The organism is Actinopolymorpha sp. B9G3 (genome assembly GCF_040120725.1).
Lineage (GTDB): Bacteria > Actinomycetota > Actinomycetes > Propionibacteriales > Actinopolymorphaceae > Thermasporomyces.
Genome location: NZ_JBEEAB010000010.1, coordinates 169,992 through 227,662, shown reverse-complemented (window position 1 = coordinate 227,662; position 57,671 = coordinate 169,992). Strand labels below are relative to the sequence as shown.

49 protein-coding genes, 1 pseudogene and 1 riboswitch (2 of these 51 cut by a window edge) are annotated in these 57,671 nt (G+C 67.6%); of the genes and pseudogenes, 26 read left to right on the top strand and 24 right to left on the bottom strand.

What is annotated here, in order from left to right; genetic code table 11:
• Positions 1 to 1,293, bottom strand: partial view of an ABC transporter substrate-binding protein gene (locus ABNF93_RS19265; protein ID WP_349329466.1) — the 5' portion only. It extends 654 nt beyond the left edge of the window; 1,293 of the gene's 1,947 nt are visible here — the first part of the coding sequence; it begins with the start codon at positions 1,291 to 1,293; its stop codon lies off the left edge, out of view.
• A 254-nt stretch (positions 1,294 to 1,547) separates the two neighbouring features.
• The gene (locus ABNF93_RS19260; RefSeq protein WP_349329465.1) at positions 1,548 to 2,417 is read right to left on the bottom strand and encodes a phytanoyl-CoA dioxygenase family protein; all 870 of its coding nucleotides are present in this window, start codon (positions 2,415 to 2,417) and stop codon (positions 1,548 to 1,550) included.
• Between the two features lie 73 nt (positions 2,418 to 2,490).
• On the opposite strand from ABNF93_RS19260, the gene ABNF93_RS19255 reads away from it, so the two are divergent.
• Positions 2,491 to 3,387: an AraC family transcriptional regulator gene (locus ABNF93_RS19255; protein ID WP_349329464.1), complete on the top strand. Its 897-nt coding sequence runs from the start codon at positions 2,491 to 2,493 to the stop codon at positions 3,385 to 3,387.
• On the opposite strand, the gene ABNF93_RS19250 is transcribed toward ABNF93_RS19255, so the two are convergent.
• Positions 3,363 to 4,844, bottom strand: a complete 1,482-nt coding sequence (locus ABNF93_RS19250; protein ID WP_349329463.1) for a sulfatase-like hydrolase/transferase — start codon at positions 4,842 to 4,844, stop codon at positions 3,363 to 3,365. The two genes, ABNF93_RS19255 and ABNF93_RS19250, sit on opposite strands and share 25 nt — an antisense overlap.
• Before the next feature lie 217 nt (positions 4,845 to 5,061).
• Here ABNF93_RS19250 and ABNF93_RS19245 point away from each other — a divergent pair, with 217 nt between their 5' ends.
• From ABNF93_RS19245 to ABNF93_RS19225, 5 genes are all read left to right on the top strand, one after another.
• The gene (locus ABNF93_RS19245) at positions 5,062 to 7,056 is read left to right on the top strand and encodes a BTAD domain-containing putative transcriptional regulator (RefSeq protein ID WP_349329462.1); all 1,995 of its coding nucleotides are present in this window, start codon (positions 5,062 to 5,064) and stop codon (positions 7,054 to 7,056) included.
• 100 nt (positions 7,057 to 7,156) lie between these two features.
• On the top strand, positions 7,157 to 7,900 hold the full coding sequence (locus ABNF93_RS19240) for a hypothetical protein (RefSeq protein WP_349329461.1): 744 nt from the start codon (positions 7,157 to 7,159) through the stop codon (positions 7,898 to 7,900).
• A gap of 359 nt (positions 7,901 to 8,259) precedes the next feature.
• Positions 8,260 to 8,670, top strand: coding sequence for a hypothetical protein (locus ABNF93_RS19235; RefSeq protein WP_349329460.1), 411 nt, complete (start codon positions 8,260 to 8,262; stop codon positions 8,668 to 8,670).
• Between the two features lie 56 nt (positions 8,671 to 8,726).
• Positions 8,727 to 9,113: a hypothetical protein gene (locus tag ABNF93_RS19230; protein ID WP_349329459.1), complete on the top strand. Its 387-nt coding sequence runs from the start codon at positions 8,727 to 8,729 to the stop codon at positions 9,111 to 9,113.
• The gene (locus ABNF93_RS19225; protein ID WP_349329458.1) at positions 9,101 to 11,695 is read left to right on the top strand and encodes a PrsW family intramembrane metalloprotease; all 2,595 of its coding nucleotides are present in this window, start codon (positions 9,101 to 9,103) and stop codon (positions 11,693 to 11,695) included. Before ABNF93_RS19230 ends, ABNF93_RS19225 begins: the two co-directional genes overlap by 13 nt.
• Before the next feature lie 640 nt (positions 11,696 to 12,335).
• Here the strand turns inward: ABNF93_RS19225 and ABNF93_RS19220 are convergent.
• Positions 12,336 to 13,019, bottom strand: a complete 684-nt coding sequence (locus ABNF93_RS19220) for a hypothetical protein (RefSeq protein WP_349329457.1) — start codon at positions 13,017 to 13,019, stop codon at positions 12,336 to 12,338.
• 266 nt (positions 13,020 to 13,285) lie between these two features.
• Here ABNF93_RS19220 and ABNF93_RS19215 point away from each other — a divergent pair, with 266 nt between their 5' ends.
• Positions 13,286 to 14,266 (top strand): ArsR/SmtB family transcription factor, encoded by a 981-nt coding sequence (locus tag ABNF93_RS19215; protein WP_349329456.1) that lies wholly within the window; start codon positions 13,286 to 13,288, stop codon positions 14,264 to 14,266.
• A 236-nt stretch (positions 14,267 to 14,502) separates the two neighbouring features.
• Here ABNF93_RS19215 and ABNF93_RS19210 read toward each other — a convergent pair whose 3' ends face one another.
• Together ABNF93_RS19210 and ABNF93_RS19205 are read right to left on the bottom strand one after the other, a co-directional pair.
• Positions 14,503 to 14,646, bottom strand: coding sequence for a hypothetical protein (locus ABNF93_RS19210; RefSeq protein ID WP_349329455.1), 144 nt, complete (start codon positions 14,644 to 14,646; stop codon positions 14,503 to 14,505).
• An 86-nt stretch (positions 14,647 to 14,732) separates the two neighbouring features.
• A complete protein-coding gene (locus tag ABNF93_RS19205; RefSeq protein WP_349329454.1) occupies positions 14,733 to 15,278 on the bottom strand; it encodes an alkaline phosphatase D family protein in 546 nt (181 codons plus the stop codon).
• Between the two features lie 82 nt (positions 15,279 to 15,360).
• On the opposite strand from ABNF93_RS19205, the gene ABNF93_RS19200 reads away from it, so the two are divergent.
• Positions 15,361 to 16,170 (top strand): GmrSD restriction endonuclease domain-containing protein, encoded by an 810-nt coding sequence (locus tag ABNF93_RS19200; protein ID WP_349329453.1) that lies wholly within the window; start codon positions 15,361 to 15,363, stop codon positions 16,168 to 16,170.
• Between the two features lie 321 nt (positions 16,171 to 16,491).
• Here the strand turns inward: ABNF93_RS19200 and ABNF93_RS19195 are convergent, their stop codons facing one another.
• On the bottom strand, positions 16,492 to 17,958 hold the full coding sequence (locus ABNF93_RS19195) for an aminotransferase-like domain-containing protein (protein WP_349329452.1): 1,467 nt from the start codon (positions 17,956 to 17,958) through the stop codon (positions 16,492 to 16,494).
• A 109-nt stretch (positions 17,959 to 18,067) separates the two neighbouring features.
• Between ABNF93_RS19195 and ABNF93_RS19190 the strand changes: the two genes are divergently transcribed.
• The 4 genes from ABNF93_RS19190 to ABNF93_RS19175 all read left to right on the top strand — a co-directional run bounded on the left by ABNF93_RS19190 (position 18,068) and on the right by ABNF93_RS19175 (position 23,281).
• The gene (locus ABNF93_RS19190) at positions 18,068 to 19,198 is read left to right on the top strand and encodes a Gfo/Idh/MocA family protein (RefSeq protein ID WP_349329451.1); all 1,131 of its coding nucleotides are present in this window, start codon (positions 18,068 to 18,070) and stop codon (positions 19,196 to 19,198) included.
• A complete protein-coding gene (locus ABNF93_RS19185; RefSeq protein ID WP_349329450.1) occupies positions 19,198 to 19,566 on the top strand; it encodes a cupin domain-containing protein in 369 nt (122 codons plus the stop codon). The genes ABNF93_RS19190 and ABNF93_RS19185 overlap by 1 nt, the downstream gene beginning before the upstream one ends.
• A gap of 188 nt (positions 19,567 to 19,754) precedes the next feature.
• Positions 19,755 to 21,557, top strand: coding sequence for an ABC transporter substrate-binding protein (locus ABNF93_RS19180; RefSeq protein ID WP_349329449.1), 1,803 nt, complete (start codon positions 19,755 to 19,757; stop codon positions 21,555 to 21,557).
• On the top strand, positions 21,554 to 23,281 hold the full coding sequence (locus tag ABNF93_RS19175) for a phytanoyl-CoA dioxygenase family protein (RefSeq protein WP_349329448.1): 1,728 nt from the start codon (positions 21,554 to 21,556) through the stop codon (positions 23,279 to 23,281). Before ABNF93_RS19180 ends, ABNF93_RS19175 begins: the two co-directional genes overlap by 4 nt.
• Before the next feature lie 31 nt (positions 23,282 to 23,312).
• Here the strand turns inward: ABNF93_RS19175 and ABNF93_RS19170 are convergent, their stop codons facing one another.
• Positions 23,313 to 25,145 (bottom strand): ABC transporter substrate-binding protein, encoded by a 1,833-nt coding sequence (locus ABNF93_RS19170; protein ID WP_349329447.1) that lies wholly within the window; start codon positions 25,143 to 25,145, stop codon positions 23,313 to 23,315.
• Positions 25,146 to 25,369: 224 nt separating this feature from the next.
• Positions 25,370 to 25,582, bottom strand: coding sequence for a CsbD family protein (locus tag ABNF93_RS19165; protein ID WP_349329446.1), 213 nt, complete (start codon positions 25,580 to 25,582; stop codon positions 25,370 to 25,372).
• A gap of 416 nt (positions 25,583 to 25,998) precedes the next feature.
• Between ABNF93_RS19165 and ABNF93_RS19160 the strand changes: the two genes are divergently transcribed.
• The 7 genes from ABNF93_RS19160 to ABNF93_RS19130 all read left to right on the top strand — a co-directional run bounded on the left by ABNF93_RS19160 (position 25,999) and on the right by ABNF93_RS19130 (position 33,218).
• Positions 25,999 to 26,835: a class I SAM-dependent methyltransferase gene (locus ABNF93_RS19160; protein WP_349329445.1), complete on the top strand. Its 837-nt coding sequence runs from the start codon at positions 25,999 to 26,001 to the stop codon at positions 26,833 to 26,835.
• A 43-nt stretch (positions 26,836 to 26,878) separates the two neighbouring features.
• A complete protein-coding gene (locus ABNF93_RS19155) occupies positions 26,879 to 27,637 on the top strand; it encodes a DUF8737 domain-containing protein (RefSeq protein ID WP_349329444.1) in 759 nt (252 codons plus the stop codon).
• A 109-nt stretch (positions 27,638 to 27,746) separates the two neighbouring features.
• Complete coding sequence (locus ABNF93_RS19150; protein WP_349329443.1) at positions 27,747 to 28,343, top strand: TetR/AcrR family transcriptional regulator; 597 nt, start codon at positions 27,747 to 27,749, stop codon at positions 28,341 to 28,343.
• A gap of 145 nt (positions 28,344 to 28,488) precedes the next feature.
• Entirely contained in the window at positions 28,489 to 30,024 is a 1,536-nt protein-coding gene (locus ABNF93_RS19145) for a sodium:solute symporter family protein (protein WP_349329442.1), read from the top strand.
• Positions 30,008 to 31,321 carry an AGE family epimerase/isomerase gene (locus ABNF93_RS19140; RefSeq protein ID WP_349329441.1) on the top strand — a complete coding sequence of 438 codons (1,314 nt, stop codon included), beginning with the start codon at positions 30,008 to 30,010 and terminating at the stop codon, positions 31,319 to 31,321. The genes ABNF93_RS19145 and ABNF93_RS19140 overlap by 17 nt, the downstream gene beginning before the upstream one ends.
• Positions 31,318 to 32,589: a neutral/alkaline non-lysosomal ceramidase N-terminal domain-containing protein gene (locus ABNF93_RS19135; RefSeq protein ID WP_349329440.1), complete on the top strand. Its 1,272-nt coding sequence runs from the start codon at positions 31,318 to 31,320 to the stop codon at positions 32,587 to 32,589. Before ABNF93_RS19140 ends, ABNF93_RS19135 begins: the two co-directional genes overlap by 4 nt.
• A gap of 113 nt (positions 32,590 to 32,702) precedes the next feature.
• The gene (locus tag ABNF93_RS19130) at positions 32,703 to 33,218 is read left to right on the top strand and encodes a GNAT family N-acetyltransferase (RefSeq protein ID WP_349329439.1); all 516 of its coding nucleotides are present in this window, start codon (positions 32,703 to 32,705) and stop codon (positions 33,216 to 33,218) included.
• Positions 33,219 to 33,263: 45 nt separating this feature from the next.
• Here ABNF93_RS19130 and ABNF93_RS19125 read toward each other — a convergent pair whose 3' ends face one another.
• The 4 genes from ABNF93_RS19125 to metH all read right to left on the bottom strand — a co-directional run bounded on the left by ABNF93_RS19125 (position 33,264) and on the right by metH (position 40,386).
• Positions 33,264 to 34,271, bottom strand: a complete 1,008-nt coding sequence (locus tag ABNF93_RS19125) for a Gmad2 immunoglobulin-like domain-containing protein (RefSeq protein WP_349329438.1) — start codon at positions 34,269 to 34,271, stop codon at positions 33,264 to 33,266.
• Positions 34,268 to 35,905 carry a sensor histidine kinase gene (locus ABNF93_RS19120; protein ID WP_349329437.1) on the bottom strand — a complete coding sequence of 546 codons (1,638 nt, stop codon included), beginning with the start codon at positions 35,903 to 35,905 and terminating at the stop codon, positions 34,268 to 34,270. Before ABNF93_RS19120 ends, ABNF93_RS19125 begins: the two co-directional genes overlap by 4 nt.
• A gap of 6 nt (positions 35,906 to 35,911) precedes the next feature.
• A complete protein-coding gene (locus ABNF93_RS19115) occupies positions 35,912 to 36,610 on the bottom strand; it encodes a winged helix-turn-helix domain-containing protein (RefSeq protein WP_349329436.1) in 699 nt (232 codons plus the stop codon).
• Positions 36,611 to 36,690: 80 nt separating this feature from the next.
• Positions 36,691 to 40,386, bottom strand: a complete 3,696-nt coding sequence (metH, locus tag ABNF93_RS19110; protein ID WP_349329435.1) for a methionine synthase — start codon at positions 40,384 to 40,386, stop codon at positions 36,691 to 36,693.
• A 16-nt stretch (positions 40,387 to 40,402) separates the two neighbouring features.
• Positions 40,403 to 40,480: riboswitch (S-adenosyl-L-homocysteine riboswitch) on the bottom strand.
• Between the two features lie 229 nt (positions 40,481 to 40,709).
• Between metH and ABNF93_RS19105 the strand changes: the two genes are divergently transcribed.
• Positions 40,710 to 41,312, top strand: a complete 603-nt coding sequence (locus tag ABNF93_RS19105; protein WP_349329502.1) for a ClpP family protease — start codon at positions 40,710 to 40,712, stop codon at positions 41,310 to 41,312.
• Positions 41,313 to 41,315: 3 nt separating this feature from the next.
• Positions 41,316 to 41,936 (top strand): ClpP family protease, encoded by a 621-nt coding sequence (locus ABNF93_RS19100; protein ID WP_349329434.1) that lies wholly within the window; start codon positions 41,316 to 41,318, stop codon positions 41,934 to 41,936.
• Here the strand turns inward: ABNF93_RS19100 and ABNF93_RS19095 are convergent.
• Positions 41,923 to 42,255, bottom strand: coding sequence for a helix-turn-helix domain-containing protein (locus tag ABNF93_RS19095; protein WP_349329433.1), 333 nt, complete (start codon positions 42,253 to 42,255; stop codon positions 41,923 to 41,925). The two genes, ABNF93_RS19100 and ABNF93_RS19095, sit on opposite strands and share 14 nt — an antisense overlap.
• 225 nt (positions 42,256 to 42,480) lie before the next feature.
• Between ABNF93_RS19095 and ABNF93_RS34960 the strand changes: the two are divergent.
• Positions 42,481 to 42,636 (top strand): annotated as a pseudogene (locus ABNF93_RS34960) (hydroxyurea phosphotransferase); the annotation flags it as partial.
• A gap of 198 nt (positions 42,637 to 42,834) precedes the next feature.
• The gene (locus tag ABNF93_RS19085; protein WP_349329431.1) at positions 42,835 to 43,704 is read left to right on the top strand and encodes a sugar phosphate isomerase/epimerase family protein; all 870 of its coding nucleotides are present in this window, start codon (positions 42,835 to 42,837) and stop codon (positions 43,702 to 43,704) included.
• Here the strand turns inward: ABNF93_RS19085 and ABNF93_RS19080 are convergent.
• Both ABNF93_RS19080 and ABNF93_RS19075 read right to left on the bottom strand, forming a co-directional pair.
• A complete protein-coding gene (locus ABNF93_RS19080) occupies positions 43,680 to 44,552 on the bottom strand; it encodes an HAD family hydrolase (protein ID WP_349329430.1) in 873 nt (290 codons plus the stop codon). The genes ABNF93_RS19085 and ABNF93_RS19080 overlap by 25 nt on opposite strands.
• A 92-nt stretch (positions 44,553 to 44,644) precedes the next feature.
• Positions 44,645 to 45,115, bottom strand: coding sequence for a MarR family winged helix-turn-helix transcriptional regulator (locus ABNF93_RS19075; protein WP_349329429.1), 471 nt, complete (start codon positions 45,113 to 45,115; stop codon positions 44,645 to 44,647).
• A 146-nt stretch (positions 45,116 to 45,261) separates the two neighbouring features.
• Here ABNF93_RS19075 and ABNF93_RS19070 point away from each other — a divergent pair, with 146 nt between their 5' ends.
• Positions 45,262 to 46,806 (top strand): MFS transporter, encoded by a 1,545-nt coding sequence (locus tag ABNF93_RS19070; RefSeq protein ID WP_349329428.1) that lies wholly within the window; start codon positions 45,262 to 45,264, stop codon positions 46,804 to 46,806.
• Positions 46,807 to 46,867: 61 nt separating this feature from the next.
• Here ABNF93_RS19070 and ABNF93_RS19065 read toward each other — a convergent pair whose 3' ends face one another.
• From ABNF93_RS19065 to ABNF93_RS19030, 8 genes are all read right to left on the bottom strand, one after another.
• Positions 46,868 to 48,025: a Gfo/Idh/MocA family protein gene (locus tag ABNF93_RS19065; protein WP_349329427.1), complete on the bottom strand. Its 1,158-nt coding sequence runs from the start codon at positions 48,023 to 48,025 to the stop codon at positions 46,868 to 46,870.
• A 178-nt stretch (positions 48,026 to 48,203) separates the two neighbouring features.
• On the bottom strand, positions 48,204 to 48,761 hold the full coding sequence (locus tag ABNF93_RS19060; protein ID WP_349329426.1) for a phosphotransferase: 558 nt from the start codon (positions 48,759 to 48,761) through the stop codon (positions 48,204 to 48,206).
• Between the two features lie 29 nt (positions 48,762 to 48,790).
• Positions 48,791 to 49,585 (bottom strand): IclR family transcriptional regulator, encoded by a 795-nt coding sequence (locus tag ABNF93_RS19055; RefSeq protein WP_349329425.1) that lies wholly within the window; start codon positions 49,583 to 49,585, stop codon positions 48,791 to 48,793.
• Positions 49,586 to 49,648: 63 nt separating this feature from the next.
• The gene (locus ABNF93_RS19050; RefSeq protein ID WP_349329424.1) at positions 49,649 to 50,731 is read right to left on the bottom strand and encodes an ABC transporter ATP-binding protein; all 1,083 of its coding nucleotides are present in this window, start codon (positions 50,729 to 50,731) and stop codon (positions 49,649 to 49,651) included.
• Positions 50,728 to 51,885, bottom strand: a complete 1,158-nt coding sequence (locus ABNF93_RS19045; protein ID WP_349329423.1) for an ABC transporter ATP-binding protein — start codon at positions 51,883 to 51,885, stop codon at positions 50,728 to 50,730. The genes ABNF93_RS19050 and ABNF93_RS19045 overlap by 4 nt, the downstream gene beginning before the upstream one ends.
• Positions 51,886 to 51,896: 11 nt before the next feature.
• Positions 51,897 to 52,970, bottom strand: a complete 1,074-nt coding sequence (locus ABNF93_RS19040) for an ABC transporter permease (protein WP_349329422.1) — start codon at positions 52,968 to 52,970, stop codon at positions 51,897 to 51,899.
• Entirely contained in the window at positions 52,967 to 53,959 is a 993-nt protein-coding gene (locus tag ABNF93_RS19035) for an ABC transporter permease (protein ID WP_349329421.1), read from the bottom strand. The genes ABNF93_RS19040 and ABNF93_RS19035 overlap by 4 nt, the downstream gene beginning before the upstream one ends.
• A 16-nt stretch (positions 53,960 to 53,975) precedes the next feature.
• Positions 53,976 to 55,955, bottom strand: coding sequence for an ABC transporter substrate-binding protein (locus ABNF93_RS19030; RefSeq protein WP_349329420.1), 1,980 nt, complete (start codon positions 55,953 to 55,955; stop codon positions 53,976 to 53,978).
• Positions 55,956 to 56,153: 198 nt separating this feature from the next.
• Between ABNF93_RS19030 and ABNF93_RS19025 the strand changes: the two genes are divergently transcribed.
• Together ABNF93_RS19025 and ABNF93_RS19020 are read left to right on the top strand one after the other, a co-directional pair.
• Positions 56,154 to 57,635 carry a hypothetical protein gene (locus ABNF93_RS19025; protein WP_349329419.1) on the top strand — a complete coding sequence of 494 codons (1,482 nt, stop codon included), beginning with the start codon at positions 56,154 to 56,156 and terminating at the stop codon, positions 57,633 to 57,635.
• Positions 57,636 to 57,649: 14 nt separating this feature from the next.
• Positions 57,650 to 57,671 carry the 5' portion of a Gfo/Idh/MocA family protein gene (locus ABNF93_RS19020; protein ID WP_349329418.1) on the top strand. The gene runs 1,142 nt beyond the window's last position, so 22 of the gene's 1,164 nt are visible here — the first part of the coding sequence; it begins with the start codon at positions 57,650 to 57,652; the stop codon falls past the right edge of the window.

Genomic DNA, 57,671 nt, shown 5'->3' with positions numbered 1-57,671 from the left:
GAGCTTGCCACCGTCGGGCAACTCCCGTTTACCGTCACCGTCGGAGTCGACCACCCCGATCTCGTCCAGAATCGCCTTGGCCTGCTCGGGATCGGGGTCGACATAGCTGTCGCGCCACTGCTTGTAGACATCCCCCGCGGTGTCGTCGGCGAGGAAGTCCAACGACTTCGGACTGTAGGTTCCCGTCGTCCGTTCGCCGGTGTTGAAGTAGATCGCCTTCTGCGCCTCGGCCCGGTCGAACGCATGAGACAACGCCTGGCGGAACTTCGGGTTCCGGATCAGCGCGCGCATCGTGGGTTCGCGATAGTCGTAGTTGAAGAAGAACAGCGATCCGGTCCCGTCGCCGCTGTCCCACAACAAGACCTCGAGTGCGCTGCGGTCCTGGGTCTGCTTGAGCGAGGAGACGTCGCTCAACGTGACAGATCCGGAGAGGTAACCGTCCACGTGGTCATACTCCCCCTCCTGGATCTGGAGCTTCATCACCTCAGGGTCTGCGACGGCGGCGACTGTGACCGTGTCGACGTACGGCAACTGCCGCCCGTCCGGGTCGGTGCACCAGTAGTACGGATTCCGTTCGTAGACGACCTGGCGGCCCTCCTTGTAGCTCTTGAGCCGCCAGCCGGTCATCGTGGGGCAGTCCGGGTTGACCGTCCAGTTCCGCTTGAGCTCGAACTCGCCTCCGGCAGAGGCCCAGTCCTTGGACACCTGGTCGTTGTAGGCCGGGTGGAACTGCTTCAGATAGTGCTTCGGCGCCATCCACGTCGGCCCGATACCGCCGTTGACCCAGCGGGCAAGATGAAACGGCGTAAGGGGCGCGGGCGTGTCGAACCGCATGACGAGGGTGACGTCGTCCGGCGCGGACAGGTCCATGAGCGCACCGTTTCCGGAACGCGTCTCATCTGGTGGAGTGTCCGGATGCGCGTCGTTGCCCACCATGTCCTTCCACCAGAACATGATGTCGTCCGTCGTCCACGGCGCGCCGTCGGACCAGTGGAGACCTGGACGGAAGTGGAACGTCCACTCCGACGCGTCGTCGCCCGTCTCCCAACTCTCGACCAGCCCCGGACCGATGTCCATCCCGTCGTTCAACCAGCGGATGAGGGAGTGGCCGTACATGTACTCCCGGAACGCCGCGCTGTCGGTCGAGGAAGCGACCAGCCTGAGCTCGCCGCCGTACTTTCCCGGTGTGAGCCAGTGGTGGGGCACCACGTAGGGACGTTTCGGCAGCCGGTCGGCCACCGGGGGAAGGCGACCAGCCCTCACCTGTGCGGCGAGCTGAGGTGCTTCGTCCAACGACGAGGGGGTCGGCAGCGGTCTGGTCGCGGATCCCCTCTTCGCCGCGCTGCCCGCACGTCTCGCTTTTCCGGAGCCGGTGCCTGTCTCCTGGCCAGCCGAGCCTGGGGAGCAGGCCGAGAGCATCACCGCACCTGCCGTGGCAGCGCACATGTACAGCACGCGACGGCGACCGACCTCGGTTCGGCGACCGCTCGACTCCGTCCGTTCCAAACTCCCCAACGATGCCACCTCCTCTGGCCGGCTGGCCTTCTCTACTGCTGCGACGGCCACAGGCGAGGACAGACCGCGGGATCGGAGTAGTCCGGATCCCCATCTGCCGTACGCCGTACCAAGGAATCAAGGCCATGCCGGGCGAGCTCGCCGTTCGGCAGCGGATGCCTGACGAAGTGGTTGTCGCCGGGCTGCAGGTGGATCGCGATCGACCGTCGCGAGCCGTGACTCAGGTTCGGTCCGCTGCCGTGGATCGTCCGACAGTGGTGGAAACTCATCGCCCCCTTGGGAATCTCGGTGACGGCCACCTCGAACTGGCGGTCGGCGCGCAGCCGATCAAGTGTCGACAGGTCAGGATCGAAGAAGTTGAGGACGACGTCCTCGTCCCAGCGATGACTTCCCGGAACGAACGACACCGAGCCTTCGGCGGCCCCGACGTCGTGGAACGGCACCCAGGCGGTGAGCATGTTCGCACTCGCGCAGGTGCGCCAGTACTGCCGATCGGTGTGCCAACCGACATTGACCTGGCCGCTTTCGGGCAGAAGTCGTTCGGCAGGCTTGTAGAGAAGTTGGTCATGCCAGAGCCGGACCTCCTCGACTCCAGCCAGGCGAGCGGCACAGGCAGCGATGAGCGGATGGCGCACCAGGGCGGCCAGCTCGTCGACCACCAGTGAGGCGTAGTCGTTCTTCCGGAGGACGTCACCGTGTGCGGGCACCCAGCCGTGCTGCGACTCCCCGTTCGGCAGACGATGATCGACATCTCCTGCGTAGAGTCGCGCCATTCCGCGCTCGGCGGCGGCGATCACCTCGTCGGGGATGATCCGCCCAGAGATCCAGTAGCCGTGCTGGCGGAAGAACTCGACATCCTCGTCGGTCGGCAGCAGGTGGGCGGGTGCCCTCAGTGAGGTCATACCTCCGCACGCTAGGCCCGCGAGTACCCCGGCGGCGTTCACAAACACCGGTCAAGACGTACACAATCTTGCGATGACCGTCGAGCCGTCCGTCATCACGCCGAAGGGGATCCAGGCAGGGTTCCACGCCTATCTCGAGCGATCCGGGGTGGCCGGACTCAGACACGCCGGAGACCAACGCGCACCCACCTCATGGCTCATCGGACCGCACGCCCATGCCGTGTGGGAGTTCTACCTGCAGACCGATGGGCCGCCGACCCGTTGGCGGGTGGGCGCCAGCGAGTACGAGGTCGCCCGCCACGGCCTGCTCGCGGTCCCGCCCCGGACCCGCCACCACATGGTCCGCCCGGCGGCAAGGTCGTGGCAGTTCGTGTTCGCCGGCCTCGACGTATCCGTCCTTCTCGAAGATCTGCCCGACGTCGCGGCCTGCTGGCAGGCCCACCTGCCCTACCACCTGGCCGACGCACACGCCGTCCATGGACCGTTCGACGCGTTCCTGCGTGAGGTCACGACGGCCCAGGCGTTGCGCGGTGAGGGACTGAAATTGTCCGTTCAACATCTTCTGGTCGAGATCACCCGCCAACTTGCCACAACCGGCCAGCGGCACGACCTCCTCCACCCCGCTGTCGCCCACGCCCGCCGGATTCTCGATGCCCGCTACGCGGACTCGGTTCCGCTGGCCGAACTCTCCGGCAACGTCGGCCTCTCGCCTACCTACCTGACACAGCTCTACACCAGGCAGATCGGCGTCAGCCCCGCCCGCTACCAGGCCAACCTGCGGATCGAGCGAGCGGAAATGCTCCTCACCGAGACGGACCGCAGCATCACCACCATCGCCAGCGAGCTCGGCTTCTCCTCAGCACAGCACTTCGCGACCGTGTTCCGCCGGCACACCGGCCGGTCGCCGCGAGAGCTCAGGGAGCTCAGGCGGCGCGACGGGGCCAGTCAGTGGCGTACGTCCACCCCATAGGACTCGGTGTGATAGCCGGGCCAGGCGGTGGCGCGGCGATCAGTGACCGGCTCCTGCCGCAGGGGTGTCTCGACGAGGCCCTCGCGCGTCGCCCACGGTGATCCGGCCTTCCTCAGCTGCTCGGCGAGGGCGGTGGACAGCGCCCGTCGGACCTCCTCGGTGTCCGGGCGGCCGCTGCGGTCCACCAGTTCGTCAGGGTCGGTGTCGAGGTCGAAAAGCTGCTCCTGCGCGCCTTCGGGATACCAGATGTACTTCCACCGGCCGTCGGTGACCGCGAGGTAGACCGGAGCGGGCGCGGCACCGGCACCGGAGCGGCCATCCGCGGCGAGGCCGCAGACGTACTGCAGTACCGGCGTCCCGCCACGCACCGTCGCCAGCAGGTCATGCCCGTCGACGTCCGGCGAGGGCTCACCGCCCGCGGCAGCGACAAGTGTGGGAAGAACGTCGGCGTGGGTGACGAGCGCATCGCTCGTGGTGCCATGCAGGCCGTGCCCGTCGCGCTTGGGCGGTCGCACCAGGAACGGGACATGGGCGGACGGCTCGTGGAACATGACCTTGTTGCCGGAATGATGGTCGCCGAGGAACTCGCCGTGGTCCGAGGTGAACACGACGAACGTGTCGTCGAGCAGTCCGACGTCCTGCAGCCCGGCGAAGATCCGCCCGATCGCGTAGTCCACGTGGGTGATGAGCCCGTAGTACGCCTCGCGGGCGGCCCGGATCACCGATGGCGGTACGAGATCGTAGCTGTGCCGTTGCCGCTGGCGCAGGAACGCCTCGGGCGCCGCGTCGTCACCGCTCCAGTCACCGTAGACGGGATCGGGCACGGGCGCGTCGCGGTACATCGAGGCATAGGGCTCGGGCGGGTCCAACGGCGGATGGGGCTTGGTGAAACTCGCCCACAGGAAGAACGGCGTCGTCGGATCGCGCCGGTCGCGTACGTAGCGTACGCACTGGTCGGCGATCCACGTGGTGAGCGTCAGCGCCTCGGGAACGGTGGCCATCCCGGGGTAGAGCTCGTTCTGTCCCAGGCCGTGCCGCATGGGCTGCACCGGCGTGCCGCTCTCGCTCATCCAGCGGTAGTAGTCGGCGGGCAGCAGCATCTCGTCGAAGCCGTGGCGCGCCCGCTCCGGGGTGAAGTGCATCTTTCCGATCGCCGCCGTGGAGTAGCCGAGATCGCGGAGCACCGACGGCAGCGTGCCGTCGCGACCCATGACCTCCGAGGTGGAACCGTTGCCAGCCATGCCGTGGGAAAGGACGCTGCGGCCGGTCATGATGCTGACGCGGGAGGGTACGCAGATCGGGCACTCCGCGTAGGCACGGTCGAAGCGAACGCCTTCGCGGCCCAACTGGTCGAGGTGCGGCGTCCGCAGGAAGTCGGGCGACCGCGGGCCCACCGTGTCGAACCGCTGCTGGTCGGTCGTGATGAGCAGGATGTGGGGACGGTCTCGCTGCTCCACGGTGCTCGCATCCTTCCGGGCCGACCTTGGCATTCGGCCAAGCTTGCCTTGTCGACGCCCATGATGGGCAGCTTCTGGCCCGAGCCGCCGGGATACGACCCCGGATCGTCCTGACATGGCCGCCTGGCCGCGGCCAGGTGGCGCCTCGCCTGCCCCGACGCAGATCTGTACGACTGTGCGACGATCTTGCTGATGCTGAGCCACGCGGGAGGCGCGGATGGACTACCACCTGCTGGGGCCGGTCGAGGTGTGCGACCAGGGCACGGCAGTTCCGATCGGCGGGCCTCGTCAACGGACGGTGCTCGCGGTCCTCGCTCTCAACCTTGGCCAGGTCGTGCCGGTTCGACGTCTGGTCGACGCGGCGTGGGAAGGCTCGCCTCCAACCACCGCTCATGGGCAGATCCTCACCGCGGTGTCGGTGTTACGGCGCTCGCTCGGCCCTGCGATCAAAACCCATCCCGGCGGCTATCTCCTCCAGGCCGGACTCGATGACGTCGACGCCCATGTCTTCGAACGCCTGGCCGCCGAGGCCGGCGAGCTCCGGTCTGCCGGGCAGATGGACGCGTGCATCTCTCGCCTTCGGGAGGCACTCGCCCTGTGGCGTGGCCCGGCACTCGGTGGAGTGCGCACCCTGGCAGCCGAAGCGACCAGGTTGGAGGACCGTCGGCTGCTTGTCCTGGAGCGCTGCCTCGAGACCGAACTCGCCATCGGGGGACATGGCGAGCGAGTGGGCGAGCTGCTTGCTCTGGTGGAGGCGCACCCATTCCGGGAACGGTTCCGCGTCCTGTTGATGCGGGCGCTGCACCGGCTCGGCCGCCAGGCCGAGGCACTCGAGGTGTACCGGTCCGGGCGCAGCGTTCTCGTGGAGGAACTCGGGGTTGAACCGGGACCAGAGCTGCAGCGGATGCACGAGACAATCCTTGCCGGTGTGGATGAGCCGGATCCCGCCATGGCGGTGCCGGTGCCAGCTGTGCGCGTCGCCCCGCAACACGTACTTGGTCCGGAGTGGTACCACGACCCGCCAGAGCCGGTGAATCCGGCGTTCTTCGGCGTAACCCTCAACAGCACCAGTGGCAGGATGCCCGACTTCAGAGTTGGGGCGGTCCGCCTGTGGGACTGCGCCTGCCGGTGGTCGAACATCCAACCCCACAAGGAGGTCTTCGACTGGCGGACGCTGGACCGGCTCGTGGCCGGCGCACGGAACGCGTGCCTGCCGGTGCTCTACACGATGGGTATGCCGGCTGGATGGGTATGCCCTGACGCGAAACGCGCGGTCTACCTCGACGATTGCCGTGCAGCGCCGCCGGATGATCTGGCCGACTGGGATGCCTACGTCCGCGCCACGGTGACCCGTTACCAGGGCCGGATCGAGGCGTACGAACTCTGGGACTACGTCAACTCGCCGATGCGGTACAACGGATCCGCCGAAACGCTCGCCGCGATGGTCCAGCGTGCGGCAAGGATCATCAAGGACGTGGACCCAGCTGCACTCGTGGTGTCGCCGTCGTTCGGTGACCTCTGGGATCCGGCCGCAAGGGAACAACTTCGGGCGTACGCCGAGGCAGGGGTTCTCGAGCACTGCGACGCCGTCGCGGTCAAGCTGCATCCGCGTGATCCCTCCGGACCGCCGGAGGAGATGGTCGAGCTCAGCGGCCTCATCGACCGGACATTGCATGCCGTGGGCGCCCAGCGTCTGATGTGGAGCACCGGACCCGCTCATAACATCGTCCATGCTCCGCGACCGGATCAGGCCACTGCGGGCGCATACGCCGTACGCCACTTCCTCGCAGGCATCTTCGCGCGGTGCAGTCGGATGTACTTCCACTACTGGGGAGGACGAAACGTCCCGATCGTCCTCCAGGCTGAGGGCGGTCCGCCCACGCAGGCCGCCTGGTTCGTTGACAGGCTGCAGCGCTGGCTGACCGATGCGTACGTACGATCCGCCAGTCACGGCAGCGACGACAACCTCCCTCCGAATGTCTGGCAGCTCCGATTCGTGTTTGCGTCCTCGCCCGGGGGTTGCCCTCCCGATCGACCGTCGCGCGAGGCGGTGATCCGGTGGACCGACATCGGCAAGGCGACCATGCTTGCCGAGCCGGGCACCGCGCGGGTCGAGCATCTCGACGGGACCGTGGAGGTGCCCAAGCCAGGCAGCATGGTGTCCGTCACCGAGCTGCCCGTCCTTATTCGCTATCACAGGCACGACCTCTGAGCCGCGACAATTCGGCTCGACCCGAAACGACTGGACCGGTGTCACCCGACCTTGGTCGGATGACGGACGCGAGTTCGGAGTCGAGGAGGGTGAAGGTCGAATGAGTGAACTGGTGACCAAGGTCGTCGTGGTTGCGGTGATCTTGCTTGTCATCGCCGCCATCGTCGTACCGAGGGTTCGTGCGCGGCGGGCACCGGCGCAGCGTTCGAAGGCCATGGCCGATCTGGCGGAGAGCCAGGGATGGGGATACACGGCGGAGCGACCAGACCTGGTGCCACTCGTGCAGCAGCTGCCCCGGTCGCTGGGCACAGCGGGCAGCATGATTACGAGCAAGCTCATGAACATGGAGCCGACGCGGATGGCCGTCGGGTCCCGCATCCTGAACGTCCTCGAAGGTGTTGCCGAGGGACGCCGGGTTATGGTCTTCGACTGGCTGGCAGGACACGCCTCCGGAGCCGGTCGGGCGCAGCTGACCTACCTGCACACGGTCTGGGCGGTTCCATTGCCGCACGTGCCGTTCTGGGTGCAGGTGGCGAACAAATGGCAAAGTCATGACGAGTGGCGGCCCGGGCAGCTGATCCGTACCGGCGACCAGCCCTTCGACAAGAGGTTTCTCATAACAGCCGACGACGCCAACCATGTCGGCGCGGGACTCACCCCACAGGCCCGCCGGCTGCTCCTCGAATCGAGCTTCGACGGCTGGCGTCTAGATTCGGACCTCGGAATGCTCCTGGTCTGGACCCATTCCCAGCGTCGCTATGCCCCCGCGGATCAGATCGTCACAATGACGCAGCAGGCGATACGCCTGGCAGCCGAGGCAGACGCGCGCACGGCGAGTGGATGACACCCCCCTCGTCCCCGGGGCGTGGATTCCCACGATAAGGCCGATTCTCGCCGTCAGGAATCGAGGTAGCCGTGACGATGTTCGCCCGGCTAGTCGCCGCGCTGGGGCTGGCCTGTTGGCTGCTACTCGTATCGTCCGAGCCGGCGGCAGCACACTGCCACGGGACGAGCATCACCTACGGACATGTCCCGACAGCCACCAGTCACGCTCAGGGAGACCGGCTCAGCGCGAAACCTGGGTCCGAGCAACCGCCGGCCAACGGACGTGGAATATGCGCTCGGGCCTCAGCGCTTGGGATCGCCGCCCTCTCGGGGACCGCTGTCGCCGCCGCTGGCGCATATGCCACCGTCGGCTCGTTCGTGCTCAACCGCTTCGAACTGCAGAGACTGCGAAGAGTCGAGGAGCGCCGGCAACGCCGACTAGGGCGCCGGCAGAACAAGGGCTCGCAGTCTGAACGCAAGGGAGGGCCGACAGAGAAACAGCCACGCCCCGAGGCGCGCAGTCTTCGGGAGTGGCGCAGGCAACTCCGTGACCGCCTCAGAGAAAGATGGCTCAAGGCGCGCAAGGAAGGCGCATTGACGCGCGAAAGGATGGCCGCCGAATTCCCTGAGAGGTTGGATCGCGCTTTGACGCAAGGGGACGCGGCTGATCAGGCCAAGACGGGCGAGGGGACTCAGGGGGCCGGCCTTTCCGATCCTCTCTCGACGCTGCTGGCTTGGATTGTCTGGCTGATCGCGTTCCTGCACGGGTTGTTCGGAGGGCTGAAATGAGTCCCGTCTCGGCGCGGTCCGCACCGCGGGAGGCGCGCCTGGCACCAAGGAGAACCATGCGAATCGTCAGCGTCCTCCTACTCACGCTTGCGATGGGCGGCTGTTTCGCGCAGTCGGGAGCAATGGCGGAGAACTGTGAGGCGCTGCGGTCCAGCTGGTCCAAAGTGCAGGCAGACATGCGAGAGGTGGTCCACGACGGCCACCTCGCCCCACGCGCCAAATCCAAAAGGCTCATTGCTATCGCCGATCACCTGCGTGAGCAATCACAGTCCTTCAAGGATGAACAACTGCGCACTGCAATGAATGGGGTAGCCAGCGACATCGAGGCCATGGCCACAGCGCTTGGCGGGGTTGGCTCACGCCGCCCGGCAGTGCCCGTGCTGCCGCCGGCGACCAATATCCAGAAGCTCAACAAAGCGATAGACGAACGATGCCCGGTATAAAGGCAAACAAGCTCCAAGCGGGGATCATCCTCGGGGTCACCGCAGCCTCCGCGCTCGCAGCGCTTCTTGCCGTCCTGCCATTGCCGATCTGGGAGTATCCCGGTGCACTCGCCGACTACCCTGCACGGCGCATGCCGACTCCCGCGCTCTTCGGCTGGGCCTTTCTTGCCGGGCTCGTCTTAGGCGCCCCACTCGGGTTGCTGGTGTGGAAACTCCCGCTCCCCGCCGGCTGGCAGCCGGCGCGAAACATCGCCGCCCTGCTGTTGGGCACCGGCATGGCCACCATCCCTATCGGCTTCATTCTCATCCCCAACGCACTCGGCGGCGTCCTCATGGCCATTCCTGGATTGGCGATGGCTATCGCCGTGCTCTACCGCGTGCAGCGCTACCGACGGATCCCACTGCGCTACTGTCTGGTCGCCGTTGCCTGGGGCTGCACATTCGCGTTCACCGCGGGGCACCAACTTCTCGCGATTCTCCATATGGGATTCGGGTACTGGCTGCGTCGCCCGGAGGTGTCGATGGCGCCGGGCATCGCCCTTGCCGCCCCACTCTGGGAAGAAGTCGCCAAAGGACTCGGAGTGCTCGCCCTCTTCGCCCACCTACGCCATCGCTACGACAGCCCGGTGCACGGTTTCGCGCTCGGCGCCATGGTCGGTGCGGGATTCAACTTCGTGGAAACCAGCCGCTATGCCATGTACAACTTCGACACGGCGATCGTGCAGGTGTGGGTGCGGCAGTGGGTGTCCGGTGTTGCGTTCGGGCATGTGCTGTTCACCGGGCTCATCGGTACGGCCATCGCGCTGGCCTACCGGCAGCGGAACGCCATCGCACGGCTCGCGATCGCGGCGGGTGGCCTCGGGCTAGCGATCACCGCTCACTTCGTGTGGAACTGGACTTCCTACAAAAATCAAATGCCCGCCGCCATCGAGGACGCCTTCCTCGCCACCGTGCTCGGACACCCCCTCAACTACCTGATCCTCTCCGGCCCCTTCCTACTCCTGCTCACTGTGACGCTCGTGCTGGCCGACAGGCGAGAAGGGGCTGAACTGTGCGCAGGCCTACTCGCAGGGGTCCGGACAGGCCAGGCAGCCATCAGCCCGGAAGAGGCCTCCGTCCTTGCCAATCCTTGGCTGCGGCGCGCACACCGGTTGTTCTCCGCCCGCGCCCACGGCTGGTGGGCCTACCCTTGCGTCGGCAATCTCCAGCAACAGCAACTCGACCTCGCGCACGAGAGGCTCCGGCTGGCACGGCAGAGGGGTCGCGCCCCTGCCATCAGCCTGGGCGCGCAGCGGCGCCACCTCCAGGCGCTGGTGACAATCACTGACGTGCTGTGCGGCCGCGACACTGAGCAACCAGCCGAACCTGAACGCGCCAGGGCACTGGCCGTACTCGTGGTGTCGCAGCTCGCGAGTCGGGTCTTCCGCGACGCCGCAGATGTGCGCATCGTCGAGTTCGTCCGACACGTACACCAGCAGACCGGGGCAGATCCCGATCTGCTGGACGCCGTGCTCCGCGGTCTGCTCGGTGCGCCTGTGCCGGAAGTCAACGACCCGCTGCCGACGCTGCTCGTACTCGGGCGCGGCCTCGTGCTCGGGCTCGGCCTGGACGAGCAGGCGGTGGCCGACCTCGTCACACGATCCGAACAGCCTCTACCCATCAGGCCGCCCAGCTCGGCAGCAGCGCAACCGAAGCCGCAGCCAACCACCGCAGGGATGTCGTCAGCGCGATCGAACCCGGAGCCGCCCACCCCGCTCCAGGCGGCGCCACCGAACTCAGAGCCACCCACCCCGGCAGCGCCGCGCCGAACCAAGGTGCCCCACCTCATTGGTGGACTACTCGCCACCTTCGGGCTGGTCGCTTTGGTCGCCGGTCTGGCGCTCGCGCTTGGGGCCAACCGCTACCGGCAGCCTCCGCCGCCCACCGTCACCTCCGCACCACCCGAGAGCGATCCCAGCCAGGTCGCACATGCTTTCACCGAAGCGATCAACGGCGAACAGTTCGACAGCGCCCTTGCGTTGCTGTGCCCCGAATCCGACAGCATGACGAGGAGCGTCGCCAAGGGCCAACTCCGTGTCACAGAGTTCACTGTGGACAAGGTAGAAGCGCAGAACTCCACGACCGCATACGTCACGGCGAGGGGAGTCATTGCCCCACAGCCGGAGCCCCTTGTCTGGCGGGGAACCGTGCGTACCAGCGGAGGAGACTGGTGCGTGCTCGACGTCCGCCCAGAGGACAACTCGCCCCCTGCACAGCCGGAAACTCGGGAGATGGCCTTCGAGAAGATGCGCAACTTCATCACTCTGGTCAACAACAGTGATGAAATCAAGGCCATGAGCTACGTCTGCGGCACGCGGCAGTCGCTCGCCACCCAGACGATGATCAACATGGCCGTCAATACCAGGGCGAAGCTCGCTGTGGCACCCGATCCTGGACCGAAGGGCGCCTCCAAGTACACCGGCTCCGTCACGGGGCGCACCCAGCTCCTGCCCGTGTCCCAAGACATAGTCGGGACAATGACGATCAGCCGTGACAGCACCGGAATCTACTGCATCAGCTACTTCGAGTTTAGGTACGAGTGAGATGACACACGTCGGAACGACCGACTACGAATTGCCCGAGGTGGAGCAGAGCAGGTGTTGCTGGTTTGCCGTCCTCGTGTCGTGCGCGTACATGGGATGGGTGTCGTCTGGCAGAGGAGTCACCTCTCGGCCCGCGCGACGCCGATGCACACGTCGGCAAACTCGGCCTGCATTGTCTCTTGGTCATAGCCGAGGATTTCCTGGTACGGCCGACGCGTCTCGAACGTGCTGTCGGTGACGATGTGTTCGCTGATCCGCTCACTGGCTCGACGATCGTTCCGCGGAGGACGTGCCGTGCGGCCATCTCCACATCTGGCGCCTCGAAGACCTGCATGGAAAGCTGCACCCCTCTGCCGCTCCCCTGGACATAGAAGCTTTCCGGCTCGCCGGGATTCGGGCGGTCGCGCGTGGGAACACGGTTGAAGGCGACGATCGGCCGGGTGCCTTCGTTGACGATTTCGTAGTCGATCGTGACCTTGTCATCGTTCACGTCGACAGAGGCGCTGAAGCCGATATCTGGCGGCCGGCGCCGGCGTCACGTCGGGTGGTCGAGGTGTGCCTGTTGGACCGCTGACGAGCTCAGGGCTTCCGCCGCACGCCGTTAACAGGCAGCCGATTGCGAAAGCTAGTGTGGCCGCCGTTAGTCGTTGTGCCACTCGCGTACCTGCCACACCACCCAGACGACGGCGGCGAGCACCACGGCACCTGCGCCGAGACGGTCACTGGTGCTTTCGGCCATCAGATAGCCCGCCGCCGCACCGGCCGACGCCGCAAGTGCCAGCCCGACGACTCCGAGCACCATGGCGTCGTCGACATCCCAGTCGCCCTCGTCCCCTGTACGGCGTCGAATGATCCACAGCGGCACGCTGAACACCAACGCGAGGAAGCCGAGGCCGACAAGAGCTAGCGGTACGACCGCAAGACCGTAGCGTGCTGCTGGCGGGTCGAGGTACGCCGCACCGTTGAAGACTCGAGCGTCGACGCGATCGGGCAGCTCCCCGCTACCCGCCACCTGCGCCCACCGTGCATACAGAGTGCCGCTCGCGGCTTTGCCCTCGACGGACCAGGACGCCCCCGGGCACGTCGTCCGGTTATTGGATTCGATCCCTCGAGATCCGCGCGCTTGGCAAACATCACCCAGCTCCACCGCAGCCGGCGTCCCCAGTGTGTATCCGAGTGGCCAGCCGCCCAGCGAGGCGGCAGGAGTCGGAACCAGGTAGAGGAGCAGCGCGGCAACCAGGCCGACGCCAGCAAGAACGAGTGCGATGAACCGGGCGGCGTACAGCAGGTCGAGGGCGGGCCGGCGGGCCGCATATCTTGCCATCCCTCACATGGTCACCGGCAGGGACGGGCTGGTCGAGCCACTTCGGGTAGAGCCGAAGTGTTCCCCACCACTGCATGCCGGTGGGACCGCCCGATGCGACGAAGTGTGGGACAAGATCGGATCGAGAGTGGATCAGTAGTGGCTACCGCCAGCCTGGTCGTGCGCTGGCGACGAGGCCGCTCGGTGCCGACTACTCGTGCACGGGCACGCTCGGCCGGCGGCGCGTACATGGGCAGGTCGCGAGGCGGGGGTGTGACGTGCTGCGGATGGTGTTCACGCCAGATGACATGGGCCGCGTCCGGGTCACTGAGGACCTCGACCCGATGTGGGAGATCGTGCTGAGCCTGCACCAGATGGGCGCGCGACATACCCGTGCCAGCCCCTACCGGGAATGGGCGGGCTGGGTTCGCACCGTGGCGCGCGGCCGACTCGCGCCCGTCGTGGCCGGCTTGTACGAACTGGCGCCTCCGCAGCGGTACTTTCCCGACTTCCTGACCCCTGCACCCACGAGCACCAATCTCGAGGCGGGTATTGATGAGGTGCTGCACGTACCCCGAGCGCGCCTGCGTTCAGAGATGGCCAAGGCGAATGGCGTGTCCAGCCGGTCTTCATGGTTGGCTGGCGTCGCCGCAGGAGAACCGCGGCAGCTGCGCTGGTTGGGATCCGCCCTTCGTACGTACCACGACCTCGCACTCGCGCAGTTCCACGACCAGATCGCCACCCAGTTGGACGATCACCGTCGCGGCATCACCCGGCGAATGCTCAGCGGTGGTGTGCACGCCTTGCTGGGAAGCCTGGCACGAGGCATCCGTTGGACGCCTCCCGTCCTGACCGCCGACTATCCCGCCGACCTCACCATCGACCTCGGCGGCCGCGGCTTGACCCTGGTTCCTTCGTTCTTCTGCCGAGGCACCCCGGTGACCCTGGCGAACGCCGAGCTCGACCCCGTGCTCGTCTATCCCATAGGTCCGCCACCGCACTGGATGCAACCAACCGATATCCGCGACGGAACCGACCGGCACCTGGCCGCGCTGATCGGTGGGCCACGAGCCGCCCTGCTGAGGGCGCTGACCAGCCCTCTCGGCACCACTCGACTGGCCGCACGTACGGGTCTCTCCCTGTCCTCGACGAGTGAGCATACGGCCATCCTGCGCAACAGCGGCCTCGTGAGGTCGACCCGGAGCGGCCGATACGTCGTCCACAGCCTGACGCCACTCGGCCAGCGGATGCTTGCTGGCGGCCACTGACAGGCCGTGGTTCGCACCGGGACCGGTGGGGGCGTCGTCACCGTGACGGGCACGATGAGCTCGTCACCCTGCCCGTCTCGCCCCGCCCGGAGCGTGATCGCGGTGTCCCCGGCCACCGTCCCGACCGGTGCCCGGACCTCGACCGGTACGTCGAGTTCGTAACCCGCCCGCAAGTAGCTGGAGATGAGGTCGGGCGAGACGGTCAGCGGAGGTTCCGGCATGAGCAGGACATCGCCCTAGACCGGCTCGGCCGCTGCGTTGCGTATCCCGACGTCCAGGGTCCGCGCACCACACGGCACGGCGAGCACCTCGAGCGAGACCGGCAGGGCCGACAGGCGGAGATCGTCGGAGTTCGTGGGCGGGACCAACGGATCGACCATGACCTTCGTTCCCCTTGTCTGTCAGGGTTGCCGACTTCGCGCCCGGCATTCTCGTCCGGCATTCTCGTACGGACCCCTCGTAGGAGCTACTCGTACGGACTGACCGGCTGCTCGGGCGGCGGGATGTCCACCGCGAAGCGACGCCCGACCGGCGGGTTGTCCGCGATCTGCTCCAGACCCGGCCGGCCGTTCTCGGTGAGGAAACTCGCACGGGTACTGATCGGCGCCCCCTGCTGGCGGACGAACGGCACCACGCGAAAGTCCGACACCAGATGGTCGGGTATCACCTGGAAACGTACGTAGCCGCGCAGGGAGTTGTAGAACCGCAGGTGCTGATTGGCAAGAAACTCCGGGCCGAGTTCGTCCATGTCGGCGCCGTCGAGTCCGGAGCTGATCGACGTCCCGATGAACTCCGTGGCGACGGTCTCGGAGCCCGGGTCGTCGAAGTCGGCCTTGATGTCGGCGGCCATATTGCGATGGATGTCGCCGGAAAGGACCACCGGGTTGGCCACACCGCGTTCGGTGAAGGCCGCGACGATGCGGTCGCGGGCGGGCTGATCTGCGTGTGGCAGCACCCGACGCCGGCGGCGTACGACCCGGAGGCGTTCTTCTGGCGCGACCCGGACACGCACTGAGGCCGGGAGTCGATCCGCCGGGTACGCCGCGCCGGTGAAACCTTTTGCTGGCCAAGGACGGCTACGTGACAATGCGACCATGACAGGGACGCCGCGGCCCAGCTACGAGTGCGCGCAGGAGCCTCTCCCGCGACTTCTCGACGAGGCACACGAGGGCAGAATTCAGGTGCCCGAGTTTCAGCGGGAGTTGCGCCTGGACGACGAGTGGATCACGAGTCTGCTCGCGAGCGTCTCGCTGGGTTATCCGATCGGCGTGTTTCAGCTTCTCCAGGCGGGGGACCCTGGCCTGCGGTTCAGCTCCCGCCCCGTCACAGGCGCTCCCTCGTCATCGGATGCGCCCGAGCGGTTGTTGATCGACGGGCAATATCGCCTGACCTCGCTCTACCAGGTCCTTGCCTCCGGCCAGGCGGTGCACACGCGAGATGGTCACGGAAATCCGGTACGACGCTGGTACTACCTCGACATGTCCGCGGCCACCGATCCGGCCGCGGACCGCGACGAGGCGATCATCTCCCTGCCGGAGACTCGGCAAGGAGTGACACCGCAGCGGAGGCCACTCGACCTCAGCACACCGGAACGGGAGTGGGAGGAACGCATGTTCCCACTCCGCCTGGTGTTCGGCGACGCCGCGGAACTGCGGCACTGGCAGCACGGCTTCGTCACGCCAGGAAACGCCACGGCCACCGAGCTTGCAGTGGACGGCGAGGGCGATGCGATCCGAGATCACCTCATGGACCGATTCACCGCAACCGTTCTCACCGCCTTCGAGAACTACCTGGTTCCGACCATCGTGCTGGGGAGCGAGACGACCAGATGGTCGGTGCGGGTCCACGGCGGACCCGATGGCCGGACCCTTTCTGACCGGTTCCGCGTCGCCGACGATTCGTGAGGCGGCCTTCCTCTTCGTAGCCGTGCTTCAGGCGTACACCTCGAGTTCGACGATGCGGGAGTACCGCGGTTCGCACCCGACGCAACACCCAGGCTGACAGCCTCCTTGCAAGGGGACCTCAGCCGCCGGCACAAATGACCACGCTGAGCAGGCCTGCGGCACCCGGAACAGGTGCCGACACCTGTCCAGAAACCGCAGGCCTGCTCAGCGTGGTCATTTGACGGAGGTCAGCACTCCCGTTCCCTGACAGGGGAGCACGGCGTTCCCGACAAGAGCCCCGGGCGGGCCTGTGCGGCGGCGAGCTCCACCTGGTCCGTGGGCTCAGGTGGTGACGGCCACGGTGGGGATGGCGCGATGACCTTCAGCGTAGCCATCCCACGCCCGAGCGAGCCGTTGTACGCCGGCCACCATCGCGGTGCGCGGAAGGGCGTACGGCAGCCGGGTGTGGTCGTCGGTCACGCTGTCGGGAGAGAACGCGGTACCAGGAAGGATCGCCACCCCGAAGCGCACCGCGAAGTGCGCGAAGTTGGTCACCGAGTCGGTGGGTATCCGCACCCAGAGGGACGCGCCTCCGCGCGGCGTGCGCCACGTCCAGTCGGGCAGATGTTCGCCCAGTAAGCCAGTCAGCGCCGCCAGGCCCTCGGCGAGCTCGCGGCGACGGGTGGCCTGCGCGTCCGGCAGCCGGTCGAGCAGGTGGATCGCGATCTGCTGGCTCACGAGCGACGTGCCGAGATCGGTCATGCCCTTCATCTGCGCCAGTCGCGAGACGACCTGAGCGGTGCCGCGGATCCAGCCGAGCCGAAGCCCGCTCCAGAACAGCTTGCTCATCGACCCGATCGTGAGGATCCGCTCGCTCGTACTCAGTCCGGCCAGCGGCGTCGGAGGCGACCCCTCGATGAGCGTGCCGGCGAGCGCGGTGTCGTCGACCACGATGATCTGGTGGCGCTCGGCGAGCCGGGCCAGGCGGCATCGCCGACCGTCGGCGAGGACCATGCCGGTCGGGTTGTGCACGGTCGACTGGACGTAGATCAACCGCGGCGGGCGTTCGGTGAGGAGATCCTCGACCCGTTCGACGTCCATGCCGTTGTCGTCGCACGGGACCGACCGGATCCGGCAGTTGGCCAGCCTGAACGCCTCCAACGCGCCCCGGTAGGTCGGCGCTTCGGTCACCACGCTGTCGCCCGGCTGCAGGCAGCCGTGGGTGATGAGCTCGAGCGCCTGCTGCGCCCCACTGGTGATGAGGATCTGGTCGGCCGTGGTGGGGACGCCGTGCTGGGAGTACGCCGCCGCGAGCCGTTCGCGCAACGCCGGCAGGCCGCGCGGCTGATAGCCGTGGTAGCCAGCGGTCAGGGTGTCGTACTCCGCCCGGGTCAGTCCCGCCGCCACCTCGGGCACCAGGTCGAGGCACGGTAGGGCCGCGGTCGAGAAGTCCATGGTGGGCAGCGGACCGTGCAGAAACTGCGCGCCCGCGTGGTCGCCCACAAGCGCCCTGGAGGACACGGTTTCGCGATGCCCTGGGCGGCCTGATCCGGTCACCCGGGTGCCACTGCCCTGCCGGCGTTCGAGCCGGCCTTCCTGCCGGAGGGTGTGGTAGGCGGCGACGACCGTCGTGCGACTGACCGAGAGCGCGTTCGCCAACGCCCGTTCGGACGGCAGCACCGACTCCGCCGGGATCTCGCCGAGGTCGATGAGTTCGCGGAGGCCCCCGCTCAGCCGTTGGTACAGCGGGCCGGACCGGGCTCCCGACTCGAGGAGCATTCCGGCCAAATCGTCTGCCGTGAATCTCACCGACCCAAGGAAAGTCCAATTTCCAAGATTTGGCTATAGCTACGCTGCGCCCGATCAGTCAACCTGACGCCAATATCGCAGGTGCCCGGCGGTCAACCGAGGAGCGAGCGTGCCCGTAGGCGACATCACCTACCAGTTCGAGTACGACGAACGGATCCCGTGTGCGTTCATCGGCGCGGGCGGTCATTCGTACCGCAACGTCTATCCGGCGTTCCAGTACGCACCCGTCGACCTACGGGCGGTGTGCGACGTCGACGAGTCGCGGGCGCGGGACTACGCCCGCCAGTTCGGTGCTCCACAGGCGTACGCCGACCACCACGAGATGCTCGCCCGCGAGCAGCCCGCCGCCGTCTTCATCGTGACGAGCTACCACGAGGACGGCCGCGTCCAGGCGACCCAGCTGGCCCTCGACTGTCTCGCGGCCGGCGCCCACGTCTGGATGGAGAAGCCGACCGCCGCGTCGACAGCGGAGATTCGTCAGCTGCAGGAGGCCTCGGCGGCCACGGGCCGGTTCGTCATGACGGGGTTGAAGAAGATCTTCACCCCGGCGATGGAGAAGACGAAGGCGATCATCTCCTCGCCGGAGTTCGGTCCCGTCTCCTCGGTCCTGGTTCGTTATCCGCAAGGGCTTCCGCCACCGGAGCGGCGCGACAACCCACGCGACATGATCGGGTTCCTCGACCACATCTACCATCCAGGTGCCGTGCTGAACTACCTCATGGGGCCGGTGACGCGGTTCAGTCACGAGTGGGAACCCGTGGCCGGTGCGAGCACGGCGATGCTGCGGTTCGCCTCCGGTGCGGTCGGTACGCTGCATCTCGCGGGCGGCAGTGCGGCGACCAGTCCGCTGGAGCGGGTCGAGGTCATCGGGCGCGGGACCAACGTCGTGGTGGACAACGGCGTTCGGCTCACCTACTACCGGCGCGGAGGGCGGCTGGCGTACGGCCGGTCGCGTTCGTACGTCGTCGACGACGAGGCCGCACCACTGACCTGGGAGCCGGAGTTCTCCCTCGGGCAGCTGTACAACAAGAACCTCTTCTACCTCGGCTACGTCCCCGAGATTTTGCACTTCTGCGAGAGCGTCCTGGCCAAGACGCCGCCGAGCAAGGGGACCCTGGACGACGCACTGGCCATCATGACGCTCTTCGACGCGTATCGGCGAACTCCTCCCGGCACGGTGGTGGACCTGCCGCTCGCCGAGGTCGATCCGACATCCGTTCCCTCGCAGGAAGGTCACTGATGGTGCATCCCACCTCCGCGGTCAGCCGCGCCGACGACCACACGATCGAGGAGACCAGCTGGGGACGGCTGGTGTGGATGGTGTCGGAGAAGCTCGGCAACTCCACCACCATGACGGTGGGTCGGTGCTACATCGAGCCAGGCATGGAGAATCCCCGGCACTTCCACCCCAACTGCGACGAGGTCCTCCACGTCCTGCAGGGGACGATCGAGCACAGCCTGGACGACCAGAAGATCATGATGTCGGCCGGCGACACGATCAGCATCCCGCAGGGCACCTTCCACAACGCGCGCAACGTCGGCGAGCAGCAGGCCGTCTTCGTGATCTCCTTCTCCTCCGCCGATCGGCAGACCATCGGCGAGGAGTGACCCACCAGCACGATAGGGGGAAGTCAATGACGACGAACCGTGGAGGCCTGCCCAGACGAGAACTTCTTGGCCTGGGTGGTGCCACCCTTCTCACTCTGTCCTTGACCGGCTGCGATCTCTCCACCACACCGAAAGGGGATGGGCGAGCGTCCGGAAGTGACGGCCAACCGGGGGCGAAAGAGGCACCCATGTGGGCGAAGCTCGTGAAGGACGGCGATCTTCCCCCGCTGAAGGAACGCCTCCCCGACAAGCCACTCGTGATCGAACCGGTCGAGGGGCCCGGCGTCTACGGCGGCACCTGGCACACCGCCCTGCTCGGCGTCGCCGACGCGGTCTGGATGGACCGCACGATCGGCTACGAAGGCCTGCTGCGGTGGAGTCCCGACTTCACCAAGATCATCCCGAACGTCGCCGAGTCCTACGAGAGCAGTGCTGACGGCACCACGCACACCTTCCACCTGCGGCCCGGAATGAAGTGGTCCGACGGCGAGCCGTTCACCGCCGACGACATCGTCTTCTACCAGAACGACGTGGTGAACAATCGGGAGATCACACCGATCGAGGCCAAGAACCCGTCGGTGGCGGAGAAGGTCGACGACCACACCGTCAGGTTCGTCTTCGAGCGGCCGGAGGGTCTGTGCATCAAGAAGCACGCGTCCAGCAGCGGTACGTTCGTACGCTTCCCGAAGCACTATCTCCAACAGTTCCACAAGTCCTACAACCCCGACGTCGACGCGCTCGTCGAGGAGGCCGGTGCCGACGACTGGGTGGAACTCTTCGGAACGAAGGCCTGCATCGGACTCGGTGCGGGCGAGACCTACATGAATCCCGAGTGCCCCACCGTCTATGCCTGGCGCACGATCACCGCACTCGGCGACGGCCAACGGGCCATCGTCGAACGGAATCCGTACTACTGGAAGGTCGACACCGAGGGCCGGCAGCTCCCCTACATCGACCGGGTGAACTACGAGATCCTGGGCGACGCCGAGGTCATGCTGTTGAAGGCGATGAACGGCGAGATCGACATGCAGAACCGTACGATCGGCAAGCCGAGGAACAAGCCCGTTCTCGCCAAGAACAGACAGAACGGCGACTACCGATTCTTCGAGACCGTTCCGACGTCGATGAACACGACCGTCATCGCGCTCAACCTCACCCACAAGGACCCGGCCAAGCGCGAGATCTTCAACCAGCGGGACTTCCGCGTCGGCCTTTCGCACGCGATCAACCGGCAGGAGATCATCGATGTGGTCTTCCAGCGGCAGGGTGAACCGTGGCAGACCAGTCCCCGCAAGGAGTCGCTGTTCTACGACGAGCGCCTTGCCACGCAGTACCTGGAGTACGACCCGGCCCTCGCCGACCGCATCCTTGACAAGACCGGCTACACCGAACGGGATTCGGCGGGTTTCCGCCTCGGCCCCGACGGCCGGCGGATCTCGGCACAGATCACGTTCGTCACCTCGTGGACTCCGCAGTGGGCGGACGTCGCCGACCTGTTGAAGTCGTACTGGAAGAAGGTCGGTGTCGACATCAGCCCGCAGGCCCAGGACAGGTCACTGTGGCTGGAACGCTCCGAGGCCAACGACTTCGACATCTCGATGTGGGAGGGAGAGCTGGGCTATGACGCCGACGTTCTTCTGCGTCCCATGTGGTATCTCCCGCTCGACGGAACCATCACCCCCGGACCGCTGTGGCGGGAGTGGTACCACTCCCGTGGCGCCTCCGGCGAGAAGCCGCCCGAACTCGTGGCACGGACCCTCGAGATCTACGACCAGATCCAGGTGACGCCGGGTGAGGCCGACCAGCACGCGCTGATGAAGGAGATCCTCGAGATCAACGCCGAGATGTTCAACGTGATCGGCATCAGTCTTCCGGCCAACAACTACGGCGTGGTCAAGAACAACTTCCGCAACGTACCAGCGTCGATGCGCGACTCGGTGACATGCCTGACACCGGGCCTGACGAGACCTGAGCAATACTTCATCGAGTGAGTGGTGGCGCATGGAGCGTTCTTGTCGCCGGCGGGACCGGCGTCCTGGGAGCACGAATTGTCGACAGGCTCGTCCGGGCCGGTCACGACGTCTTCGCGACGACCAGGCGGCCCGAACGGACAGCCTCCATCGAGGCGTGCGGCGCCACCGCGCTCCTCATGGACGCGTTGGTTCCTGCCGACGTGACGCGCGCGGTGGAGACATCACGGCCGGACCTGATCATCCACGAACTCACCGACCTCGCGGAGTTCGACTTCGGCGGCAACGCCCGGTTGCGGGTCGAGGGGACGGCCAACCTCGTCGCCGCCGCCCGCGCCGGCGGAGTGGACCACATGATCGCGCAGAGCATCGCCTGGGCGTACGAGCCCGGCGAGGGTCTTGCCGACGAGACTGTGCCCCTGGCGCGCGCCGAGGATGGGTCGCCCGCCTTCGGGTCGGTCGAGTCCCTGGAGGAGGCGGTGCTCAGCCTCGGGCGCGGAGTCGTCCTGCGGTACGGCATGCTCTACGGCCCCGGCACCTGGTACAGCCCGAAGGGCGGTGCCTACTACCGTCGTGCCCGCGAGGGTGAGGTCGTGGCGACGACGGCGTGGACGAGCTTCGTCCACGTCGAGGATGCAACCGATGCGACGGTTGCGGCGCTCACCTGGCCTCGTGGCGTCGTCAATATCGTGGACGACGCGGCGACCCATGTCGACGAATGGGGACCCGCCCTCGTCGCTGTCGCCGGGGGTGCCGTCTCCTCGATCTCCGCGCGGGCAGAGGGACGGGCGGCGAGCAATGCCCGCGCGAGGTCGCTGGGCTGGAAGCCTCGCCATCCCTCGTGGCGAGAATCCTGGTCCCAATACTACGAATGGACCTGTCAAGCTCTATACGCTCGAGGTCCTGCGTACACAGGAGGGACGAAGGCCGTGAGACACCAGCCGGACGTGTGGAAGGCCGCGTACGAACGCGATGGTTATCTGGTGGTCGAGGACTGCCTCGATGACAAGACGCTCGCGACACTTCGCGAAGCGATCGATCGCATCACCGACGACCCCGACGGACTCCCGCCGCACCTGCGATCGCATGTGCAGTTGGAACGGGACTACGCCCGCGACGGCGGTGACCGCCCGGACGCCGAGCGGGTGGGCAAGGCGGTCCGGCTGATCATGGAACTCCCGCTCTTCGACCCGGTGTTCGCGCGGTTGATCCGCTACGAACCTCTGCTGGACGTGCTCGAGACGCTGTTCGAGAGCCGGGAGTTCCACTTCCACAACTACAAGTGCATCAACAAGGAACCCCAGGCGAGCAGTGCGTTCGTCTGGCACCGCGACCTTCCGTACCTCTACCACTCCACGGCCAACCTGCTGACGGCGATGCTGTGCCTCGACGACATGACCGAGGAGAACGGCGCGACCGTCGTCCTCCCCGGCAGCCACCTGCTGGTCGACGAGAACGTCTCGGTGGGTGACCAGGACATCGACGAGGCCGACCTACCCGCCGGCATGGAACGCAGGACGGTCACCTGTCCGGCCGGATCGGCCGTGCTGTTCCACGTCAACATCCTCCACGGCGGCGGCGCGAACCGATCCACCACACCGCGACGCAACGTCATTGGTATCTGGGCCGGACCGGACACCTATCCCATCGGCTCGAGTCGGTACGCCTACCAGGATCTCTACCCCTGCAGCGAAGATCCGGCGCGGCAACGTCAGCTCCGCATGACCTACGACGCGCTCGGCTGAGACTCGCACCGCGTGCCCGGGCGCTGGTGTCTCAGCTGGCAGGCGCCAGCTTCCCGGTGAACATCGCCAGGATGGCGAAGTTGTCGGCGTACGGCGAGTTCTGCAGGATCGGATCGTCGTCTGGCGGCCAACCCTTCACCCGGGTGCCCTCCAGTGCCGGGTTGTTTCCGTACCTCTCGAACAGCGGAATGATCGGGAGCAGTTCGTTGAACGCGAGCGCGGCCGTCGCCACGTTCTGCTTCTGCGCGGCCTCGTCGAGCCCTTCCCCTGCGGCGTTGACGATCTTCTCGAGGTCGACCGGCCCGAACGCGTCGGTGTCCTGGGTGAGTTCGAAGGCGATTCCCTTGCCACCCTGGTTGGCCGCGATGGGGATGTTGTGCGTGAACAGGTCGGTGACGAACGAGAAGTGCGGGTGCGGATGGCTCGATCCCCACGCCTGGATCGCCAGCTCGAACGCGCCCTTGTCGACGTCGATCGGCTGCTGGTTGGCGGTCACGCCGCGTGGACGAACGGCGATGCCGAACTTCGTCAGTTGCCGCGCGAGGTTGGTGCCCGAGGTCGACCAGTCGGCCCACTCCGCCGGGAACACGAGCGTGTAGCTCGCCTTCGTCCCGTCCGGTTTCTGCCACGCCCCGGCGACCTTCTTCCAACCGGCGTCGGTGAGCATTGCCGCCGCCTTGCCCTGGTCGTAGGGATAGGTGTCGAGCTTGGCCTGCTCCTCCCCGGACAGCCAGCCGGGAACCAGGATGTCGGAGAAGCCCGTCATCGACTCGACGCCCACACCCGACCTGCCGAGGGCGAACGTCCCGTTGGCCTTGCGGTCGATCGCGTGCGCCAGGGCGCGCCGCACCCGCACGTCCTTGAACTCCGGCAGCTTGTCGAGGTTGAACAGCAGGGCCGGACCTGAATAGACGGGCGGCCGGATGACCCGGACACCCTGCTTGACGAACTGCTGCTCCTCCGCGACCGCGAATCCGTGGGTGGCGTAGTCGACCTCCTTCGACAACACCAGCGGGGTGATCTGGCTCGCCGACTCACCGGCGTACAACGTGATCGTGTCGAACTTGATCCTGTCCGCGGCGAAACCGTTGTCGTTCTTGACGAGCGTGAGCTGCGCGTTGGTGATGCTGGCGAAGTCGTATCTGAACGGCCCGCTGGTCAACACGTCCCGTTCGGGATCCTGCGGGCGGTAGGCCTGGAGATCCTCGTTCAGGGTGCCGCCCTCGTCGGTGTCGAGGTCCTTGCCGGACGCGAAGAGTTCCTCGGCGCGTTGCGCGAACTGGCCGTAGGTCGCGTCGGCCATGATGGGCGCCCGCAGCACGTACCGCTCGACGACGCTGGACGGATTGTTCATCGTGAACACGACCGTGCGCTCGTCGGTCGCCTCCATCGACGTCACGAAACCCCACTCGGTCTGCCGCATGATCCGCCGGCACCAGAACGTCGTCATGACGTCCTTGCTGGTGAGGGGCGAGCCGTCGTTCCAGGTGAGATCGGGCTTGATGGAGAGCGTGAACGTCTTCGCCGCCGCGTCGAACGCCCACGAGTCGGCGAGCAGCCGTTCCCACTTCTTGTCCTGCCAGTAGTACATGCCGCCGGGCAGGAAGATGAGGTCCTGGTAGATGCTGCCGGCGAGAATGCCGTCGGTGACGCCGGCCATGATGTTGAAGTGGCCCTTCGGCGGGACCTGGTACGGCCAGGCGCCCACGAACTCCGCCGTCCCGCCGCCGCCCGCCCCGCCCCCTCCCTCACCGTCGCCGCCGCAGGCGCCCACGATGCTGGCGCCCGCCGCGCTCAGGCCGATGATCTCGAGCAGCCGGCGCCGGGAGAGTTCCGGGTGGTGGGCATTCGACGACGGACTCATTGGTCCTCCCACGAGCTGGTGGCGGCTGGATTCTCCGCACGGTGCATGCGTCGTACCAGTGGAGTTGACCAAGGCACAAGGCCATGCTCGAGGAGGGACCTGTAACGGACAGATTCACGTTCGTGGGGACAGCCAGATCGGGCACCGACGTGCGACCCGACCCGCGCGATCCCGTCAGGCCGACGCATCCGGCCCAACGGGATCGCGGTTTCGGAGAAGTCGGCTCACTCGCTGTCGGTGAACTTCCGCTCCGCCGATTCCTTGACGTCGCGAGCGGCATCGCCCATCTTGTCGCCGGCCTGTCGTGCCTGCGCTTCCGCCTGCTCCGAACGTCCTTCCTTTTGGGCTTGTTCGTTGTGAGTGGCCTGGCCAACCTTCTCCTTGGCCATCCCCTTCATCTTCTTGACCTTGCTCTTTGCCTTGTCGGCCTTACTCATGCCGAGGATCTCCCTCCAGGCGCCACATGCCACGTCGTAGGACTGGCGCGGCCTCATCGCCTGGTCACCTACCCGCCTGGGCCTTGATTCCATTCGTCAGCTCCGCGCGTCCGCGACAGACAGGCGGGCATCGGCACGGTCGGTGACGCGGTGATCGGGCCAGTCCGGACAGGTGCTGCGCGTCTCGGCACAGGCGTTGTCGTACGGACAATCGGGAGGAATCGAGGTCCCGTTTCTCGGCGACACCAGCCGAGGGCAGGCGATCTCGGCAACGCGGAGGACCCCGCAGTTACCTGAACACACCTGTTCAGGTTATCGTTCGCCAGGTACTATCCTTTACATCAGTGTTCAGTTTCCAGTCGGGACGGGGTCGCCCGCCCGGTGGGACGAGGAAGATCGACAGGAAGGGACTCCTCGTGCAATCGATCGTCAACACACACCAGGCCGAGGCGTGGAACGGATATGAGGGCGAGCACTGGGCCGCCCATCAGGACCGATGGGACGCGGTCAGCCGCGAGTTGAACGACCATCTGCTCGCCGGAGCCGCGATCAGCGTGCAGGGCCGCGTGCTGGACATCGGCTGCGGAAACGGCCAGTCCACGAGGTCGGCGGCCGTCCGAGCGGCTCGGGGGTACGCCCTCGGAGTCGACCTGTCAGGGCCGATGCTCGAACGAGCCCGGGCCACCGCGGCGGACGAAGGCATCGACAACGTGCGCTTCGAACAGGGCGACGCGCAGGTGCACCCATTCGAGTCCGGCGGTTTCGACGTGGCGATCAGCCGAGGCGGAATCATGTTCTTCGCCGATCCGGTCGCGGCCTTCGCCAACATCGGACGCGCGCTCCGGACCGCTGGGCGCTTTGTGTTCGTGTGTCCGCAGGAGGTCCACCGGCAGGACTGGTTCGTCGCCCCGATGACGGCACTACTCGGTCGTCCGCCTGGACCTGCGGCACCAGGTGAGCCCGGGATGTTCTCCCTGGCAGACCGGGACCACCTCGGCAAAGTGCTGCGCGCCGCCGGGTTCGAGACGGTGACCGCCACGGAGATCGGCGTACGGATGACGTACGGCCGCGACGCCGATGATGCCGCCGACTTCTTCCTCGGCATGGGCCCGGCTCGTTTCCTGCTCAGCCAGACCGGCCGGACGCAAGCCGACGTCCGTCCCGCGGTCCGCGCGGCACTTCGTCCGTACGAACAGGTCGGCGGGGTTCACCTGCCGGGTCGCTTCTGGCTGGTCAGCGCGACCCGGCCCTGATCGAGACGTTCCCCGAACTTGCAAGGAGACCAAGGAGACTGCCGTGTACGACCTACCTGGTTACGTCTGGGCCATGACGCTCGGTGGCGTGATCGGAATCCTGTTGACCACCAGTTACGTGCTGTACCGCGGAGGGGTCGAGATAGGGCTCAGCCGTACGAAGGCGATCGGTGTCGGCCTTGCGAGCTACGTCTTGCTCGGAGGTTGGCTTGTCGCCAGCGGCCTGCTGGCATGGTCCGGCGCCTACGTCCAGGGCTCCGGAGACGTCAGGCCATGGCTCGGACTCGCCGCCGTCTCGGTCCTCGCCGGTGTGCTCCTTGCCGGCCGTATTCCCCTCGTGTCCCGCATCCTGGCCCACCCTGGGACTCTGTCCCTTCTCGTCCTCCCGAACGTATTCCGGATCTTCGGCACCACGTTCCTGACCGTGATGGCGCTCGGGCACCTGCCCGCGGTCTTCGCGCTGCCCGCCGGTCTGGGAGACATCGCCGCCGGGGCGGCCGCGCCGTTCCTCGCCTGGCGGCTGGCACGCGGCGACCGGCGCGGTGCGGTGAGCTTCCACGTGTTCGGCATCCTCGACCTCGCTGTCGCCCTGGCGATCGGCTACCTCGCCGGCCTCGGACCGGTCCAGCTCATCCACGTCGCCCCCTCTACCGAGGCGCTCGGGATGCTGCCGCTGGTGCTCGTCCCGACGGTGGCCGTCCCCCTGATCATCGGGCTACACGTCCTGTCGCTTGGTCGGCTTCACGCCATGGCGCGGGCAGAAGTCCGCCACGCCTCGGAGCCGCTCCCGGCGGCCGGCTGATCCGCCGACGTGCGCGGGGATCGGAGCGAGGCGTTCGCCCATCGGCATGGGTCTTCGTCCGCGCGGGTCATGTCCAGGCACACCACGTGCGTCGCCGTATCCTCGCACCATGACCGGCGAGACGGCCCCGAACCGCGCCACGCCCCGGCGCCGACGCGCCGACGCGGAACGCAACGTCGCCACGATCATCGACGCCGCGTTGGACGGGATCCTCGCCGGCGGCGAGGTCAACATGGCGGCCCTCGCCCGTGCGGCCGGTGTCAGCAGGGTCACTCTCTACACCCATTTCCCTACTCGGGAGGCACTGCTCGAGGCCGTCGTGGACCGTGCCATCGCGGACGCGAAGGAACTGGCGAGGGAGCTGAGGCTCGACGATGGCCCGCCGCAGGAGGCCCTGTCTCGACTGCTGCGGTCCCAGTGGCGAACACTCGACCGGTACCGCACCCTCTACGCCCTCGCCGCCACCGATCTGCCCCCAGCCCGGCTACGCGCGCTCCACGCACCGTTGTTCGGCCGGGTCGCGAAGCTCATCTCCCGAGGGCAGGCCGACGGCGAGTTCCGTACCGACCTGCCGCGAAGCTGGCTCGTCGCCAGCGTCTACGGCCTGATGCACCAGGCCGCCGAGGAGGTCAACGCCGGCCGCCTGTCCGCACGGAAGGCCGGCGACACGGTGACAGAGACGGTGCTGTCCGCCCTGGCCGGCTGACTGCAGGCTGGCTTGGCGAGTTTGCTTGCCAGGTTCGCTTGGCGAGTTTGCTTGCCAGGTTCGCTTGCCAGGTTGACCGGCTACCGATTGCACGCCAAGGTGGCTGGCCAGGAGCCAGGCGGTGTCAACCCAGCGAGGAGACGTCATGTCGGCGTTGGACTGGACGGTGGTCGGCGGCTACTTCGTGGTGATGGTGGCCATCGGGATGTGGGCGAAGGCGCGCATCCACAACGCGGCCGACTTCTTCGCCGCAGGCGGCAGGATGCCGTGGTGGCTCTCCGGCATCTCGCACCACATGTCGGGTTACAGCGCGGCGGTGTTCGTCGGGTACGCGGCGATCGCCTACACCGAGGGGTTCGTTCTCTACATCTGGTGGGCGCTCGGCATCACCTTCGCCATGCTCGTGGGTGCTTTCGTGTTCGTACCTCGCTGGCCACGACTGCGCATGAGGCTCGGGGTGATCTCACCGCTGGAGTACCTCAAGATCCGCTACAACCTCCCGACCCAACAGGTGCTCGCCTGGAGTGGCACGGCACTCAAGGTCTTCGACGTCGGCGCCAAGTGGACCGCCACCGCCCTGCTGCTGAACGTGTTCGCCGGCGTCCCACTCGCGTGGGGCGTCCTACTCACCGGCGGCGTCACGCTGATCTACTCGACCATCGGCGGGCTGTGGGCCGACGCGCTCACCGACCTGGGACAGTTCCTCATCCAACTCCTCGCCGGCGTCGTGATGTTCGTCGCGGTGCTGGCCCACCTCGGCGGCGTCTCGTCGATCTGGACCATGTGGGGCGACCTTCCCGAAGGCAACGCCGAACCGTTCAGCGGGCAGTACACCCCGCTGTTCGTGCTGGTCTACCTGCTCATCAACACGCTGTCCTACAACGGCGGCACCTGGAACCTCGCGCAGCGCTTCATCGCCTCACCGAGGGGCAGCACCGCCCGCCGGGCCGCGCTGCTCTCCGCCGGCCTGTACCTCGGGTGGCCGCTGGTGATGTTCTTCCCCATGTGGGCGGCGCCACTGCTGCTGCCCGACCTCGCGAACCCGGAGCAGTCGTACGCCCTGCTCACCCAGGAACTGCTGCCGGTGGGGCTCGTCGGCCTCGTCCTCGCCGGACTCTTCTCGCACACCATGGCGATGACCGGATCCGACGCGAACGCCATCTCCGCAGTGGTCACCCGCGACATCCTGCCCGCCGTGTGGCGCGGCATCCGCGGCGCGGCAGCGCGCACCGAGCTCGTCGTCGGGCGGGTCAGCGTCTTCACCTTCATCGCGTTGAGCATGGTCATCGCGCTCACCGCCGACAGCTTCGGCGGCGTCCTCGGCCTGATCATCTTGTGGTTCGGCGCTCTCGTCGGGCCGATCGCCATCCCGATGCTGTTCGGCCTGCTTCCGGCGTTCCGGCGCTGCGGGCCGGCGGCCGCGATCCTGTCCTGGGCGGCTGGCCTGGTGACGTTCGTCGTCACGAGGTACGTCATCGACGCCTGGGTCGTCTCGCTGGCGCCCGACCTGGTGACGGCGGTCCAGGTCGGCGGACCGGTGGTCGTCGCGCTGCTGGCGTACATCCTCATCGGGTTGGTTCGGCCGTGGCACGACGTGCGCTCCGCCGAACTGGTCGACGCCCTGTCCACCGACGCCGACGACGCCGGCACTCCGGAGCGCGCAGATGCCCGAGCCGGCTGAGGCCGACCCGATCGAGGCCAATCCGATCGAAGCCAACACCGCCATCGGGCGGCACCTCGTCGATGATGTGCTCGCCTGGTGGATGGCACACGGCCCCGACCGCGAGCACGGCGGCGTGTTCACCTGCTGGAACAACGCGGGCACGACGCGCGTGTCGACCGACAAGTACACCTGGTCGCAGGGGCGCTGGGTCTGGCTGATGGCGCGGGTCGCGACGGCCGCCGCTCGTGGTGTGTGCGCTATCGATCCCACGATTTACCTCGCGCAGGCCCGGTCCACCGCTGCCTTCGTCCGCGACACCGCCGTGCGGCCGGACGGGACGACGGTGTTCGTGACCGACCACGCCGGGCGGCCGAAGCCGGGCGCCGGTGAGGCCAGCGTGTTCGCGGACCTGTTCGCCGCGCTGGGCTTCGCCGGCCTTGCCCAGGCCGAGCGGGTCGTCGAGGCGCCGGACGGTGAGCGGTGGGCCGACCTCGGCGAGCGGCTGCTCGCCACCGCCGCGGAACGCATCGCCGCCGGGACGTTCGAGTCGGCGCCCTATCCCGTGCCGGCCGGGCACGCGTCGTTCGCCCTCCCGATGATCCTGGTCGGCGTGGGCGAGCAGGTGCACCGCGCGACGGGGTCCGACCGGTCGGCGGGCATCGTCCGGGGCGCCGTCGCCCAGATCGAACGGACGCACCTGCGCGAAGCGGACGTCGCCGAGATGCCCCCGCTCGTGCCCGGCCGGGACGACACGATGCTGGCGCGGCACCGGGCGCCGGGGCACGTGCTCGAGGCCCTGTGGTTCCTGCGGCACGCGGCGGATCTCGCGCCGGGCAACCTCGCCGACCGCCTGGACGACCTGTGTGACGTCGCGGTCCACGCCTGCCGGATCGGCTGGGACGACGAACACGGCGGGTTGTTCCGGTTCGTCGACCGGGACGGCGGCGGCGAGCCGCGCGGCAGGCGTACGGACGATCGCTACGAGGCGCTGGTCGCCGACACCTGGGACACCAAGCTCTGGTGGCCACATGCGGAGGCGCTCTACACGTTGGCCCTGCTCGGCGCTCAGACCGGCCGGGCGGACGTCGCCGAGTGGTACGAACGGCTGCGTGCGTACACGATGGCGACCTTCCCGGCCGGTCCGGGACAGGAGTGGATCCAGATCCGCCGGCGCGACGGGAGTCCCTTGGAGGCCACCGTCGCGCTCCCCGTCAAGGATCCGTTCCACATCGCTCGCGCGCTGCTGCTCCTGGTCGAACTGGCCCACGACCCGCTGCCGCCGGAGGGTGGCCGCTCCGGGAGGGTGATCGCATGAGTGGCGAACGGACAGTACGCGCAGGGGCCGCCGTGGTCGACGTGACACCGCCGGCGGGCGCCACGATGTCCGGCTACGCTGCCCGCCTGGGCCCGGCGACCGGCGTCCACGACCCGATCACGGTGCGGGCGGTCTGTGTCGAGGACACGGCGCTGGTCGCGGTCGACGTGGTGGGCCTGCACGAGGACCTCTGCGCCACCGTGGCACGGCGGTGCCCGCTGCCCGATGAGGGCGTACGCATCCACGCCACGCATACCCACAGTGGTCCCGCCAGCGTGCCCGGCCGGCTGGGCGGCGGTGTCGACGCGGTCTGGCTGGCGAAGCTGGAGGACGCCTGTGTGGAGGCGATCGCTGCGGCCGCCCGGCGGCGCGTTCCCGTGCAGGTGCTGGCCGGCTACGGTGCCGAGGTCGACGTGGCACGCAACCGGCGGCGTACCGATGGTCCGGTCGACCACAGCCTGCCGGTGGTACGGCTCGTCGCCGACGATGGTGCTTCCGTCGCGGTGGTGATGTCGTACGCCTGCCATCCGGTCGTCCTCGGCGCGGACAACACGTTGCTCAGCGCCGACTATCCGGGCGTGGTACGCCGGCTGGTCGAGGCGCGCCATCCGGGCTGTGTGGCGCTGTTCCTCACCGGGTGTGCGGGCGACGCGAACACCGGGCACGCTACGAGCGCGTCCGTCACCCAGCAGGCCTCGATGTCCAGGACCTTCGCCGCCGCCGAGCAGGCGGGTGAAACGCTCGCGGCCGCGGTGCTGGACGCCCGCCTGGTCGCACACGCTGGGCCGGTGCGCGCGGACAGGACCACGGTGGACCTGGACATCGCTGACGACCCAGGGGTGGATGGAGTCGACGAGTGGCGACGCCTCGCGGCCGATCCCGGCACCGACCCGGGCCTCACGGCACTGATGCGGTACTGGCTCGACTGGTCAGAACGCATCGCCGGCAGGGGCGAACGCCGTTGGCCCGCGCCCGTGGGGGTTCTCGACTGGGCCGGCGTACGGATCGTCACCCTGCCGGGAGAACCGTTCGCCCAGATCGGGCTCGACATCCGGGCGGCAGTCGGTCAGAGGGCCGGGCCCGCGGCGGTCACGATGGTGGCGGGCTACACGGACGGGTGCCCGGGCTACCTCCCGACCTCGACCGAGTATGCGTTCGGTGGGTACGAAGTCGAGGAGGCGCACCGCTACTACGGCCTGCGCGGACCGTTCGATCCCGGATCGGCGGAACGCCTGGTCGAGGCCGCCACAGCACTGGCTCGGTCCTAGGCGTCCTGCCTAGCCGGCACTCCGTCAGATCCCGCGTACGATCCCCGATCCCCCGCAGACACCGCGCGCGAATGGTGTTGCGCCAGGTGGCGGCTGTCGTCGAGCCTGCCGTGGTGACCACCTCGAATGTCAGCATCCAGCCGGTCGTTCCCGCGCTCATGCCACCCACCATCCGGTTCCTGACCGAGTGGGTGACCGGCAGCGAGGCGAAAGCCGACGAACACCTGGAGGACCACCCCTTCGGCGGCGGGTCCAGTTTCGTCGCCATGCACGGCGACGAGGCCGTCGGCATCGCCACCATCCGGTGGGAGTCCAGGTATGCCGGCTTCAGGGACCACGGCATACCCCTGCTCCACCAGGTCTCGGTGGCGGAGCCATTCCGCCGGCAGGGCGTCGCGACGAGGCTGATGGACACCGCCGAACGACTCGCCCGGGACCGTGGAGCCGCGACTCTCGGCATCACCGTCGGCCTGTTCGACGAGTACGGCCCGGCGCAACGTATGTATGCCAGGCGCGGCTACGTCCCCGACGGGCGCGGCGCCTGTGTCGGCGCCACGCCCGTCAGTGAGGGCACCACGGTGACCATCGGGCACGACCTGATCCTGTGGCTCACCAAGGACCTTCGCTGAACCCACTCCAGACCGCGATCACCGGCCCGCGATCACCGGATCGGGTCACGGGCTGAGGGTGACCGGGATGTCGACCACGTGGATCCGTGAGCCGTTCTCGGCTGACACTTCGTACACCTGGATCGTCCCGGGTTGGGTTCTGCCGACCGCGAAGCGGACGGCTGTGGAGTAGCTCCCCCGGCAGCCGGTTCCGCAGGTGGCGGTGGTGAAGGCGGTCGCGATCTCGGCGCCCGAGGCGTCGAGAATGCGGATGCTCACCGTGGCCTCGAAGACGTTCGCGGTTCCGGAAACCGTGACCGGGCTGGTGACCGCCGCGCCGATGTGCGGCGACGTGACCACGATCGGCGGCAGCAGGTCGGCGTAGTCGGCTCGTCCGACCGGCATGTTTCCGGCGCCGTTGATCCGGAACTCCACTCTGGAGAACGTCGGATACTGCGTCAGCGTGTAGACGACCTGCGCCTGTCGTTGCCGGGCGAGGGTTCGACCACCGGCGAAGAACGACGACGGCAGGTCGATGCTGGCGACTCCTCGGGAGTACGACGCGATCGAGAACGTCGTGTCCGTACGGATCGGGCTGCGCATCCCGGCCGCGGCCTCGACCGCGGACGGTCCGGCGACCAGCTCGGTCACCGCGAGGTGGGCGACGGCGGGCGTCCAGGGCCTGGTCCTGCTCGTCACGGCCAGCGCGCCGTCCCGGACGAACCAGAGCTGGAACGTGTGGACCTTGCCGGGAGAGCCCGGATCCTTGGGCCGGGGACTCGCCGACGTGGTGCCGGGCGGCTGGCCGGGCGGTCGGGGCGGACTTGTTCGTGTCGGTCCTTCGCTCGCCGACGTCCCCGGTGTCGGCGCAGGCGTCTTCGTGGTGGGCGGCGGCGTGGACGGAGACGGCGACTGGCTGCGCGGCGCCGACACGGTGGGCGCAGGGCCGAGCGCTCCCGAACCGGACGCCGCGCAGGCCGGAAGGGCGAGCGCAGCGCCCAGGGCGAGTGCGACCAGCGGAACAGTGAGCCGACGACGCCCAGCGTGGACAGGGCGGGTGAGATGGGTGTTCATGGTGCTTCCCCCTTGAGAGGTTCGTGCACCTCACGGTCCGCGCCGAGTTCATCGGCAGCCTCACCGTCGCGTAACAGTCGTGTCACCGCCGACGGCCCGGGCGGTGCGCTCGCCGGCCATGCGGCCACCGGTCCTGCGGGCGCTCGTGGCGTGGAAGCTCGTGTGGGGACTGGGTCGGCGGTCACCGGTAGCCGCAACCGGAACTGCGTCCCCTCACCGACGTTGCTGCTCACCTCGACGGACCCGCCGAGCAGGCCGACGTTCTCCCGGACGATGGCGAGTCCGAGGCCGCTGCCGCCGCCGGAGCGGGCCGTGTCGACCTTGTAGAAGCGTTCGAACAGATGGGGCAGGTGCTCGCGCGCAATTCCCGGACCCTGGTCGGTGACGCTCATCGACACCCACTGCCCGTCCCTGCGCAGACGAACGGCGATCCCGCCGCCGTCCGCGCCCGGATCACCGTGCTCGACCGCGTTGCCGACCAGGTTGGCGACGATGCGTTCCAGCCGCCTCTCATCACTGAGCAACGTGACGGGCTCCCCTTCCACCCGAACCGAGCGGTCCCAGCCGTGCCTCCGCAACACGGCGGCGACAAGTGCGGTGAGGTCGACCTCCGTACGCCGTACGTCCTCACCACCCGCACTCAGCCGGGAGATCTCCATCAGCTCGTCGACCAGCCGCCGCAGCCGCAGGACGTCGCCCACCAGCAGTTCGGCGGGGCGGCGCGCCTCGGCGGGCAACCGGTCGAAGCTGTCGGCCAGCAGGGAGGCCGCCGCGACGAGAGCGGTCACGGGGGTACGCAGCTCGTGGGCGACGTCGGCGGTGAACCGCCGCTCCCGCTCCTGCGCCGCCGACAGCGCGGCGATCTTCGCCTCCAGAGCCCCGGCCATCCGGTTGAACGACGCGGCCCACGCGCCGAACTCGTCGCGACCCTCGGCGGGCAGGCGCGTGTCGAGCAGGCCTTCGGCCACGGCGCGCGCCGCCTCGCTCGCCCGTGCGACCGGGCCGAGGGTACGCCGTGCGATCACCGTGCCCACCAGGGTCGCCACCGCGACCACACCCAGCCAGCCACCGAGCAACGCGGCGGCAAGCTGCGCGAGGTCGGCATGGAGGCGATCCTCGACGAACACGACGAAGAGCTCCGCCGAGCACGTCGACGCCGGTGCTGTCGGGCCGACGCCCTCCCGGCTGGTGCAGCCCGGGATCCGACCACCGACGACGAGCAGGTGGCGGCCGGCGTCCACGACGCGTTCGTACCCGATCTGACCGCTGGCGGTGACCGAGCGGAGGCGCTGCGACAACGGCGGATCGAAGCCGGGGTTGGAGGCCACCGCCTGGGTGCCCTGCACGAGGATGACGTGCCGGCCGCTCTGTTCGAAACTCCCGAGCAGCCGGGCGCTGCGGTCGTTGTCCAACGGCAGGAACTCACGGGCCACCAGGAGCTGGAACCGTACGTCGGACTCCGCGCGCTGCAGGGACTCGGCGAACCGGGCGTTGTGGACCAGGGCGTACGCCCCGATCGCCAGCGCCGCCGCGGAGACGCCGGCGACGAGGACGAACGCGATCGTCAGCCGGCGCCGGAACCGCCACATCTGCGGAACCCTCGGCCGCCCCGCGACCAGCGTGCGCCGGGCCATGGCGGCCTACTGCCGCTCGACTGGCGCGCCGGGCGTGAGCTTGTAGCCCACGCCACGGACGGTCCGGATCAGCACGGGCCGGGTCGGATCATCCTCCACCTTCGCGCGTAGCCGCTGGACGGCGACGTCGACGAGCCGCGAGTCGCCCAGCCGGTCGTAGCCCCACACGCGGTCGAGCAACAGCTCCCTGGTGAAGACCTGGCCCGGTCGGCGCGCGAGCTCGACCAACAGCCGGAACTCGGTCGCGGTGAGGGCGAGTTCCCGGCCGCACTTGTGGACGGTGTAGCTCGCCGGATCGACCACCAGGTCTCCCACCGCGAACGGGGTGTCCAGCGGCGGCGCGGTCGCTCGACGCAGCACGGCCCGCAGCCGGGCGATGAGCTCGTGGATCTCGTACGGCTTGCGTACGTAGTCGTCGGCACCACACTCGAGGCCGAGGACCACATCGATGGGGTCCGTCCGCGCGGTGAGCATGACCACCGGCACCCGGCTCGTCCGGCGAATCTGCCGGCACATCTCGAACCCGTCGAGCCCCGGCAGCATGACATCGAGCAGCAGCAGATCGAACGCGTCCCGCCGCGCCCGCGCGAGGCCCTCGCTGCCATCGATTGCGGTCGTGACCCGGAACCCCGCCCGCGCCAGGCCAAGGGCGGTGATCTCCCTGATGGAGGCATCGTCCTCGACGAGAAGGACGTGGGCGTTCATGTCTCAGCGTAGATCCGCTGCCGGCGGCGCCACGGGCAAACGCCGACATCGCTGCCTTGCCGCCGGCCTCAGAGCAGCGTTCAGCCTTCGGCGGAGGGCTCCTGCGGCTCGTAGTCGAGGTTGGGACGCAGCCAGCGCTCCACCTCGGAAAGGTCGAGGCCGCGCCGCCCGGCGTACTCCTCGGTCTGGTCCCTGCCGAGGCGCCCCACCGTGAAGTACCTGGACGACGGGTGGGCGAAGAGCAGGCCGCTGACGCTGGCGGCGGGCGTCATCGCGAAGGAGTCGGTCAGCTTCATGCCGAGCCCGTGCGCGTCGAGCAGGTCGAACAGTTCCTGCTTCTGGCTGTGATCCGGGCTCGCGGGATAGCCCAGGGCCGGCCGGATGCCGCGGAAGCGTTCGGCATGCAGGTCCTCGATCGCCGGGTCGGCGTCGGGTTCGTACCACGCCCGCCGTGCCTCGAGGTGGATGTGCTCGGCGAACGCTTCGGCGAGCCGGTCGGCCAGGGCCTTCGCCATGATCGCCCGGTAGTCGTCGTGCCCCGCCTCGAAGCCCGCGGCGAGTTCCTCGGCACCATGGATGGCCACCGCGAAACCGCCCAGATGGTCCCCGGCCGGGGCGACGTAGTCGGCCAGGCATCGGTTGGGGCGCCCGGCCGGCTTCGCCGTCTGCTGGCGCAGCATCGGGAAACGCACCCCGGTGCCGAGAACGATGTCGTCGCCCTCGGAATGTGCCGGCCAGAAGCCGTACGCGCCGCGGGTTCGGAAGCTGCCATCGGCGATGATCTGGTCAAGCATGGTGTTCGCGTCGTCGAAGAGTTCGCGGGCCACCGGCTGGTCGAGGATGGCCGGGTACTTCCCCGTCAGTTCCCAGGCGAGGAAGAGGAACTGCCAGTCGATCATCTTCCGCAGCGTCGTCAGATCCGGTGTGATGGTGCGTACGCCGGTGAACGCCGGAACTGGGAGGTCCTCGAAAGGCACCTCCTCCCGGTTCGCCCGAGCCTTGGCGAGTGTCAGCAGAGGAGTACGCCGTCTGCCCGCATGCTGTTCGCGCAGCCGTTCCTGCTCGGCGCGGTTGGTCTGGGCCAGTTCCTCGGCCCGGTCGGTGTCGAGCAGGTTCGAGACGACGCCGACGACCCGGGACGCGTCGAGCACGTGAACCGTGGTGTTGTCGTAGGCGGGGGCGATGCGTACCGCCGTGTGCTGGCGCGAGGTCGTGGCACCACCGATCAGCAGCGGCTGCTTCAGCCCGCGGCGTTGCATCTCCGTGGCGACGGTGACCATCTCGTCCAATGACGGCGTGATGAGCCCCGAGAGCCCCACGGCGTCAGCGTTCTCGGCGGCCGCGGTGTCCAGGATGACCGACGCGGGCACCATGACGCCGAGGTCGACGACCTCGTAGTTGTTACAGCCGAGGACGACACCCACGATGTTCTTGCCGATGTCGTGGACGTCGCCCTTGACGGTGGCCAGGACCACTTTTCCTTGTCCACGAACGGATTCCGCCCGCCCGTCCTTGATCGCCTGCTGCTTCTCGGCTTCCATGAACGGCTCGAGATAGGCAACGGACCGCTTCATCACCCGCGCGCTCTTCACCACCTGGGGCAGGAACATCTTCCCGGCGCCGAAGAGGTCGCCCACGATCTTCATGCCGTCCATGAGCGGTCCCTCGATCACGTCGAGCGGACGCGCCGCCTGCTGCCGGGCTTCCTCGGTGTCCTCCTCGATGAAGTCGACGATGCCGTGCACGAGGGAGTGGGCGAGCCGCTCCTCGACGCCTGCTTCGCGCCAGGACAGATCGACGGTACGACGGGTGCCGGAACCGCTCACCGTCTCCGCGAAGGAGACGAGCCGGTCGGTGGCGTCAGGGCGCCGGTCGAACAGGACGTCCTCGACCAGCTCGAGCAGGTCCGCCGGCACGTCCTGGTAGACGGCCAGCTGGCCGGCGTTGACGATGCCCATGTCGAGACCCGCGCGTACGGCATGGAACAGGAACGCCGAGTGCATCGCCTCGCGTACGACATTGTTGCCACGGAAGGAGAACGACAGGTTGGAGATGCCACCGCTCGTCCGCGCGCCCGGGCACCGCTCCTTGATCAACGGCAGTGCGTCGATGAACGCCTTCGCGTAACCGTTGTGCTCACTGATCCCGGTCGCGACCGCGAGCACGTTGGGGTCGAACACGATGTCCTCGGCAGGGAAGCCGATCCGCTGCGTGAGCAGGTCGTACGCCCGGGCGCAGATCTCCACCTTGCGCTCCGTGGTGTCCGCCTGGCCCTGCTCGTCGAAGGCCATCACGACCACGCCGGCGCCGTAGGCGCGGACCTTCCGCGCCTGCTCGAGGAAGGGCTCCTCACCCTCCTTGAGGCTGATGGAGTTGACAATTCCCTTGCCCTGGACGCATTTCAGCCCGGCCTCCAGCACGCTCCACCGCGAGCTGTCGACCATGATCGGAAGGCGGGCCGCCTCCGGCTCCGTCGCGACCAGGTTGAGGAACGTGGTCATGGCCTGCTCGCTGTCGAGCAGGTCGGCGTCCATGTTGACGTCGAGCAGGTTGGCCCCACCACGGACCTGCTCCAAGGCGACGTCGACGGCGGCCTGGTGGTCGTCGCCCTCGATCAGGCGGCGGAACCTCGCCGAGCCGGTGACGTTGGTGCGTTCGCCGATCATGACGAACCCGGTGTCCGCGCCGATCTCGAAGGGCTCGAGACCGCTGAAGCGGGTGTGTGTCGCGGCCGGCGGAACCTCGCGCGGTGACATACCGGCGACGGCGTCCGCGATCTGCTCGATATGGGCCGGCGTCGTACCGCAGCAGCCACCGACGATGTTGACCAGGCCCGCGCTCGCGAACTCGCCGAGCAGCCGGCCAGTCTCCGGCGGCGTCTGGTCGTACCCACCGAACGCGTTCGGCAGGCCGGCGTTGGGATAGGACGCGGTGTAGGTGTCGGCCAGCCGGGACAGCTCCGCGACGTGCGGCCGCATCTCGTCCGCACCCAGGGAGCAGTTCAGACCGACGACCAGCGGCTCGGCGTGTTCGACCGAACGCCAGAACGCCTCGACGGTCTGGCCCGACAGCGTGCGGCCACTCAGGTCGACGATCGTGACCGAGATCCACAACGGCAGGTGCGGCGCGACCTCGCGCGCGGCGGCGACGGCCGCCTTCGCGTTGAGCGTGTCGAAGATCGTCTCGATCAGCAGGACGTCGACGCCCCCCTCGGCCAGGGCCTGGATCTGCTCGGCGTACGCGGTCCGGACCTCATCGAAGGTCACCGCGCGATAGGCGGGGTCCTCGACGTTCGGCGACAGCGACAACGTGACGTTCAGCGGTCCGATCGAGCCGGCGACGAACCGGCCGCCCACCTCGTCGGCCGCCTGGCGGGCCAGCTGCGCGCCGCGCAGGTTCATCTCCGGTACCAGCGCCTGCAGCCCGTAGTCAGCCTGGCCGATGCTGGTCGCGGTGAAGGTGTTCGTCGTGGTGATGTCCGCACCCGCCGTGAGGTACTGCCGGTGCACGTCGAGAACGACGTCGGGACGCGTGAGGTTCAGCAGGTCAGGGTCGCCGGTCACGTCGTGCGAGTGATCGCTGAGCCAGTCCGCGCGGTAGTCCGCCGGTGCCAGGCCGGCCTGCTGCAGCATCGTGCCCCAGGCCCCGTCGAGCACGACGATGCGCTGGTCGAGGAGTTCTCGAAGACCGTGAGCGGCTTCACCCGCCGTGACTCCGCGCGTACCTCGGGCGTCGTCCTGTCCACGATCATCGTCGCGGCTCGAAGACCTGACCACTGGAGCACCTCCCACTCGCTGGGAGGCGCCCTTGCGATCAACAGTCCGGGTCGAGCGTGGCGGGCATCAGCCCGTTGCAGCGCCTCTCGACCCGGGTCCGAGGATACCAAGGACGGGTCGACCCGGTGTTGTGGCGCATCGGCCGGGCGGTGCGGCGCCTGCCGTGGTGCGCCATCTGACGCGGGCGGGCTGGCACCGCGATGGGGCTGATCTCGTTCGCCCTCAGCGGATCTGCCCACAGCAGAGGATGAGCCGGCGAGGGCCGTTCCTCGACGACAGTGGTGGTCGGAACGGACCCTCAAGGAGGCACCGTGAACCTGTCCATGATCGAGGCGGCCACCGGCACGAACACCTTCGACGACCAGCTGGCCGCCCGCCTGTTGCACCATCGCATCGTCCTACTCGGCTCAGAGGTCGAGGACGTCAGCGCCAACCGGGTCTGCGCCCAGCTGCTACTGCTGTCGGCGGAGGACCCCAGGAGCGACATCAGCCTGTACATCAACAGCCCCGGCGGCGTGGTCTACGCCGGGATGGCGATCTACGACACGATGCGACTGATCCCCAACGACGTGTCGACCCTGGCGATGGGATTCGCGGCGAGCATGGGCCAGTTCCTGCTCTGTGCCGGTACGAAGGGCAAGCGGTTCAGCCTGCCGCACACCCGGATCATGATGCACCAGGGCTCGGCCGGGATCGGCGGAACCGCCGTCGACATCGAGATCCAGGCGGAGAATCTGGAGTACTCCAAGGCCCAGATGCAGCGGCTCCTCGCCGAGCACACCGGCCAGTCGGTCGAGACCATCCGGAGCGACAGCGACCGCGACCGCTGGTTCGCCCCCGAGGAGGCCCGCGACTACGGGATGATCGACACGGTGGTGGACTCCCTCGACACCATCGGTCACGGCATCGGCCGCAGGGGGTTCTGAGCCATGGCCCACTACACCATCCCCAACGTCATCGAACGCACCCACACCGGCGAGCGCGCCACCGACGTCTTCAGCCGCCTGCTGTCCGACCGCATCATCTTCCTCGGCAGCGAGATCGACGACGACGTGGCGAACGTCGTCATGGCGCAGTTCGTCCATCTCGAGGGTGCGAGTCCGGACACCGAGATCTCGCTCTACATCAACTCACCCGGTGGTTCGTTCAGCGCACTGATGGCGATCTACGACACGATGCAGTACGTACTTCCTGACGTGGCGACGATCTGTCTCGGGCAGGCGAGCTCGGCCGCTGCTGTGCTCCTGGCCGCTGGCGCACCCGGCAAACGCTTCGCGCTCAGGCATTCCCGGGTGCTCCTGCACCAGCCGGAGGCCAGGGGGCAGGGCGCTCTGTCGGACCTGCAACTGCAGGCCCGGGAAGTCTCACGGGTGCGTGCCCAGATGCTTCAGGTCCTCAGTGAGCACACCGGACGGTCCATCGAGTCCCTCCGCGCCGACACCGACCGCGAACGCGTGTTCGACGCTGACGAGGCGCGCGAGTACGGCCTGGTCGACGGCGTGATCACCAACCGCAGCGAGCTTCTGGAGCCGATGTTCACGCGGCCATGAGCACCGGGCCGGTGGGACGCCCGGCCGGGATGGCGCGGGCCTCGACGGTCAGCACCCGAAAGGTCCGCGCCACCAGGTCGGCAAGGCGGATGTTCAGGGCGGCGCACACGGCTTCGAGAATCTCCGACGAAGCCTCCTTGCGGCCCCGCTCGATCTCGGAGAGGTACTGCATCGACATGCCCGCGGCGTCAGCGACCTCGGTCAGGGTCCGCTCCTGCTCGGTGCGGACGTCGCGCAACGCCCGGCCGATGGCCGCACGCAAAGGCAGTTCTGGCGGTCGCGTCCGGGGCCGTAGGGGAACCACCTTGTCCGCGCTCATCCATACCCTCCTCGCTGGTCCGGCCAGCGTACCGCGGCGCCCTTTCCCGTCGGCGCGGATCGCGGCACGGTCGTCCTCGCCGGGCGCGCGGGATCCGGTCAGGCTTCCCGCCGGATGGGCGGGTGGCCGCTGGGCGGATGGCCGTCTTGGCGGGCGCTGGCTTTGGGTCCTACGACCGGCACCGGCGGGTCTTCGCCGCCTGGACGACTTCGCCGCCACCTGCCCTTGCACAACCGATGGGACGACGTTGTCGCGACGGCAGACGTTCCGCGTGCCGTGCGACGCCGCTTGGACCTGATGACCGACACGCTCGGCCTTGACCGGCAGGGCGCCATCGGCTGGACGCTCGGACGCGTTCTGCAGAACGTTCTCTGGGACGTGGGGAACGCCGACACCACTGTGCACACAGGGCCGGACAGGGCGATCGCGCAGATCCTGCTCGACCAATAGCGAGGTACGTACGTCACAAGGCAGCAATTAGGCATGTCTGCGCACGGAAAAGCACCGGCCTTGTGTCGTCCTGGTCCGTCAAGTAGCGTCCGCGGTTTCGATCCGATGGTGAAAGCGGAGGTGCCCAAAGTGTCGGTGCGCGTGGGAATCCAGCTGTACTCCGTCCGGACCTCAATGGGCAAAGACCCGCATCGAACGCTCGAGAGGCTGGCAGAACTCGGCTTCACCCACCTCGAAGGCGCCAATCACCACGCGGACACCGATGACGGGACCGGGTTCGGCATGCCGGCCAGGGATCTGCGCGCGATACTGGACCGACTCGGCATGGATATCGTCGGCTGTCACATCAACCCGTTGAACCTGGACCGCCTGCCGGAAATCCTCGACTACCACGGGGAGCTGGGAAACACGCGGGTCGGTTGTGACATCGAGTTCTTCCCGTACGCGGACATGGACTACGTTCTCCGCCGCGCCGAGTTCTTCAACGACGTAGGTGAACTCTGCCGGGCGCGCGGGATGCGGTTCTATTACCACAACCACTACCAGGAATTTCAGATTGTCGACGGCCGGACGGTCTACGACCTGATCATGGAGCACACCGATCCTGGCCTTGTCTACGTGGAGATGGACACCTACTGGATGGCACGGGGCGGCCAGGATCCTGTCACGATGATGAAGAAGTACCGCGACCGCCTGATCCTGCTCCATCAGAAGGACTTCCCGCGCGATGCGCCGCAACCTCTGGTCATGTTCGAGGGGATTGTCGACCGCAACGCGCCGATCACGATGGAAACGTTTCTCGAGACGAAGGATCCCCGCTGCTTCACCGAGATCGGGACGGGCATCATGCCGATCCAGGAGATCATCGACACCGCTCTCGACTGCCCGAACTTCGAGTACCTCCTGCTGGAGCAGGACCACAGCCAGCTGGACGAGCTTGCCTCAGTGGAACACAGTCGTACGGCCTTCGACCGCTACACCGGCGTGTCGTGGGACTGAGACGGCGACTGACCTGTAGCGGTCGGTGGGGTGGGCGGGGTAGTCGCGGTCGGTGTGACCAGCGCGGTCACCGCGGTGAGTGCCTCGATCACACCTGCCCCCACCCTGGCCTGCGCCACGTAACCGCCGCATTTTCTGACCGCGTCCTTGACCTCCGCGTCGGCGTTGCCGGGTGTCGCGGCCCGGAACCCGAACGCGCCGTCCAACATCGACATGTCGTTGGAGGAGTCGCCGATCGCGAGGACCTGATCGGCAGGGACGCCGCACAGGTCGGCGAGAGTCGCCAGGACGTTGCCCTTGCCGGCCTGGCGATCGACCACCTGGACCAGCCGGGTGTTCCGGTTGCAGGCGAGTTCGCTCTCCGCGTCCAGCAACTGGTCCGCCAGCCAGTCGCGAAGGACGGCGGCGTGCTGGGACAGCTCCAGCCGGATGGTCGCCAGACCACGGCGCGCGATCTCGCTTCGGTCGAACCTCCTGGACATCCACCCACGGCGATCAGCCTCCGCCGCCACCCTGTCCACCCACCGCATCGCCTCGTCGATGAGCGCGTCCCAACGTTTGCGGATGACGACGTTCCATTCGTCGTACGGGTGGTAGGCGGGAGCGGGTTGCCGGTGCTCGTCGAGAAGATGGATCTCTCGCTCGTTGGCGATCAGTGCCGCGAACCGGCCGGCCGCCGGGCCGACGTTGTGTCGCTCGAAGAGCTCGACCTGGAAGTCGAGCGGACGTCCGGTCGCGGTCACGCACATGACGCCCTTGGTCTGCAGGGTTTCGAGTGTCGTGAGCACCTGGTGGTCGATCGTGGTGCCCGACTCGAGGATGGTCCCGTCGAGATCGAGGGCGACCATGCGGACGGGTGGAGCGACGCGACGGTGGACCGACAAGCTTCTCAACTCCGCTCAGGGACAGGGCTACAGGTAGGACACGGCACCACAGATCATCACCCGCGTCGCCGTACGCCTGGGTGGTCGTGGTCAGGTTTGGTCACCTTGAGCTCGTCGACCAGCGCCTCGAGCGCGGGCAGGGCGTCGAGGAGAGTGCGCGCGGTCTCGTCTGGCAGCCGTTCCAGACACAAGGAGACGGCTCGTGTCCGCAGTGTCCGGATGCGCTGGTGGACGCGCCGCCCGGCCGGGGTCACCTCCACCCGTACCACGCGCAGGTCGGCCGGATCCGGACGTCGCTGAACAAGTTCCAGCTCGTCGAGCCGGCCGACGACCCGGGAGAGCATCGTGGGGTTCAGACCCTCGAGCCCGGCGAGTTCTGCCATGCCCAGCGGGCCGCGCCCCGTCACCAGACCGAGCACCGACGCCTGGGTCGGCGTCAGGCCCTCGCCCGTCGCCGTCGCGTTGAGCTCTCGGGCCAGCCTGCCGATGACGACGCGCAGGCGGGTAACCGTGTCGGCGTCCACCATCCCTCCACCTCTTAGTTGCCTGCCGGCAAGCAATGTAGTCTGACACAATGCGCACATCGGAGCCGTCATCACCTGAGGACCACCCTCTGCAGCGACGAGCTGGCTCCACCACCCGCCACGGACGGGGGCGCGGGAAGCGCAAGCATATGGTCCGTACGCCTGCGCCAGGACCGGCCTCGGCCAAGCAGGAGAAGCCCACCGAGCCGACATCGACGTCCGCACCGACATCGACGTCCGCACCGACATCGGCACAAGCAGCCGGCTCGGCCTCGGCGTCGACGTCGGACAGCCAAGGCAAGCCCCCAGCAGCGCCGGCGACCACCAGCGTCGGAGACGAACCGCTCCCCCGTCGCGGCATCGTCTTCGCCATCGTGTCGATCGCCCTCTTCATGGGCTCGATCGACCAGACCAGCGTGGCGACCGCTCTCACCGCGATCCAGCAGGACATGCAGACGCGGATCAACTGGAGCGGCTGGACGATCACGATCTACGCCCTCGGCCAGATCGTGGTACTGCCACTCGCCGGCAGGCTCAGCGACCAGTACGGCCGCAAGCGCGTCTTCCTCGGCGCCATCGTGGTGTTCGTGACCGCCTCCCTGTGCTGCGGCCTGGTCGACAACATCTACCTGCTGATCGGGTTCCGTGCCCTGCAGGCGCTGGGCGGCGGCGCGTTCATGCCGTCGGCCACCGGTATCGTCGCCGACCACTTCGGCAGCGGGCGGGACCGCGCACTCGGCATGTTCACGAGCATCTTCCCGATCGGCGGCATCGTCGGACCGATCATCGGGAGCGTCTTCGTGACGTACTGGTCCTGGCGTGGGATCTTTCTCATCAACGTCCCGATCGGCCTCGTCCTCTTCGCCCTGGCGGCGGCGCTCATCCCGGCGGGTGGCCGCAAGCCGGTCGCTCGGACCGACGTCCGCGGAGTCGTGCTGTTCGCCGGCGCGATCCTGGCGGCGATGTACGGAATCACCACCCTCGGCAACGCCAGTACGCAGATCCTGCATCCGGCGTTCCTCGTCTCGGAGGTGCTCGCCCTGGTGTTGGCGGTGCTCTTCGTCCAGCACACGAGAAAGTCCGCCGCCCCGTTCATTCCCTGGCGACTCCTGCGCGGCAAGGGATTCGGGATCATGAACCTGATCAACTTCTGGTTCGGGACCGCCGCACTCGGATTCGGGGCGCTGCTCCCCCTCTACGCCGAGGCGCGCTTCGGCTTCGACGGGCTGGAGGGCGGGACGCTCCTCACCGCCCGCGCGGTCGGGATGATCTGCGTCGCCGGGCTCGCGGTCCTGGCGTTGCGCCGTACCGGCTGCCGGCTACCGATCGTCATCGGATTCCTGCTCGTCGCCGGCGGGCTGGTCGGACTGGCGTTCGCCCCGGTGGGGAGTTCGTCGTACGGATGGCTGGCGGTCGCCACCGGCGTCACCGGCCTGGGCATGGGCCTCGCCGTACCCGCGTCGAACAACGCGAGCCTGCAACTCGCGCGCGACCACCTCGCCGCGGTTGCCGGGCTCCGTGGGATGTTCCGGCAGTCCGGGTCCATCGTGGCCGTGTCGATCTCCACTGCCGTGCTGGCGCGAAGCAGCGATGCCGGGGCGACGCAGGCGTACATCTTCCTCGTCTTCGCGATCATGCTCGTGTGCATCACTCCCCTCGTCCGCCTCGTTCCCGAACACCGCGGACGGTGGTAACCGGGACTGGCGATCACTCTCCCTGTCGGTGCGGCGGTCCTCCGATGCCAGCCGTCGGATGTCAGCCGTCGAACGACGGGACTGCGAGGCGCTCGCCCCCTCCGAGTGCGGATTCGTGCGCGACGATCCCGGGCGCGGTCCACGCGGCCGAGGTCACCGCGTCGATCGCTGGCGGCCGTTCCTCGACGATGCTGGAGATGAACTCGTGTACGAGGTACGGATGGGATCCGCCGTGCCCGGCCGTCTTCGTGGTCACCGGCCCACCGTCGTGCGATTCCAGTGTGTACGTACGGACGAACCGGGCGAGCTGCTCCGGCAGCCGGTGCGCGTAGTCAGGCGGCTCCAGGACGGACTCGCGGGCGTGCCGACCGCGTGAGCCCTTGGGTGACTCCGCCGGGCCGGCCGGCCGCAGTTCGAACAACCGCATCGCCTCGCCCGGCGCCCCCGACCACTCGAGGCTCTGACGGTCGCCATAGACCGAGAAGCCCTCCACGTAGGACCTCGCGGTCTGGAAGAACGACATGGTGACGTCGGCGACGACATCGGAGTCGGCCAACCGGAAGAGCCCCACCTGCAGCGGGAAAGGATTGTCGTACGACCCGATCCGATCGGCGGTCAGCTTCGACGAGCCGTAAGCGGTGACATCGGCGACCGTGCTGCCCGTGAGTGCGAGGATCGGCGACAGCGCGTGGGTGATGTACTTCATCGGCGGATAGCCGCGCCAGTACTCCGGATATCCGTCGAGGTTCTGGATGTGGTAGCCGCGGTAGAAGGTGAGGCCGCCCAGCTCACCCTTGCGATACATCTCCTCCGCGACGAGATACTCCCGCCCGTAGACGGCGGTCTCCATCATCATGTAGTTCTTCCCGGACTCGCGCTGGGCGGCGACGATCGCGTGCAGATCCGCGACTTCGGTGGCCATCGGCACTGCACATGCGCAGTGCTTCCCCGCCCTGAGCACGGCCAGCGCGTACGAGGAGTGAAAGGCGACCGGCGCGAGGATGTGGACGGCATCCCAGCGTGCGTCGGCCAGCACCTCGGCAATATCGGTGAAGCGTGCGGCGATCCCATGCCTGTCGCCCACCTCGGTGAGCCGCTCCCTCGACTGGTCGACAATCCCCACCTCACCCACCGACGGATGGGCGGCGTACAACGGCAGGAAGTCCTCACCGAACCCCAACCCGACAACGGCGACGTCGACTGCTCCGGTCCCGTTCATCCTGCCTCATTCGTTGTTGTCGTCCCGCTGGACTGCGCGATCCGTGCCGCTTTGCGGTGTCTCGTTGGGGAACTGGCGTGTGTCGCATCCGCTGTCTCACATCGCGTACAGTCCACTGTCTCGGATTCCGAGACCAGCGCGTTCGATCGTTGCTCTCTGTACAAGTGCTGCTGTCGTACTACGCAAGGTGTGCTTGCCACTCCTTCCTCATCGAGTCGAGATAAGGAACGCTCCGCTGAGCGGTCGGGCTGGTGTGGGCGACCAGATGAGTACGTACGGCGTCGAGGAAACTCTCGCGCTCCTGCAGTCCGTAACCGTCGCAGAACTTGCGGAGCCGAGGCCCGCGCGGAAGGACCGGGAGACCGATCCGGACGCACACCTCGTCGGGGTAGAGCGGGACGAACGACCATGCCGCATGGGCCACGTCGGCGAGGGCCGGCGCCGGACCGGCGAGATCCCAGTCGATGAACGCCGTGGGCCTCCCCTGCCGGTAGATCGTGTTGTACGGCGCCAGATCGTGGTGGCAGATGATCAGTCGCCCAGAGGACTCATCCGCCGATCCCGTTCGGCGCCACACCGCGTCTGGTGGCGGTCGGAACCCCTGCACGGCATCGTGAAACCGTCGGACCAGCTTCCCGGCAAGGGCCAGCGTCTGCTCACTGTGCCGGACGTGACGGCCGTCATCACCCTCGATGAACGTCAGCACTTCGCGGCCCTCATCGTCGATCCCGCGCACGCGAACCTCACAAGGCCGGGCCGGCCCCACTAACGGGGCAGCTCGACGACGCCGAGGTCGGTGGAGATCGCGGCGGCGGCCTTCTGCACAGCCGCGATGATGCCTGGCAGCGCGTCCTCGGTGAAATCACGGGAGAACCCGGTGACGCCCACCGCGTACCTCACCCGGTCCGAGGCATCGAAGACCGGGGCGGCGACGCAACCGATCTCTGCCTGTTCCTCTTCGATTTCGATCGCATATCCGTTGGCGCGGGTCGTTGCGAGTTCCTTGCGGAAGCCCTTGACGGCGGGGCGTCGGGCATTCGGACCGGATCCGGCGACCAGGTGGTCGAGCAGCGGCGTGAGTTCTGCGTCGGGCAGGTGAGCGGCGATCGCCCGGCCGAGCGCGGTCAGGTTGAACGGCGCGACCTTACCGATGAACGTGTCGAACTGGATGAATCCGGGTGTCGCCGCCTTCGCCACGTAGACGATCGCCGTCCCGTCGAGAGCGCCGAGGTGAGCCGGCATGCCGACCGTGTCGCTCAGGGCGCGGAGGTGCTGGCGGGACACACTCGCGGGATCGATCTTGCGGACCAGGCTCGAGGCCATGGCGTACAGCCTGAGGGTCGGCTGCCAGAAGTGGCTTCGGCCGACGATCTGGCGGGCGGCGTATCCGCGTTCCTCGAACGTCTGGACGATCGACGCGCACGTGGCCAATGGGACACCCGCGGTCTGGGCGAGCATGGTCAATGTCAGCGGGCCTTCGGCCTCGATCAGGGTTTCGAGGACGGTCAAGGCACGATCGGTCGACGGCGAGGCCGGCCGTGCTGCTGGCTTGGCGCTCACAGGGGCCCCCTTGCTCCCGCGTTCGCAGGTTCTTACGACATATCGAAGATTAGCCTGGGCCGGTCAGTCCGCCACGACACCCTCCAGGTCGAGCGTGTCCGCGTAGTGGCACCGGGCGGTACGACGAGAACGCAGCGGAAGGAGAGCTGGCTCCTCGGTGTCGCAGCGCTCCTGCGCGTACGGACAGCGGGGATGGAACGTGCACCCGGCCGGCGGGCTCGCCGGGTCTGGAACCTCGCCCCGCAAGGGGATGCGCTTCCTGCTACCCCGTAACCGAGGGTCAGGCAGTGGCAACGCCCGCAGGAGCGTCTCGGTGTAGGGGTGCCGGGGCCGTTCGAAGAGATCGTCGGTCGTGGCTTCCTCGACGATCCGGCCGAGGTACATCACGGCGACCCGGGAGCAGAGGTGCTGGATCACGGAGAGATCGTGCGAGACGAAGACGTAGGTCAGGCCGAGCTGTTCCTGCAGATCGTCGAGCAGGTTGAGGATCTGGCTGCGTACAGACACATCCAGGGCCGACACCGCCTCGTCAGCGACCACGAGGCGCGGACCCGTGATCAGGGCCCGGGCGATCCCGATGCGCTGCCGCTCGCCGCCGGAGAACGCGTGCGGGTAACGCCGCATGTTCTCCGGCCGGAGGCCGACGAGCCGCAGCCCTTCGGCGACCCGCTCCCGGAGTTCCTCTCCACGGGCGAGATCGTTTGCCAGCAAGGGCTCCCCGACGATCTGGAGCAGGGTCATCCGCGGGTTGAGCGAGGAGTTCGAGTCCTGGAACACGGTACGGATCTGACGCCGGTACGGCCGTAGCTGCCGGGTGCCCATCGTGGCGAGGTCGACGACTGCGCCGTCCTCGCGGCGGTAGCGGAGCTCGCCGGACGTCGGCTTGTACGCGCGGAGGATGCAGCGGCCAAGTGTCGTCTTGCCGCACCCGGACTCGCCCACCAGGCCGAGCGTTTCCCCTCGACGCACGGTCAGGTTCACGTCGGACACGGCGTTGACGGTCATCCGTGCGCCCATGCCGAGGAATCCCCGACCGACGTGGAACCGCATGGACAGGTTGCGGATGTCGAGCAGTGCCTCGGGATCGCTGCCTGTGCCAAGTGCGGACGCGTCAGAACGTTCCCGCTCCGACCGTACGGCCGTCATCGGCGGACCTCCCGTCGTGCCGTCGTTCCGTCCCGGACGGCCTCGGGCGTCTCATAGAGCAGGCAGCGAACCGAGCGCCCACCGCCGTGGACCTCCGCCGACGCCGACCCGTCCGTTGCGAGTCTGGGCGGGAGTGTCGTCTCGCAGAGTTCTGCCATCGCGTCGCGACACCGCGGATGGAACGGGCAACCGGCAGGGCGCTCGTACGGGTGCGGAACCATCCCGGTGATGGTGGCGAGCCGACGTCTGGCCCGCCGACCGACTCTGGGCACCGACTCCAGAAGTGCCTTGGTGTACGGATGACGTGGATCGTGGAACAGTTCGTCGACCGCGCAGTACTCCGCCACAATGCCGAGATACATCACCGCTACGTCGTCGGCGATCTCCGCGACCACACCGAGGTCGTGGGTGATGAAGACGACGGCCATGCCGGACTGCGCCTGAAGTTCCTGCAGCAGTTCGAGGATCTGCGCCTGCGTCGTGACGTCGAGCGCCGTCGTGGGTTCGTCGGCGATGAGGAGCTTGGGCCGGCAGGCGAGGGCCATCGCGATCATCGCGCGCTGCCGCATGCCACCGGACAGCTGGAAGGTGTAGGCGTCCACTCGGCGCTCCGGCCGTGGGATGCCGACCCGGCGGAGCTCCTCGATCGCGCGGTCGCGGGCGTCGCGTTTCGTGACATCCTCGTGCGTACGGATGTTCTCGGCGATCTGGTGCCCGATCGTGTGCACCGGACTCAGCGACACCATAGGCTCCTGGAAGATCATCGCGACGTCCCTGCCGCGGATCTGCCGGACGGCGGTGCCCTTCGGGTCGAGCTGGGCGAGGTCGAGTACGCCGTCCTCGGCCGCCGCGACGGCCGCCCGGTCACGCCGAGACGGGTGCCGTGTCGTCAGGACCTGATGATCGGGGCCGAGGCGCAGGAGCACTTCACCGGCGACGATCCGGCCCGGGCGCTCGACGAGTTGGAGGATCGACCGCGCCGTGACGCTCTTGCCGCAGCCGGACTCTCCGACGATGCAGAGCGTCTCACCGGCCCTGACAGTGAGGTCAACGCCGTCGACGGCACGCACACGACCTTCGTCGAGCTCGAAGTGGGTCCGTAGCCCGCGAACGTCGAGCAGTGGAGCGCCGTTCTGCTCGGCATGGCTAGCCATCGTTCCTCCCCTCAGGTTTCGTACGGATCGGCGGCGTCGCGGAGGCCGTCGCCGGCGAAGTTGAGCGCCACGACCGCGACGATGACAGCCGCGCCCGACAGGAGCAGCCAGGGAGCCGTCGACAGCACACGGATGTTCTGCGCGTCCTGCAGCAGGACACCCCAGCTCACCACGGGCGGTTGCAGTCCGAGGCCGAGGAACGACAGTGCCGTCTCCCCGAGGATCATGCCGGGAATGGTGAGGGTGAGCGTCGCGATGATATGGCTCGTGAACGCCGGAAGCATGTGCCGGTTGATGATCCGCATCCGGCGTACCCCATCCAGCTCGGCCGCGAGCACGTAGTCCTCCGACCTGATCTGCAGGAATCGGCTGCGGACCACCCTCGCCAGCCCGGTCCAACCGATCAGGGACAGGATGATGGTGATGGCGAAGTACGTCTTGATCGGCCCCCACCCCGGCGGCACAGCCGCTGCCAGGCCCAGCCACAGCGGCAACGTGGGCACGGACATGATGAACTCGATGACGCGCTGGATCACGGTGTCGGTGACACCGCCGAAGTAGCCCGAGATCCCACCGAGCAGGACGCCCAGGACCAGTCCGACGAGGACACCGATCAGTCCCACCGACATCGAGATCCGTGCGCCGTAGATCAACCTGGTCGCGAGGTCACGACCCTGCTCGTCGGCACCGAGGGCGTAGAACGGCCGACCGGGTTCCACCGGGCCGAAGAAGTGGATGTCGCTCGGGAACAGCCCCCACAGCTTGTACTTCTCGCCTTTGACGAAGAAGCGGAGCGGAACGCGCGTGGACGTGTCGACGGTGAACTCCCGCAGCATCGTGTCGGGGTTCGCCCGCGTGCGGTAGTCGTGGACGAACAGCTGAACACCACCGTCGAAGGAGACGTGCACGCGCTGGGGAGGCGCGTAGGAATAGGTGGCGCGATAGGTGTCCGGCGTTGCCGGTGCCCAGAACTCACAAAGTGCCGCCGTGAGATAGATCAGGCCCAGCACGACCGCCCCGACGACTGCGAGCTTGTTCCGGCGGAACCTCCACCAGACGAGTTTGTACTGCGGCGCCTGCCTCATCGGTATCCCTCCCGCACGCGGGGGTCGACGAGGGCGAGCAGGATGTCGGAGACCAGGGTGCCAATGACGGTGAGGACGCAGGCGATGAAGATGATGCTGCCGGCGAGGTACATGTCCTGGCTCTCCAACGCCCCGAGCAGCAACGGCCCGGTGGTCTGCAGACCCAGCACCGTCGCGACGAGCACCTCCCCGTCGAACAATGCGGGGATGAGCCAGCCGATCGTGGCGATGAACGGGTTGAGCGCGACGCGCACCGGATAGTGCGCGATCAGCCGGCGCTCGGAGAGTCCGCGGGCTCGACCGGTCACGACGTAGGGCTTATGGAGTTCGTCGAGCAGGTTGGCCCGCAAAATGCGGATCGTTCCGCCGATGCCGCCGAGGGACAGGACCAGGACCGGCAGCCACACGTGGTCGAACAGGTCGAGCAGTTTGCCGAGGTTCCACCTGGCGCCTACGTAGTCGGGTGAGAGCAGTCCGCCGACGGTCTTGTCGAAGTAGCGGAACTGGATGTACGCGACCGTGAGAGCAAGCAGGAATCCCGGTATCGCGATGCCGAGGAAAGCTACGGCGGTCAGCACGTAGTCGCCGACGGAGTACTTTCGTACCGCCGAATAGATTCCAGCGGGCAGCGCGACCGCCCAGGTGAACAACAGGGTCGAGAGGCCGAGTGCGAGAGTGAGCGGAAGGCGCTCGGCGAGCAGGGACGACACGGAACGCCCATACTCGAACGACTGGCCGAAGTCGCCGTGGAGGATGATGTTGGTGATCCACTTCCAGTACTGCGCGATGACCGGCTGGTCGAGGGCGTACCTCTCCTTCAGCGCCGCGAGCTGCGCTGGATCGACGTTCTGGCCCGTGCGTGACAGGTTCGCAACCACCGTGCTGAGGTAGTCCCCGGGCGGCAGTTGGATGATCAGGAACGACACCAACGACACCAGGAACACCGTCGGTACGACATAGAGCAGCCGACGCAGCAGGTAGGCGACCATGACCGGGCGGGCCCGCTCAGGTGTGTTGCTCGGGGTGTTTGAAGTACAGCTGGGACAGGTCCATCGCCGCTTCGTACAACGTGCGGTAACTCGCCACCGCGTCGTCGCGAACATTGCCCATGTCCGCGCTCACAACCACCGGCGCGAATGCCGACTGGACCGTGCCGATGATCCAGACGTTCTTGTCGTGCAGCTTCAGGATCTCCTGCCCGAGCGCGAGTCGCTGGTCGTCGTCGGCCTGCTGGACGAGCTCGTCGTAGAGCACCTGCAGCTGGCGGATCTCGCCGTCGGGCTTCATCGAGAACTCCCCCGCAGGATCGCCGTACCAGTTGCCGTACTTCGGTGCCCAGTAGGTCAGACCGCTCGTCGGGACGTACCACAGCGAGTCGATGTCCCACAGGTAACCCGCGGGGACATAGCAGTTGAGGTCGAAGTCTCCGTGCCAGATGCTCGCGTACCAGAGCTCGGACGAGACGTTCTTGATTGCCAGGTCGATGCCGACCTGCGCCCAGTAGCGCTTGACGAACTCGAGAATCTGGACGGTCGGTACGCCGACCCCGATCGTGAACGTCTGGGCGACGAGCTTCATCGGTTTGCCGTCCGGGCGTAGTCGCATGCCGTTGTCACCGCGGTCGGTGAGCCCGGCCTGGTCGAGCAGGTCGTTGGCCTTGGCCTCGTCGAACTCCGTGAACCGCATGCCCATGCCGTCGATGTAGTACGGATCCTCCGGCTGTGCGCAGGGGTGCTGCAGCCGCCCCTGGCCGGCGAACAACGCGTCCCGCATCTCCTCGCGGTTGATCGCGTGCGAGACGCCGGCGCGGAAGTCGATGTCCTGGAAGAGCTCGCGGAGGACCGGGTCGGGATGGCTCTGGTTGAGGTTGAGGGCATGGAAGAGTCCGTCGGGCTTCCACCGCAGGAACCGGAAACCCTTGTCCTCGGCGTTCCTGATCAACAGCGGTGCCGACTGGTAGCTCAGGTCCCAGGCGGCGAGGTCGACCTGTCCGTTCGCCGCCCGGAGCCCGAACGCCTCCTGGTCGAGGAAGGTGTAGGTCGCCTTGTCGATGTAGGGCAGCTGCCGGCCGTCGGGATCGACCTTCCAGTAGAACGGGTTCCGCTCCGCCGTGGCGTTGTTGCCCTGGGGCTCTTTGGTGATCCGCCACGGGCCGAGCACCGGCAGGTCGGCGTTCTTCCAGTGGTCGTGCCGGGAGTGGTAGTGGTCGATCCACGCGTCGACACCCGCCTCCGCGAGCAACGCCTGCACCTTCTCCTCCCCGGCGATATCAGGGTGGAAGGTGCTCATGTAGTGCTTCGGCTGCAGCAACGGGTTGACGCCGCCTGCGAGACCGACGAAGCAGAGGTACTTCAGCAACAGGCCGTGTGGCGCGGCGAACTCGATCCGGAACGTCTGCTTGTCCTCCTGCACGAACTTCCCGGGCTCGCCAGCGGTGGACAGCCAGCCGGGGAAGACCGGGCACAGCTCCTTGTTGAGGTAGACGTACTCGTAGACGTACATGAGGTCGTCGGTCGTGCAAGGTTCGCCGTCGGACCACTTCAACCCGTCGCGGAGATGGAAGACGTAGGCACGTCCCTCGTCCTCGACCTCCCACGACGCGGCGACGCCGGGGCTCGGTTCGGGCGGGGTCGTCGGACTCCACTCGACCAGCCCCGCCCAGCCCATGTACTGCAGGCCGTCGCTGTTGAGGTCGATCTGCCCGCGCTGCATCGTGCCGCCGTAGATCCCCGCTTCGTTCAGCGGCTGGACCACGAGCGGATCCTTCGGCAGGCGGGCACTGAGTTTCGGCAGCTGTCCCGCCTTGACGCGTTGGGCCAACATCGGCGCCTCCTTGGCACCTTTGGCCGCGGCCTCCGGCCCTGCCGCCCGGTCGGGGTCGGTGGAGAAGAACGAACAACCGGTGAGGGCGTAGGCGCCCATAGCCGCGCCACCCAGCGCCAGCAGGTCTCTGCGGGTGTAACTCGAGGTCGTCCTGATTGACATCGGGGGCCCTCCTCGTGGTCCACGACCGAGGCGACTCTTCGAAACCTGAGATACATATACGAGATGCGAGATGATACCGCGTAGGGGCTTGCGTGGCCACAGTCCAGCCGCCTAGCATCCTTCGAAAATGCGGATATGTATCTGAAATCCCAGAACAAGGGTTCCAGAACAACAGTCCCAGAAGGATCCGAGAAACCAGTGGCGGGGCCGTTCTCGGCACAGCTCGTGGACGTCGGCCTCACGGACCCGGAGGTCCCCATGGCAGGCACGCACCGGGCGGCACACCTGATCCCGCGCGGCGGAATCCGGGCGTCGCAGTGCGGCGGTAACACGGTCGGCGCGACGCTGCGTGAGCCCGCGCCCCGAGCCGACGGCTACCGTCACATCGACACCCCGGCGATGCTGGCGAAGCTCACCGAGCTCGGCGCCAACACCTATATCTATGGCATCTGGGACTCGCCGACGGACTGGGACGACCTACGGCTGGAGTTCGCACCCGCTGCCGCGCGGGCCGGGATCGACGTGTGGGTCTACCTCGTACCACCGAGTGAGACCGACCGGCACGGTGGTCGCGCCTCCCGGCCGTATGTCATGGACTATCTCGCGTGGGCCCGTGCCTGCGCCGAACTCTCGGTCGAGCAGCCGAACGTCAAGGCCTGGGGCATCGACGACTTCGAGTTCAACCAGGACACCTTCACCCCCGACTACGTGGCGCGGATGCGCAAGATCGCACAGGACATCAACCCCGACCTGGCGTTCTACCTGTGTACGTACTACCACGCGGCGACAAGCGACGAGTTCCTCGCGAAGTACGGGCCCCATCTGGACCTCGTGCTCTATCCGTTCCTCGACGGGCACCATCTCAACACCCTCGTCGCGAGCAGCGTCGGGCCGTGTCTCGACAACATCCGCGCCGCCGTCGAGCTGTACGACCTCGGCGTGGTCCTGCTCGCCTACACCGGACGCTTTCTCGACGCGTGGAACGAACCGAGCCCTGACTACAACGCGGCCGTCGTCCGTTCCGGCCTGGACTATGCCCGCGACGGTCGGATCGCCGGCGTCACCGCCTATGGCCTGCAGCTCGACGACGCGCCCACGATCTCCTCGACCAACAAGGCGATGTACGGCAACGGCCGGCTGAGTTTCCTGGTGCCGCCGGTACGAACGAAGAAGGGCGCGTACGCTGAGGCGTCCCAGGTCGTCGCCGTGGAGCCCGACGCCGCCCGCCACGAACTTTCCTTCTGGCACAACGACATCTTCAGTGCGCGGTTCGGTGAGCCAGGTACGCATGTCAAGCAGGTGCTCATCGACGGCGAGGTGATCTGGTTCGAGGACGTGTGCCAGCACGGGTTCGCGCTGTGGCAGCAGTGTTCGACCCTGCACGGCCCGATCGACGTGAGCGACCGGTTGCGGGGAAAGGCCAGCGCCACCCTGGCGTTCCGGCTCCTCGAGGCTGGAAGCAGCGACGGCGTGTTCCCGGTCGACGTCGGATTCGACCACATCGAGACCATCGGGTTCACCGTGGAGAACCCTGGGTTCGAGACCACGGACGGCTGGCGTCTGACGACGAGCCACGGCGTCCCCGTCCCCAGCATCGACATCGCGGTGCCCGACCGGCCACGGCAGTCGTTCGCCGCAGTGGCGGCCGAGTACCACGCGGCGGCCGCCGAGCTGGCCTGAAGCCAGTCTTCGACATGGACGAGATCCGGATCGGCG

Bases quoted from the DNA above. Each gene is read 5' to 3' on its own strand.
- ABNF93_RS19260 (WP_349329465.1), bottom strand. From the start codon at position 2,417: ATGACCTCACTGAGGGCACCCGCCCACCTGCTGCCGACCGACGAGGAT.
- ABNF93_RS19255 (WP_349329464.1), top strand. From the start codon at position 2,491: ATGACCGTCGAGCCGTCCGTCATCACGCCGAAGGGGATCCAGGCAGGG.
- ABNF93_RS19245 (WP_349329462.1), top strand. From the start codon at position 5,062: ATGGACTACCACCTGCTGGGGCCGGTCGAGGTGTGCGACCAGGGCACG.
- ABNF93_RS19240 (WP_349329461.1), top strand. From the start codon at position 7,157: ATGAGTGAACTGGTGACCAAGGTCGTCGTGGTTGCGGTGATCTTGCTT.
- ABNF93_RS19230 (WP_349329459.1), top strand. From the start codon at position 8,727: ATGCGAATCGTCAGCGTCCTCCTACTCACGCTTGCGATGGGCGGCTGT.
- ABNF93_RS19225 (WP_349329458.1), top strand. From the start codon at position 9,101: ATGCCCGGTATAAAGGCAAACAAGCTCCAAGCGGGGATCATCCTCGGG.
- ABNF93_RS19220 (WP_349329457.1), bottom strand. From the start codon at position 13,019: ATGGCAAGATATGCGGCCCGCCGGCCCGCCCTCGACCTGCTGTACGCC.
- ABNF93_RS19215 (WP_349329456.1), top strand. From the start codon at position 13,286: ATGGTGTTCACGCCAGATGACATGGGCCGCGTCCGGGTCACTGAGGAC.
- ABNF93_RS19210 (WP_349329455.1), bottom strand. From the start codon at position 14,646: ATGGTCGATCCGTTGGTCCCGCCCACGAACTCCGACGATCTCCGCCTG.
- ABNF93_RS19200 (WP_349329453.1), top strand. From the start codon at position 15,361: ATGACAGGGACGCCGCGGCCCAGCTACGAGTGCGCGCAGGAGCCTCTC.
- ABNF93_RS19185 (WP_349329450.1), top strand. From the start codon at position 19,198: ATGGTGCATCCCACCTCCGCGGTCAGCCGCGCCGACGACCACACGATC.
- ABNF93_RS19180 (WP_349329449.1), top strand. From the start codon at position 19,755: ATGTGGGCGAAGCTCGTGAAGGACGGCGATCTTCCCCCGCTGAAGGAA.
- ABNF93_RS19170 (WP_349329447.1), bottom strand. From the start codon at position 25,145: ATGAGTCCGTCGTCGAATGCCCACCACCCGGAACTCTCCCGGCGCCGG.
- ABNF93_RS19165 (WP_349329446.1), bottom strand. From the start codon at position 25,582: ATGAGTAAGGCCGACAAGGCAAAGAGCAAGGTCAAGAAGATGAAGGGG.
- ABNF93_RS19150 (WP_349329443.1), top strand. From the start codon at position 27,747: ATGACCGGCGAGACGGCCCCGAACCGCGCCACGCCCCGGCGCCGACGC.
- ABNF93_RS19145 (WP_349329442.1), top strand. From the start codon at position 28,489: ATGTCGGCGTTGGACTGGACGGTGGTCGGCGGCTACTTCGTGGTGATG.
- ABNF93_RS19140 (WP_349329441.1), top strand. From the start codon at position 30,008: ATGCCCGAGCCGGCTGAGGCCGACCCGATCGAGGCCAATCCGATCGAA.
- ABNF93_RS19135 (WP_349329440.1), top strand. From the start codon at position 31,318: ATGAGTGGCGAACGGACAGTACGCGCAGGGGCCGCCGTGGTCGACGTG.
- ABNF93_RS19125 (WP_349329438.1), bottom strand. From the start codon at position 34,271: ATGAACACCCATCTCACCCGCCCTGTCCACGCTGGGCGTCGTCGGCTC.
- ABNF93_RS19120 (WP_349329437.1), bottom strand. From the start codon at position 35,905: ATGGCCCGGCGCACGCTGGTCGCGGGGCGGCCGAGGGTTCCGCAGATG.
- ABNF93_RS19115 (WP_349329436.1), bottom strand. From the start codon at position 36,610: ATGAACGCCCACGTCCTTCTCGTCGAGGACGATGCCTCCATCAGGGAG.
- ABNF93_RS19105 (WP_349329502.1), top strand. From the start codon at position 40,710: ATGATCGAGGCGGCCACCGGCACGAACACCTTCGACGACCAGCTGGCC.
- ABNF93_RS19100 (WP_349329434.1), top strand. From the start codon at position 41,316: ATGGCCCACTACACCATCCCCAACGTCATCGAACGCACCCACACCGGC.
- ABNF93_RS19095 (WP_349329433.1), bottom strand. From the start codon at position 42,255: ATGAGCGCGGACAAGGTGGTTCCCCTACGGCCCCGGACGCGACCGCCA.
- ABNF93_RS19080 (WP_349329430.1), bottom strand. From the start codon at position 44,552: ATGGTCGCCCTCGATCTCGACGGGACCATCCTCGAGTCGGGCACCACG.
- ABNF93_RS19075 (WP_349329429.1), bottom strand. From the start codon at position 45,115: ATGGTGGACGCCGACACGGTTACCCGCCTGCGCGTCGTCATCGGCAGG.
- ABNF93_RS19070 (WP_349329428.1), top strand. From the start codon at position 45,262: ATGGTCCGTACGCCTGCGCCAGGACCGGCCTCGGCCAAGCAGGAGAAG.
- ABNF93_RS19065 (WP_349329427.1), bottom strand. From the start codon at position 48,025: ATGAACGGGACCGGAGCAGTCGACGTCGCCGTTGTCGGGTTGGGGTTC.
- ABNF93_RS19050 (WP_349329424.1), bottom strand. From the start codon at position 50,731: ATGACGGCCGTACGGTCGGAGCGGGAACGTTCTGACGCGTCCGCACTT.
- ABNF93_RS19045 (WP_349329423.1), bottom strand. From the start codon at position 51,885: ATGGCTAGCCATGCCGAGCAGAACGGCGCTCCACTGCTCGACGTTCGC.
- ABNF93_RS19040 (WP_349329422.1), bottom strand. From the start codon at position 52,970: ATGAGGCAGGCGCCGCAGTACAAACTCGTCTGGTGGAGGTTCCGCCGG.
- ABNF93_RS19035 (WP_349329421.1), bottom strand. From the start codon at position 53,959: ATGGTCGCCTACCTGCTGCGTCGGCTGCTCTATGTCGTACCGACGGTG.
- ABNF93_RS19030 (WP_349329420.1), bottom strand. From the start codon at position 55,955: ATGTCAATCAGGACGACCTCGAGTTACACCCGCAGAGACCTGCTGGCG.